The organism is Rhizobium sp. 01L419, assembly GCF_056400025.1.
The window spans coordinates 1-56585 of sequence record NZ_JBFTSM010000025.1; the positions used below are offsets into that span (position 1 = coordinate 1).

At 61.0% G+C, this 56585-nt stretch carries 54 protein-coding genes (1 of these 54 running past the window's edge); 17 read left to right on the top strand and 37 right to left on the bottom strand.

Features of this window, described 5'->3' with window-relative positions; translation table 11 throughout:
* The 9 genes from AC1DUP_RS32960 to AC1DUP_RS33000 all read right to left on the bottom strand — a co-directional run.
* Positions 1–783, bottom strand: a 783-nt coding sequence (locus tag AC1DUP_RS32960; protein ID WP_477836817.1) for a cache domain-containing protein, incomplete at its 3' end; no start/stop codon positions are given.
* Positions 784–1151: 368 nt separating this feature from the next.
* Positions 1152–1604 (bottom strand): plant virulence effector HPE1-like domain-containing protein, encoded by a 453-nt coding sequence (locus tag AC1DUP_RS32965; RefSeq protein WP_113510350.1) that lies wholly within the window; start codon positions 1602–1604, stop codon positions 1152–1154.
* Positions 1605–1808: 204 nt separating this feature from the next.
* Entirely contained in the window at positions 1809–3080 is a 1272-nt protein-coding gene (gene purD, locus AC1DUP_RS32970; RefSeq protein ID WP_477836818.1) for a phosphoribosylamine--glycine ligase, read from the bottom strand.
* 91 nt (positions 3081–3171) lie between these two features.
* Positions 3172–5109, bottom strand: a complete 1938-nt coding sequence (locus AC1DUP_RS32975) for a DUF2207 domain-containing protein (protein ID WP_477836819.1) — start codon at positions 5107–5109, stop codon at positions 3172–3174.
* A gap of 36 nt (positions 5110–5145) precedes the next feature.
* Positions 5146–6417, bottom strand: a complete 1272-nt coding sequence (gene aroA, locus AC1DUP_RS32980) for a 3-phosphoshikimate 1-carboxyvinyltransferase (RefSeq protein ID WP_477836820.1) — start codon at positions 6415–6417, stop codon at positions 5146–5148.
* 83 nt (positions 6418–6500) lie between these two features.
* Complete coding sequence (locus AC1DUP_RS32985) at positions 6501–7052, bottom strand: LemA family protein (protein ID WP_477836821.1); 552 nt, start codon at positions 7050–7052, stop codon at positions 6501–6503.
* 105 nt (positions 7053–7157) lie between these two features.
* Positions 7158–8117, bottom strand: coding sequence for a glycine--tRNA ligase subunit alpha (locus AC1DUP_RS32990; protein ID WP_113510354.1), 960 nt, complete (start codon positions 8115–8117; stop codon positions 7158–7160).
* Between the two features lie 155 nt (positions 8118–8272).
* The gene (locus AC1DUP_RS32995) at positions 8273–8464 is read right to left on the bottom strand and encodes a hypothetical protein (RefSeq protein ID WP_477836822.1); all 192 of its coding nucleotides are present in this window, start codon (positions 8462–8464) and stop codon (positions 8273–8275) included.
* 18 nt (positions 8465–8482) lie between these two features.
* Positions 8483–9343: a S49 family peptidase gene (locus AC1DUP_RS33000; RefSeq protein ID WP_113510355.1), complete on the bottom strand. Its 861-nt coding sequence runs from the start codon at positions 9341–9343 to the stop codon at positions 8483–8485.
* Positions 9344–9535: 192 nt separating this feature from the next.
* On the opposite strand from AC1DUP_RS33000, the gene AC1DUP_RS33005 reads away from it, so the two are divergent.
* The gene (locus tag AC1DUP_RS33005; protein WP_113295168.1) at positions 9536–10879 is read left to right on the top strand and encodes an Nramp family divalent metal transporter; all 1344 of its coding nucleotides are present in this window, start codon (positions 9536–9538) and stop codon (positions 10877–10879) included.
* Positions 10880–10950: 71 nt separating this feature from the next.
* Here the strand turns inward: AC1DUP_RS33005 and AC1DUP_RS33010 are convergent, their stop codons facing one another.
* Both AC1DUP_RS33010 and AC1DUP_RS33015 read right to left on the bottom strand, forming a co-directional pair.
* A complete protein-coding gene (locus tag AC1DUP_RS33010) occupies positions 10951–11727 on the bottom strand; it encodes a tRNA1(Val) (adenine(37)-N6)-methyltransferase (RefSeq protein WP_477836823.1) in 777 nt (258 codons plus the stop codon).
* Positions 11728–11731: 4 nt separating this feature from the next.
* Complete coding sequence (locus tag AC1DUP_RS33015) at positions 11732–11959, bottom strand: putative signal transducing protein (RefSeq protein WP_113510357.1); 228 nt, start codon at positions 11957–11959, stop codon at positions 11732–11734.
* Between the two features lie 109 nt (positions 11960–12068).
* Here AC1DUP_RS33015 and AC1DUP_RS33020 point away from each other — a divergent pair, with 109 nt between their 5' ends.
* The 4 genes from AC1DUP_RS33020 to moaB all read left to right on the top strand — a co-directional run bounded on the left by AC1DUP_RS33020 (position 12069) and on the right by moaB (position 16582).
* Positions 12069–13085 carry a polyprenyl synthetase family protein gene (locus tag AC1DUP_RS33020; protein WP_113295165.1) on the top strand — a complete coding sequence of 339 codons (1017 nt, stop codon included), beginning with the start codon at positions 12069–12071 and terminating at the stop codon, positions 13083–13085.
* Between the two features lie 213 nt (positions 13086–13298).
* Positions 13299–15131, top strand: coding sequence for a tetratricopeptide repeat protein (locus AC1DUP_RS33025; protein WP_113308199.1), 1833 nt, complete (start codon positions 13299–13301; stop codon positions 15129–15131).
* 6 nt (positions 15132–15137) lie between these two features.
* Entirely contained in the window at positions 15138–16031 is an 894-nt protein-coding gene (locus AC1DUP_RS33030) for a 4-(cytidine 5'-diphospho)-2-C-methyl-D-erythritol kinase (RefSeq protein ID WP_477836824.1), read from the top strand.
* Positions 16031–16582 (top strand): molybdenum cofactor biosynthesis protein B, encoded by a 552-nt coding sequence (gene moaB, locus AC1DUP_RS33035; RefSeq protein ID WP_113295162.1) that lies wholly within the window; start codon positions 16031–16033, stop codon positions 16580–16582. Before AC1DUP_RS33030 ends, moaB begins: the two co-directional genes overlap by 1 nt.
* 23 nt (positions 16583–16605) lie before the next feature.
* On the opposite strand, the gene AC1DUP_RS33040 is transcribed toward moaB, so the two are convergent.
* Both AC1DUP_RS33040 and AC1DUP_RS33045 read right to left on the bottom strand, forming a co-directional pair.
* Positions 16606–16920 carry a hypothetical protein gene (locus tag AC1DUP_RS33040; RefSeq protein ID WP_113295161.1) on the bottom strand — a complete coding sequence of 105 codons (315 nt, stop codon included), beginning with the start codon at positions 16918–16920 and terminating at the stop codon, positions 16606–16608.
* Between the two features lie 180 nt (positions 16921–17100).
* Entirely contained in the window at positions 17101–17619 is a 519-nt protein-coding gene (locus AC1DUP_RS33045) for a glycosyltransferase family protein (protein ID WP_113510383.1), read from the bottom strand.
* A gap of 139 nt (positions 17620–17758) precedes the next feature.
* Between AC1DUP_RS33045 and AC1DUP_RS33050 the strand changes: the two genes are divergently transcribed.
* Positions 17759–18916: a PA0069 family radical SAM protein gene (locus AC1DUP_RS33050; protein ID WP_113510360.1), complete on the top strand. Its 1158-nt coding sequence runs from the start codon at positions 17759–17761 to the stop codon at positions 18914–18916.
* A 165-nt stretch (positions 18917–19081) separates the two neighbouring features.
* On the top strand, positions 19082–19774 hold the full coding sequence (locus AC1DUP_RS33055; RefSeq protein ID WP_113295159.1) for a ribonuclease HII: 693 nt from the start codon (positions 19082–19084) through the stop codon (positions 19772–19774).
* Positions 19775–19990: 216 nt separating this feature from the next.
* On the opposite strand, the gene AC1DUP_RS33060 is transcribed toward AC1DUP_RS33055, so the two are convergent.
* The 11 genes from AC1DUP_RS33060 to AC1DUP_RS33110 form a co-directional block, all read right to left on the bottom strand.
* Positions 19991–20482: a F0F1 ATP synthase subunit B gene (locus tag AC1DUP_RS33060; protein ID WP_113308192.1), complete on the bottom strand. Its 492-nt coding sequence runs from the start codon at positions 20480–20482 to the stop codon at positions 19991–19993.
* Between the two features lie 3 nt (positions 20483–20485).
* Positions 20486–21106: a F0F1 ATP synthase subunit B gene (locus AC1DUP_RS33065; RefSeq protein ID WP_113308191.1), complete on the bottom strand. Its 621-nt coding sequence runs from the start codon at positions 21104–21106 to the stop codon at positions 20486–20488.
* Between the two features lie 78 nt (positions 21107–21184).
* Positions 21185–21412, bottom strand: coding sequence for a F0F1 ATP synthase subunit C (locus AC1DUP_RS33070; RefSeq protein WP_015338972.1), 228 nt, complete (start codon positions 21410–21412; stop codon positions 21185–21187).
* Between the two features lie 66 nt (positions 21413–21478).
* Positions 21479–22231, bottom strand: a complete 753-nt coding sequence (locus AC1DUP_RS33075; protein WP_113295156.1) for a F0F1 ATP synthase subunit A — start codon at positions 22229–22231, stop codon at positions 21479–21481.
* A 59-nt stretch (positions 22232–22290) separates the two neighbouring features.
* Positions 22291–22629 (bottom strand): AtpZ/AtpI family protein, encoded by a 339-nt coding sequence (locus AC1DUP_RS33080; protein ID WP_115035633.1) that lies wholly within the window; start codon positions 22627–22629, stop codon positions 22291–22293.
* A 283-nt stretch (positions 22630–22912) separates the two neighbouring features.
* Complete coding sequence (locus tag AC1DUP_RS33085; RefSeq protein WP_477836825.1) at positions 22913–24091, bottom strand: cell wall hydrolase; 1179 nt, start codon at positions 24089–24091, stop codon at positions 22913–22915.
* Between the two features lie 217 nt (positions 24092–24308).
* A complete protein-coding gene (locus AC1DUP_RS33090) occupies positions 24309–26207 on the bottom strand; it encodes a potassium transporter Kup (RefSeq protein ID WP_113295153.1) in 1899 nt (632 codons plus the stop codon).
* A gap of 18 nt (positions 26208–26225) precedes the next feature.
* A complete protein-coding gene (locus AC1DUP_RS33095) occupies positions 26226–27203 on the bottom strand; it encodes a magnesium transporter CorA family protein (RefSeq protein WP_113295179.1) in 978 nt (325 codons plus the stop codon).
* A 358-nt stretch (positions 27204–27561) separates the two neighbouring features.
* On the bottom strand, positions 27562–28716 hold the full coding sequence (locus tag AC1DUP_RS33100; RefSeq protein ID WP_477836826.1) for an Mrp/NBP35 family ATP-binding protein: 1155 nt from the start codon (positions 28714–28716) through the stop codon (positions 27562–27564).
* A 559-nt stretch (positions 28717–29275) separates the two neighbouring features.
* Positions 29276–30007: a LuxR family transcriptional regulator gene (locus AC1DUP_RS33105; protein WP_477836827.1), complete on the bottom strand. Its 732-nt coding sequence runs from the start codon at positions 30005–30007 to the stop codon at positions 29276–29278.
* A gap of 257 nt (positions 30008–30264) precedes the next feature.
* Complete coding sequence (locus tag AC1DUP_RS33110) at positions 30265–31077, bottom strand: IclR family transcriptional regulator (protein WP_477836828.1); 813 nt, start codon at positions 31075–31077, stop codon at positions 30265–30267.
* A 134-nt stretch (positions 31078–31211) separates the two neighbouring features.
* On the opposite strand from AC1DUP_RS33110, the gene AC1DUP_RS33115 reads away from it, so the two are divergent.
* From AC1DUP_RS33115 to AC1DUP_RS33135, 5 genes are all read left to right on the top strand, one after another.
* The gene (locus AC1DUP_RS33115) at positions 31212–31973 is read left to right on the top strand and encodes an SDR family NAD(P)-dependent oxidoreductase (RefSeq protein WP_477836829.1); all 762 of its coding nucleotides are present in this window, start codon (positions 31212–31214) and stop codon (positions 31971–31973) included.
* Positions 31973–32890 carry a 2-dehydro-3-deoxygalactonokinase gene (locus tag AC1DUP_RS33120; protein ID WP_477836830.1) on the top strand — a complete coding sequence of 306 codons (918 nt, stop codon included), beginning with the start codon at positions 31973–31975 and terminating at the stop codon, positions 32888–32890. The genes AC1DUP_RS33115 and AC1DUP_RS33120 overlap by 1 nt, the downstream gene beginning before the upstream one ends.
* 14 nt (positions 32891–32904) lie before the next feature.
* Positions 32905–33537 carry a 2-dehydro-3-deoxy-6-phosphogalactonate aldolase gene (locus AC1DUP_RS33125; protein ID WP_113510367.1) on the top strand — a complete coding sequence of 211 codons (633 nt, stop codon included), beginning with the start codon at positions 32905–32907 and terminating at the stop codon, positions 33535–33537.
* A 4-nt stretch (positions 33538–33541) separates the two neighbouring features.
* Entirely contained in the window at positions 33542–34429 is an 888-nt protein-coding gene (locus AC1DUP_RS33130; protein ID WP_477836831.1) for an SMP-30/gluconolactonase/LRE family protein, read from the top strand.
* A 222-nt stretch (positions 34430–34651) separates the two neighbouring features.
* Positions 34652–35281 carry a PRC-barrel domain-containing protein gene (locus AC1DUP_RS33135; protein ID WP_477836832.1) on the top strand — a complete coding sequence of 210 codons (630 nt, stop codon included), beginning with the start codon at positions 34652–34654 and terminating at the stop codon, positions 35279–35281.
* Positions 35282–35346: 65 nt separating this feature from the next.
* Here AC1DUP_RS33135 and AC1DUP_RS33140 read toward each other — a convergent pair whose 3' ends face one another.
* Positions 35347–36714, bottom strand: a complete 1368-nt coding sequence (locus AC1DUP_RS33140; RefSeq protein WP_477836853.1) for a putative bifunctional diguanylate cyclase/phosphodiesterase — start codon at positions 36712–36714, stop codon at positions 35347–35349.
* Between the two features lie 128 nt (positions 36715–36842).
* On the bottom strand, positions 36843–38558 hold the full coding sequence (locus AC1DUP_RS33145; RefSeq protein WP_113308183.1) for a response regulator: 1716 nt from the start codon (positions 38556–38558) through the stop codon (positions 36843–36845).
* 183 nt (positions 38559–38741) lie between these two features.
* On the opposite strand from AC1DUP_RS33145, the gene mutL reads away from it, so the two are divergent.
* Both mutL and AC1DUP_RS33155 read left to right on the top strand, forming a co-directional pair.
* Positions 38742–40556: a DNA mismatch repair endonuclease MutL gene (mutL, locus tag AC1DUP_RS33150; RefSeq protein ID WP_477836833.1), complete on the top strand. Its 1815-nt coding sequence runs from the start codon at positions 38742–38744 to the stop codon at positions 40554–40556.
* Between the two features lie 67 nt (positions 40557–40623).
* Positions 40624–40851: a DUF2093 domain-containing protein gene (locus AC1DUP_RS33155; protein WP_113308182.1), complete on the top strand. Its 228-nt coding sequence runs from the start codon at positions 40624–40626 to the stop codon at positions 40849–40851.
* 98 nt (positions 40852–40949) lie between these two features.
* Here the strand turns inward: AC1DUP_RS33155 and lpxK are convergent, their stop codons facing one another.
* From lpxK to AC1DUP_RS33185, 6 genes are all read right to left on the bottom strand, one after another.
* A complete protein-coding gene (gene lpxK / locus AC1DUP_RS33160) occupies positions 40950–41993 on the bottom strand; it encodes a tetraacyldisaccharide 4'-kinase (protein ID WP_477836834.1) in 1044 nt (347 codons plus the stop codon).
* Between the two features lie 105 nt (positions 41994–42098).
* On the bottom strand, positions 42099–42821 hold the full coding sequence (locus AC1DUP_RS33165; protein WP_477836835.1) for an HAD family hydrolase: 723 nt from the start codon (positions 42819–42821) through the stop codon (positions 42099–42101).
* 9 nt (positions 42822–42830) lie between these two features.
* Positions 42831–44150, bottom strand: a complete 1320-nt coding sequence (gene waaA, locus AC1DUP_RS33170) for a lipid IV(A) 3-deoxy-D-manno-octulosonic acid transferase (RefSeq protein WP_477836836.1) — start codon at positions 44148–44150, stop codon at positions 42831–42833.
* 170 nt (positions 44151–44320) lie between these two features.
* Positions 44321–44569: a DUF4170 domain-containing protein gene (locus AC1DUP_RS33175; protein WP_113295138.1), complete on the bottom strand. Its 249-nt coding sequence runs from the start codon at positions 44567–44569 to the stop codon at positions 44321–44323.
* A gap of 61 nt (positions 44570–44630) precedes the next feature.
* The gene (locus tag AC1DUP_RS33180; RefSeq protein ID WP_115036585.1) at positions 44631–45440 is read right to left on the bottom strand and encodes a 3'(2'),5'-bisphosphate nucleotidase CysQ; all 810 of its coding nucleotides are present in this window, start codon (positions 45438–45440) and stop codon (positions 44631–44633) included.
* Positions 45441–45456: 16 nt separating this feature from the next.
* The gene (locus AC1DUP_RS33185; RefSeq protein WP_113308181.1) at positions 45457–46806 is read right to left on the bottom strand and encodes a TldD/PmbA family protein; all 1350 of its coding nucleotides are present in this window, start codon (positions 46804–46806) and stop codon (positions 45457–45459) included.
* 114 nt (positions 46807–46920) lie between these two features.
* Between AC1DUP_RS33185 and AC1DUP_RS33190 the strand changes: the two genes are divergently transcribed.
* Positions 46921–48732: a monovalent cation:proton antiporter-2 (CPA2) family protein gene (locus AC1DUP_RS33190; protein WP_477836837.1), complete on the top strand. Its 1812-nt coding sequence runs from the start codon at positions 46921–46923 to the stop codon at positions 48730–48732.
* Between the two features lie 15 nt (positions 48733–48747).
* On the opposite strand, the gene AC1DUP_RS33195 is transcribed toward AC1DUP_RS33190, so the two are convergent.
* The 3 genes from AC1DUP_RS33195 to AC1DUP_RS33205 are packed head-to-tail and all read right to left on the bottom strand — an operon-like array spanning position 48748 to position 52359.
* Positions 48748–49629 (bottom strand): patatin-like phospholipase family protein, encoded by an 882-nt coding sequence (locus AC1DUP_RS33195; RefSeq protein WP_113295135.1) that lies wholly within the window; start codon positions 49627–49629, stop codon positions 48748–48750.
* Positions 49630–49649: 20 nt separating this feature from the next.
* Positions 49650–50210: a 16S rRNA (guanine(966)-N(2))-methyltransferase RsmD gene (gene rsmD / locus AC1DUP_RS33200; RefSeq protein ID WP_113308179.1), complete on the bottom strand. Its 561-nt coding sequence runs from the start codon at positions 50208–50210 to the stop codon at positions 49650–49652.
* Positions 50191–52359 (bottom strand): pseudouridine synthase, encoded by a 2169-nt coding sequence (locus AC1DUP_RS33205; protein WP_477836838.1) that lies wholly within the window; start codon positions 52357–52359, stop codon positions 50191–50193. The genes rsmD and AC1DUP_RS33205 overlap by 20 nt, the downstream gene beginning before the upstream one ends.
* Positions 52360–52449: 90 nt before the next feature.
* Between AC1DUP_RS33205 and AC1DUP_RS33210 the strand changes: the two genes are divergently transcribed.
* Positions 52450–52887: a nucleoside deaminase gene (locus AC1DUP_RS33210; protein ID WP_113295132.1), complete on the top strand. Its 438-nt coding sequence runs from the start codon at positions 52450–52452 to the stop codon at positions 52885–52887.
* A complete protein-coding gene (locus tag AC1DUP_RS33215; RefSeq protein ID WP_477836839.1) occupies positions 52884–53189 on the top strand; it encodes a hypothetical protein in 306 nt (101 codons plus the stop codon). Before AC1DUP_RS33210 ends, AC1DUP_RS33215 begins: the two co-directional genes overlap by 4 nt.
* 51 nt (positions 53190–53240) lie before the next feature.
* Here AC1DUP_RS33215 and AC1DUP_RS33220 read toward each other — a convergent pair whose 3' ends face one another.
* A complete protein-coding gene (locus AC1DUP_RS33220) occupies positions 53241–53870 on the bottom strand; it encodes a hypothetical protein (protein WP_113295130.1) in 630 nt (209 codons plus the stop codon).
* 131 nt (positions 53871–54001) lie between these two features.
* Positions 54002–56585, bottom strand: partial view of an isoleucine--tRNA ligase gene (gene ileS / locus AC1DUP_RS33225; RefSeq protein ID WP_477836840.1) — the 3' portion only. It continues 323 nt past the right edge of the window; the window shows 2584 of its 2907 coding nt (coding positions 324–2907); its start codon lies beyond the right edge, outside the window — the gene reads right to left on this strand; it ends in the stop codon at positions 54002–54004.

Genomic DNA, 56585 nt, shown 5'->3' on the forward strand with positions numbered 1-56585 from the left:
TCCCTCCCGGATCTTTTCCTGCAGCGACTGCGTCGCCTTCGCCATCATCCCGACTTCGTTGTTCATGCCGGTATGCGGGATATCAAGAGAAACATTCTCGTCGGCAACCGCCTGAAGCGCGTTGTGCACGTCCTTCAACGGGTTCGATATGCCRCGGATGAAGTAGAAGGCGGCACCAATGCCGGCGACGAAGACGATGGCGCAGGCCGTGAGAGCCTTCCACATCGTCTCATTGACCTTGGCCTGCAGGTCGTCGAGATAAACGCCTGTGCCGACGACAATCTTCCAGGGCTCGAAAGCCTTTGAATAGCCGCCCTTGAGAAAGACCTGGTTTTCCGGCTGACCGGGCTTGGTCCAGTAATAGTAGGTACGGCCGCCGCCGGCCTTGCCATGGTCGACGAGGGCCTGGCTGAATTTCGCGCCTGTCTTGTCGACCTGACCACTCATATCCTTGCCGAGATTGACCGGGCTAGGATGGAAGATCTGGATGACGTTGTAGTCGAAGCCGAAGAGATAGCCTGATGGCTGGAAGGTCACGCGCTTCAGGATGTCGAAGGCTTCGGCTTGGGCAGCCTCATGTGTCATCTGCCCAGCCTTCTCGCGTTCGTAGAAGGTGTTAAGGACGGAGATGCCCGATTCGACCTGCGTGCGAAGCATATCGAAGCGCTCATCATAGATCGCCTGCTCGGATGTACGGATTTCAAAATAGGTTGCGACTGCAAATGCGGCCATCAAAACACCAACCAGCGCGAAAAGCTGATGGGCAATCTTGAGCTTCTTCATGATTGACCTCACGGAAAAGGTGAAAAGCAATATCCCGGATCGGTCAACTCCCGACCTGCGCGCGAGAGTCGCGCGCCCAGCTAGCGCAATCATGCACTCTCCGGTCCTCCGTAAGTAAAATTAAAATGAATGATTAAATTATCTTTTAACAAACACAGGACTTCTACTCGGCGCGCCTAGTAGAATTGACAGGTATCTTCTTGCAGACTTGTACAGGTTGCAATCATCAATAGTTGCAATCAAATAAATTAGCACATACTTATTGAATAGAGAACAACACACCTGCGTCTCTTCAGAGGCGCTTTCAGTCCACCATGGTGGGTCCGTGCAACGATCAAACCCTGATCGGGCGGATGCGATAAACCGGGTCAGAAACGGAGCTGGAAGGCGGAAGCGTCGAGAGGAACGGGTTGTTCCATGCCGGCAGCTATGGGTTTCGCACCGCCGCTGACCACGGCCGCCGTTGCCTCGTTGTCGATACCTTCTGCGGGCACGACCGGAGCGAGAGCCAGCATCTGTTCTGCGGTGGCTTTGCTCACAAAGAGAACGGGAGAGCCGCCCATCCAGTTTTCGGTGCGATAAATCTTCTTCTCGCCGTCGATTTCACGGACTTCGGCCTGCTGGAAAGCGCCGGGGCGCAGCTCCGGCACCGAATACTCCCTCTTGGAGGCTTCCATCTGAGGCGGCGGGCAATGGCCGCAAGTTTCAATGATGATGCTACCGGCTTCCTTCGGCTTGCTCGGCCCGATCACTTCGATCGAGGCGGCCATGGCGGAACCAGCCGCCAGCAGAAACACTGCACTGAGGAAAATCTGACGCATCAACGCTACCCCGGTCTCACTTGACAGCAGCGGCCGGAAAACGGTCCACCACTCTCCGTTTTTGTTCAAGCATCGGATTGTCCGAAAACCGTTTCACACTTTTCGGTCCGATGCATCAGGAGCCAAGATTAACGCAGCTTTGTTTCCATCCCGTCAGAAGAAAGGGTAAAAATTTAGCGAAACAGGCCGTTGTCTGCCCGTTCCCTATGCCTTTTCGCGTTCAACCGCGCGCCAGCCGATATCGCGGCGGCAGAAACCGTTTTCCCATTTCACCCCGCCCAGCAGGGCATAGGCGCGGTCCTTCGCCTCGCCGACCGTGCGGCCCGTCGCCGTCACGTTCAGGACGCGGCCGCCGGTGGCGACGAGCGCGCCATCCTTCAGCGATGTGCCGGCATGAAACACCTTCCCGCCCTCGCCGGCTTCCGGCAGTGCGAGGATCGGGGTGTTCTTCTCATAGGAGCCCGGATAACCTTTCGAGGCCATGACGACGGTCAGGGCGGGATCATCGCTCCATTCCGCCTTGACCTGGTCCAGCGTGCCGTTGGCACAGGCAAGCAGCAGCGGCAGGAGATCGCTCTTCAGCCGCATCATCAGCACCTGGCATTCCGGATCGCCGAAGCGGACATTGTATTCGATGAGTTCCGGCCCCTTGGCGGTGATCATCAGGCCCGCGAAGAAAACCCCGCTGAAGGCATGGCCGCTTTCGGCCATGCCGCGGATGGTCGGCTCGATGATTTCCTTCATCGTGCGCTCGGTCATCTCGGCTGTCATGACGGGTGCTGGCGAATAAGCGCCCATGCCGCCGGTGTTCGGGCCGGTATCGCCTTCGCCGACGCGCTTGTGATCCTGCGCGGTCGCGAGCGGCAGAGCGCTCTGCCCGTCGCAAAGGCAAAAGAAGCTCGCCTCCTCGCCATCCAGATAGGCTTCGACGACGACTTCGGCCCCGGCCTCGCCGAAGGCACCCTCGAAGCAATCGTCCACCGCAGCCAGTGCCTCGTCCAGCGTCATGGCGACGGTCACGCCCTTGCCGGCAGCGAGGCCATCAGCCTTGACGACGATAGGGGCACCCTGCTGACGGATATAGGCCTTTGCCTTCGGGGCATTGTTGAAGCGCTGATAGGCACCGGTAGGGATATTGTACCGCGCGCAGATGTCCTTGGTGAAACCTTTGGAGCCTTCGAGTTGGGCAGCGCCCGCCGACGGGCCGAAGACCGCAAAACCTGCGGCCCGCAAGTCGTCGGCAATACCGGCGACCAGCGGGGCTTCCGGGCCGACGACGACGAAATCGATCGTCTTTTCGCGGCAGAAGGCGATGACGGCATCGTGGTCGTCGATATCAAGCTCAACCAGTGCCGCATGTTCGGCGATGCCGGGATTGCCGGGGGCGGCGTAGAATTCCGTCATCAGCGGCGATTGCGCCAGCTTCCAGGCGAGTGCGTGCTCGCGTCCACCCGATCCGATCAACAGAACCTTCATGCCTGATCCCCTTGCTGCTGGTCTGGCCTGTTGGCCTAGCCTGTTGGTCTGGCGGTTAAGCATGAAGGCCCGAAAGGTCAAGCAGGAAAGCTTACCAACCCCCGCCTCCGCCGCCTCCGCCACCCCCACCGGACGAACCGCCACCTGAAAAACCCGAGGACGAGCTGGAGGGCGGCGGCGACGGAATGGTGGAGGCGATCGTCGAGGCCATCGATGACGAGAAGCCGCCAATGCGATCCGAAAAGCTGCCGCTGTTGAAATTGCCGGAATACCAGCCGGGGCTATAGGCTGCTGCAGCGGCCCCTGCGGCAGCGGCAGCCAGCCAGGTCTCGAAGGTGCGCGACCACGGCTTTTCGACACCGAGCGCTACGGCATAAGGCAGCAGCGTTTCGAAATGCTGCGGCGACATTTGCGGCGCCCCGGCCATGTTCATGCGGTCTTTTTCGGCGAGTGTCAGATATTGCCGCAGGCCGTCGACACCGGCGGTCATCTTGGCGCCGAGCGGCGTCGGCGCTCCCATGATGAAGAAATAGAGGATGTTGAACAGCACGATGCCGCCCACCGCAAAAAGCATGGGCGTTTCGTGGAATTCCATCAGCGAAGAGCCGAGCGCCAGCACGACGGTCGAGAGAATGCTCAATCCTACGAAGACCGCAATCGCGATCGCAATGACCGCGAAAATCTTGCCTACAAGCGAGCGGCCACGGTGCAGCGCCTTCGCAAAACCTGCGACGAAGACGGACAGGAAAACGGAAATGCCGATGGGGATGATCATCAGCGCGATCGTATCCGGCTCCAGCGAGCCAAAGACGAAGAGCGCCACCAGGGCCGCGGCACTCAGGATCACGCCGCCGGTGATGTAGCCGGCGTTGGAATTGTAATATTTGCCGCGATGCTCCCGTTCGATCGAGGAGCGGAAGCTCTGGCCTACGGATTTGACCTTCTCGCCGTTGGCCTTGTCGATAGTGAGAGTATCGCCGCTGCCGCCGACGGCCTTCAGGAGTTCCGCCTCGCCAGCCTGGAGCTTCTCCTTGCCGAGCGGCTTGTCGGTGCGGCGAATGATGATGGAGTCCTTGAGGTCGTCGAGCCTGACATAACCGCGCACGGCAAGATCGAGCGCCGTGGCCGAAAGAGCCGTCCAGCCCTGGCCGGAAAAGCCTCTGTTGTCGATGTAATTGACGAGGGCCGGAGAGATGCCGGATGGCGGATCCCAGCGCGGCACGACGATCTCACGCGCCGGATCGCGGCCAACCTTCAGCCAGGAGCGCGTGTAATAGAGGAAGACGAGGATGAGACCGCCAAAACCGATGAAATAGTCTCGGTTGTCGCTGAACCACCAGCTGCTTTCCTGATCGGCGCTCGGCGGATCGATCGCACCCTTCGGGAGTTTGGCGGCAAAGGTCAGCCCCTCCTCTTCGCCGAGGGGCGCGGTGGTCGCGACGATCAGCCGGCCGTCGTCTACGCTCGCTCGAGCATTCTTGCCGGTTGCACCGACGGGGCCAGTGAAGAAGGTGACATCTTCGGGCACAACGCCCTGCGGAAAGGTGACCGTCGCTACTGCAGAGCGGATCGGAAAAATCCAGCCGTTGCCGGTCACGTTCCAATAGAGCTCGTCATGACCATCGAAGTAGCGGATCTGACGGTTCGTTTTGTAGGTGAAGACATAGTGGTGGCGGCCGGGAGAGATCGTGATGTCTTCGGAGCCGGCATAGATGCGTATTCCGCCGGAAATGGATTCCGTATGCCAGGGTTCATCCTGGCCGTCGCGCTTGACCGAGACGACGCTGAAATCGACGCTGCGGCGTCGGCCGCCCGCATCCCTGAAGGTCAGCGGAAAATCGCGGAAGATGCCTCGCCGGATGCGGTCGCCCTCGGCATTGACGGTGATCGTTTCCGACACCGTCATCGCCCCGCTCTTTTCCAGCTGGATGGCGGAATCGAAGGAGGCGATGAATTCGGCGCCTATGGCTGCCCGGGCCGAAAGCGCGATCAGCAGTACGAAACAAATGCCGAAAAACCGCCGGACCATATCCCCTCCCCCGGTTGCGGCTCAGCCCTGATTTGTTCAGGGCTCGTCCTTGTAGGTAACCCCCAGCTCCGCGAGCGTGCGCCAGTAAGCCGGGAAGGTCTTGCCGACACAATCGGGATCGAGAATGGTGATGCCATCGATCTTCAGGCCGGCAAGCGCGAAACTCATGGCGATGCGGTGATCGGCGAAGGTGTCGATTTCGGCCGGCAGCGTTTGACCCGCAAGGTCAGGATCGGAATGGACGATCAGATCGTCGCCTTCCTCAACCGCCAGACCTTCGCGGATGTTGTTGAGCCCCGTGGACAGGGCACGGATACGGTCGCATTCCTTGACGCGCAGGTTGGCAATGCCGACGAAACGGACCGGCGTCTCGTTGAAAGCGGCGAGCACGGCGATCGTCGGGACAGCGTCCTGCATTTGCGAACCGTCGATTTCGGCCGGCAGGTTCGGGAACTTGGCGATCGTCTCGTAGGCCTTGGCATCCGGCTGGGTGAAAGCATCACTCGGCACGCCGAGATCGATCTTGCCGCCGCTCAGCACTTCGGCCGCCCAGAGATAGGTTGCAGCAGATGCATCGGGCTCGATGACGAAATCGGCTGCAGTATAGCCGGTCGGCTCGACACGCCAGGTCGCGGCATCGAGTTGATCAACCTTGGCGCCGAAGGCTTCCATGGCGGCAAGAGTGAGATCGACATACCCGCGGGCGCCGATGTCAGTGCCGGCAAGCGCAATCGTGACAGGCGCGTTGGCGCCCTGCTTGGCGAGCGGTGCAGCCATCAAAAGCGCCGAAACATACTGGCTCGACAGTCCGGCATCGATCTCGACGCGGCCGGAGGCGAAATGGCCGTTGCCGCGCACGGTCACCGGCGGGCAGCCGGTCGGGGCTTCGGCATCCAGGCCCAGCGATTTAAGCGCTGCGACCAGCGGGCCGATCGGCCGCTTGCGCATATGCTCGTCGCCATCGACGACAACAGTACCCTCGACGGCGGCAACGGCAGCCGTCAAAAAGCGTGTCGCCGTGCCGGCATTGCCGAGAAAGAGCGGCACTTTCGGCTGATGAAGCTTGCCGCTGCCGGTCACCACGAAGGTCGTGTCGTCGGGCTCGTCGATCTGCACACCCATGGCCCTGAGCGCCTCGGCCATATATTTCGTGTCGTCGCTCTTCAGCGCGCCGGTCAGCCGGCTCGTACCCTTGGCGAGGCCCGCCAGCAGAAGGGCGCGGTTGGTAATCGACTTGGAGCCCGGCGGCACGGCACGACCGGCCAGCGGCTTGCCCGGCGGGATGATAGTGAGCTTGGCTTTACTCATTGCGCTTGTCTCTTTTGTCCATTGCAGCGGCCGTGCACGGCCATGTTGGACTGCTCATAGCAGTTTTTGTGCAAAGACAAAGGTCAGAACTTGACTGATGGTACGGCGCGATCGGCCTCGTTGGCGATTTCGAAATATTCGCGCTTGGCGAAGCCGAACTGGCCGGCGACGAGGTTCGAGGGGAAGCTCTCGACCTTGACGTTCAGATCGCGGGCCGCGCCATTGTAATAGCGGCGCGCCATCTGGATTTCGCTTTCCATCGTTTCGAGCGAGGCCTGAAGCTCGGAGAAATTCTGGTTGGCCTTGAGGTCGGGATAGGCTTCGGCGAGCGCCATCACCCGGCCAAGCGCCTGGCCGAGCAGACCTTCCGCCTGCCCCCTGCCGGCAACATCGCCAGCGGGAATCGCCTGCGCCTTGTTGCGGAGCTCGACGACCTCTTCGAGCGTGGTCTTTTCATGAGCGGCGTAGCCCTTGACGGTCTCGATCAGGTTCGGGATCAGATCGGCACGACGCTTCAGCTGTACATCGATGCCGGACCAGGCCTCTTCGGCCATCTGCCGGGAACGGACGAGGCCGTTATAGATGAAGACAATGTAGAGCGCGATTAGAACGATGACGCCAAGAGCGATATACATCGCGAATCCCCCCAAGGAAGCCAGTGTGGCGCGGAGACTATGCGGGTTTTGTGGAGATCGTCAAACAGGGAAGGCGGCACAGGTGTTCCCTGCGCCGCGGCAGGATCAGGCGGCTGCGTTTACCAGGTTAAAACCACCCGCTTCCGTCAGCAGAAAGGCTTCGCCGCAGGCCTTGGCGAGCGTGCGCACCCGCAGGATGTAGCTCTGGCGCTCTGTCACGGAGATCACACCGCGGGCATCAAGCAGGTTGAAGACGTGGCTGGCCTTGATGCACTGGTCGTAAGCCGGGAAGACGCATTTGTGCAGGCGCTGGTTGGCGTTGCCACCGGGCGCGCCGGCGGCGAGAAGCGCCTGGCATTCCTTCTCGGCATCGATGAAATGGCGATGCAGCATCTCGGTATTGGCGAATTCGAAGTTGTGGCGGGAATATTCCTGCTCTGCCTGCAGGAAGACATCTCCATAGCTGATCTTCTCGTCGCCTTCACGGCCGTTGAAGTTCAGGTCGTAGACATTGTCGACGCCCTGCACATACATGGCAAGGCGCTCGAGACCGTAGGTCAGTTCACCCGCAACCGGCGAGCATTCGATACCGCAAATCTGCTGGAAATAGGTGAACTGCGAGACTTCCATGCCGTCGCACCAGCATTCCCAGCCGAGACCCCAGGCGCCGAGCGTCGGGCTTTCCCAATCGTCCTCGACGAAGCGGATATCGTGCAGCAGCGGGTCGAGGCCGATTGCGGACAGTGAACCGAGATAGAGTTCCTGCAGGTTCGGCGGGTTCGGCTTCAGGATGACCTGATACTGATAGTAGTGCTGAAGGCGGTTCGGGTTCTCGCCGTAGCGGCCGTCGGAGGGGCGGCGGGACGGCTGAACATAGGCTGCCTTCCAAGGCTTGGGCCCAAGCGCGCGCAGCGTGGTGGCCGGGTGGAAGGTGCCGGCACCCACTTCCATGTCATAGGGCTGCAGAACCGCACAACCCTTGTCCGCCCAATAGTTATGCAGGGTCAGGATCAGCGCCTGGAAGGAGCGCTTCGGGTTCATATGGTCAGGAATAGTCGCGGACATGGAACGGCACCGATTGCTTGAAATATGTGCGCGACAGGTGCCACGGAGCACCGCAGGGGTCAAGACTTTTGCATTTTGTCCTGACAAGGCCAGCAAGCATCACGCCTGTCGACGCTATCGATCATCGCCGAGAGCGCACAGAACATGCTTTCGGCCTACTCCTCTTCTCGTTTCAGGCGGTATTCACCGGTTGCCGGATCCTTCACCAGCGTGCCGATCGCACCGGTCTGGCGCTCCTTTTCGGCGCGACGGGACTTTTCGGCAAGCTTGCGCGCATCGGAGACGAAGCGACGGTAGAGCCACCACGCCGCGCAGACGAGGATCAATAACGTGATAAGCTGTGCCATGTCCCCTCGTTTCTCCCCTCAAAGCCCGAAACGGCTCCACAATGCCCTCTCTTCCGCCGCTTCGACAAGCCCCGATGCAAGACCGGACGCCGCGCCTTCAAGCGAGACCGGCGAGACACCGGGAATGCGGCGGCCGAGCAGCCCGCGGGCGGCTGTGACGAGCTGCAGCTTCGTTTTCTGGCCGTAGCGTTTCTTCAGTTCCTGGCGCATGTCGCCGAGCCCGTCAATGAGGCCGAGCTCCAGGCCGCGCGTGCCGCTCCAGAAGAGACCGGAGAAAACCGTCGCATCATCCGTCAGCTTGCCGGCGCGGCGCTCGCGCACCATGGAGATGAAGACCTGGTGGATTTCGAGCTGCAGGCTCTTCAGATATTCGATGTCCTTTTCCTTCTCCGGCTGGAAGGGATCGAGGATCACCTTGTTTTCGCCTGCCGTATAGACACGACGCTCGACACCGATCTTCTTCAGAAGTTCCGGAAAACCGAAGCCGCCCGAGACGACGCCGATCGAGCCAACGATGGAAGTCGGGTCGGCAATGATCTCATCGCCCGCCAGCGCAATCATATAGCCGCCAGAGGCCGCAACGTCCTCCACGAAGACCAGCACCTTCTTCTGCTTTTCGCGCGCTAGCTCGCGGATGCGCCCGAAGATGAGCCGCGACTGGACGGGCGAGCCACCCGGTGAATTGATGGAGATAGCAACGGCGGGCGTGTCCTTCATGGAAAAGGCCTTTTCCAGGACCGGCGCGACATTGGCGAGATTAAGGGTCGGACGGAACTGACCACCGCCGCTGATGATCGCGCCTTGCAGCCTGACGACGGGGATGACGATCCCATCCCTGCGAAACCGCTTCGGCATCAGCTTTCTCAAAAATCCAGCCATTTCTCTTCCTTAACATAATCGGCGGCGCCAGCATGCACATGCACATTACAAGGGCATTGCATGTATGCGCTGCAACGACAAACGCAATGGCTACGTTCCCAAAACATCGCCCCTCCACTTTCCTGTTGCGAATGACTTGCATTATCATTCTAATCAGGCATAGTGCCGGCATGGCAAACAGGTGAAAATGGCATGGACATCATAAATCCGAATGCAAAGGGCGGCTGGCGGAGCGAGCGCGGGGAAGCTTCACTCTCCGACGTCTACCGTACGGTTGGCACGGGGCCGCACAGCTCCAAATGGCGGCGCGCTGCCGCCTTCCTCGGCCCCGGTTACATGGTAGCGGTCGGCTACATGGACCCCGGCAACTGGGCGACCTCGCTCGCCGGCGGATCAAAGTTCGGTTATGCGCTTCTCACCGTCGCACTGCTTTCGAACATCATGGCCATCGTGCTGCAATCGCTCTGCGCGCGTCTTGCAATAGGCTCYGGCCGCGATCTGGCGCAGGCCTGCCGCGATGCGTATCCGAGCTATGTCGCCGTGCCGCTTTGGGCTTTTGCTGAAATCGCCATCATCGCAACCGATATTGCCGAGGTGATCGGCACGGCGATCGGCCTCAATTTGCTCTTCGGCATTCCGCTGGAATTCGGCGTTTTGATAACAGCGCTCGACGTGTTCGTCATCCTTCTCCTGCAGAGGCTCGGCTTCCGCTGGATCGAGGCCTTCATCATCACGCTGCTCGGCGTCATAGCAGTCTGCTTTGCGATCCAGATCTTCCTTGCCGACCCGCAATGGGGCGCCGTCATCAGGGGCTTCCTGCCCACGCCCGAAGTTGTCACAAATCCGGAAATGCTCTATCTGGCGCTCGGTATTCTCGGGGCGACCGTGATGCCACACAATCTCTACCTTCACTCCGGCATCGTGCAAACGCGCTCCTACGGCCATACCGTGCCTGAGAAGAAGGAAGCGCTGACCTTTGCGACCATCGACTCCACCGTGGCGCTCTGCTTCGCACTCCTGATCAACGCCTCCATCCTGATCCTTGCCGCAGCCGCCTTCAATGCCAACGGCAAGACGGATGTGGTGGAACTGGGCGAAGCGCATTCGCTGCTTTCGCCGCTGCTCGGCCTTGCGATTGCGCCCACGCTCTTCGGTATTGCGCTACTCTGCTGCGGCCTGAATTCCACGGTCACCGCCACGCTTGCCGGTCAGATCGTCATGGAAGGCTTCCTGAAGATTCGCCTGAAGCCGTGGGTACGGCGGTTGATCACTCGCGCCATCGCCATCGTCCCCGCCGCCTTCGTGACGATCTGGTATGGCGACCAGGGTACGGCTGAGCTGCTGATCCTCACCCAGGTGGTGCTCAGCCTGCAGCTTTCCTTCGCCGTCTTCCCGCTGGTGATGTTCACAGCCAGCAAGGCGAAGATGGGCGAACTGGTTGCCCCGAAGTGGCTCAGCGGCATTGCCTATGTGGTCGCTATCGTGATCGCCGGCCTGAACGTCAAGCTGCTCTTGGACTTCGTAACTGGCGGCTAGTTTCCCGGAATTGTTTTTGTTCTCGCGCAATTCCGAACGGAAAACCGCAGCACGCTTTTCGTGGAACTGCTTTAAAGCCTGGCATAGGCCACGCGGCCATTGTTGAAATCATCGACGAGAGGGGAGAACTTGTGGCTCCCCTCTTCGTGCATGATGAGGGGTGCGCGCAGCGAAAGCCTTGCCCGCGAGCCCTTGATCGCCGTGACGAGAATGCGGACGGCATTCTCGCCTTCACGTGGATGAATGGCGGTAATCTCGATGCCGCCGAACCGCCTGCCGCAGGCGGCGATGATCTCGGCGATCGATTCCGGCCGGGCGATCAGCGACAGTTGTCCGCCCGGTACCATGATGGCACCGGAGGTGCGGATCCAGCTTTCGAACAAACCATCGGTCATGGCATGGGCCTCGGCCTTCAGCGCATCCGGGGTCCTGCGGTCGCCGGCATCGTTGAAAGGTGGGTTCATCATAACGTGATCGAAGCTCTCGTCGATCAGACCGGCATCGTTACGTGCCTTGGCGGTCAGCGTCACGTCGGCTTCGACGACTGAGACGCGGCCGGTCATATGGGCATTGTCAGGCAGCTCGATGCTGCGGCGGGCGTAGCTTGCCATCTCCGCCGAGCGCTCAAACAGCACAACCTCGGCCTTCGGAAGACGGGAGGCGACGGCAAGACCGGCCGCGCCTGCACCGGCGCCGAGATCAGCCACCTTTACGGGGCGATCATCGGCAACGAGGGCGGCCAGCAGCATGGCATCCATGCCGGCGCGATGCCCCCTGCCCCTGGGCTGGACGACATGGAAGAGGCCGCGATGGAAGGCATCTATGGTTTCGGTCGCCGCCTGCGTCATCTTTTCACTTCCGCTCGCGAAGTTCGTCGCCGAGACCGGCGTCGATCAGGATGCGGCGGGCTTGATCGGCCATCTCCTCGTCGACCAAAAGGCGGCGCGGCAGCATGCCGAGCGAGCCTTCCAGCACGCTCATGCCCTGATCGGCGATGAAGCACGCAATTCCCGCATCCTTCATGAGGCTCTCGGCAAAAGAGAGCAGAACGGGATCGTTTGCGCGGATAAGCTCATGCATTTGCCGTCATTTTCCCTTCCGAATTTGCTTGCAGCGACAATTCACCCCTTGCCGCCTCCATCGCCCCTTTCTATTGTCAAAGGCAACGAATGAACAGGAGTCCGGGTCGTTGGGCGTGGTCATACCGCTTGAAGAAAACAAAAACAAACTGGCTTCCATAAAGCCGCTGGTGGACCTCACCAAGACGGATATGGAGCGGGTGAACCAGCTTATCCTTTCCAAGGCCGGCTCCGATGTCCAGATGATCCCGGAGGTGGCGAACCATCTGATCTCCTCCGGCGGCAAGCGCCTGCGGCCAATGCTGACGCTCGCTACGGCCTCGCTCTTCGGCTACAAGGGCGAGAACCACATCAAGCTCGCCACATCAGTCGAGTTCATGCATACGGCAACGCTGCTGCACGACGATGTCGTGGACGAAAGCGACCTGCGCCGCGGAAAATCGACCGCCCGCACGATCTGGGGCAACCAGGCAAGCGTTCTCGTCGGCGACTTCCTGCTTGGCCAGGCCTTCCGCATGATGGTGGAAGTCGGCTCGCTGGAAGCGCTCGACGTGCTTTCTTCCGCGGCCTGCGTCATCGCCGAGGGCGAGGTGCTGCAGCTGTCCGTTGCCAAGAACATGGAAACGACCGAGGACGACTACCTCTCCGTCATCCGCGCCAAGACGGCAGCCCTCTTTGCGGCCGCTGCCGAAGTCGGACCGATCGTTGCCGAGACCAACAAGTCCGGCCGCAATGCGCTGAAATCCTACGGCATGAACCTCGGGCTCGCCTTCCAGCTCGTCGACGATGCGCTGGACTACGGCGGCAAGGCGGCCGATCTCGGCAAGAATGTCGGCGACGACTTCCGCGAGGGCAAGATCACCCTGCCCGTCATCCTCGCCTATCGCCGCGGCACGCAGGAAGAGCGCGCTTTCTGGCGCGATGCGATCGAAGGCGGCAACAGCAGCGATGCCAATCTGGAAAAGGCCCTCGGCCTGATCACCAAATACGGTACGCTCAACGACACGATCCAGCGTGCCGTCCATTACGGCACGATCGCCCGGGATGCGCTCGCACCACTGCCGGACAGTGCCTGGAAATCGGCGCTGATGGAAGTCATCGACTTCTGCATCGAGCGCGTGAACTAAAGCGTGTCACGATATCCGGGATTTGCTTGACGTATGTCGTTATCGCAAAACCGCCGCGCCCTCTTGCGCGCGCGCTTTAATCAAACGTCCTTGAACGAGGGCTGAATTTCTTGCAGGGCCGCTTCAAAAAAGCCATCCTGTTATGAATCAGTGTTTGCAACTGATTTTGCGGTCGACGTGTTCAGCTGGCCGTCCCTGAAGAAAGGTTTTCTAATGCGGCAGAGATTTGTCACCCGTCTCCTTTCGAGCGCAGCCCTGGCGGCGGTCCTTTCGCTCGGCGGAATCGGCGGCGTGAACGCCGAAGACGCGGCCAAGGCGGATGATGCCGGCAAGACCGTGACCTTCGATCCGGACAGCGTTTCCACCTTCTCGGGTGCGTTCCTCGCTGCCCGCACGGCCGATGTGGACCATGACTATCCGACCGCGATCGAGCTCTACAAGAAAGCCTTGCAGATCGAGCCGGGCAATCCGGAAATCCGTCAGCGCCTGATGATCTCGCTGCTGCTCAACGGCGACATCAAGGACGGCGTGAAATATGCCAACGACCTGAAGGGCGACCCGACAGTCGAGCGCATCACCACGATCGTGCGCGGCATGGATGCGATGCGCCGCGGCGAATTCAAGACTGCGGAATCAATCCTGAAATATGACGGGCCGAACGATCTCGACCGCATGATGAACGACCTTTTGCTGGCCTGGGCACGCGTCGGCGCAGGCCGCGGCAAGGAAGGGCTCGCCATGGTCGAGAAGATGAAGGGGCCGGATTGGGTCCGCATCTTCCAGAATTACAATGCCGGCGCGATCGCGGTCGTCAATGGCGACGTCAAATCCGCCCGCCAGCACCTGAACGATGCCGTGCTTGACAAGGAAGGCGGCGCCACCGCGCCTGATACCTTCATGCGCGCCATCATGGCGCTCGCCCGCCTCGAAGCCTCGCAGGGCAACAAGCAGAAGGCGCTCGACGCCGTCTCGGTCGGCGATAACCTGCTGCCAAACTACGCACCGTTGAATGCCTTGCGCGACAGCATCGAGAAGGGCGAAAAGCAGGAACAGCAGGTCAAAAGCGCCGAAGAAGGTGCGGCCGGCGTGCTCTTTTCGGTCGGCGGTGCGCTGAACCGCGACGGCGCCGAAGACATCGTCTCGCTCTACCTGCAGACCGCCAACGCGCTTGATCCCAACAGCGCCGACACGCTGGTATTGCTCGGCGGCATTGCCGAAAAGCAGAGCCAGATGGACCGCGCCATCGCGCTTTACCAGAAGGTGCCGGCGAATTCTCCGATGCGCCGCATCTCCGAACTGCAGCTCGGCCTGGCGCTGGCCCAGGGCGGCAAGGTGGATGACGCCCGCAAGCATCTGCAAGCGCTGATCGTCTCCGACCCGAAGGATATCAGAAGCTATCTCGCCTATGGCAGCGTACTGTCCGACGCCAAGGACTATCAGGCGATGGCCGACAATTATGACAAGGCCGTCGAGGTGATTGGACCGCTGCCGGGCCGCGCCGACTGGAGCGTCTTCTTCCAGCGCGGCATCGCCTATGAGCGGCTGAAGAAGTGGGATCAGGCGGAGCCGAGCTTCCGCAAGGCGCTGGACCTTAATCCCAACCAGCCGCAGGTTCTGAACTATCTCGGCTATTCCTGGATCGACATGAACCGCAACCTCGACGAAGGTCTTGAGATGATCAAGAAGGCCGTCGAGCTGCGCCCTGACGACGGTTACATCATCGACTCGCTCGGCTGGGCCTATTTCCGCCTCAACCGCTTCGACGATGCTGTCGATGAGCTGGAGCGTGCCGCCCAGATCAAGGCAGGCGACGCGACGATCAACAACCATCTCGGCGACGCCTACTGGCGTGTCGGCCGCAAGCTCGAAGCCGTCTACCAGTGGAACCGCGCTCTCGCCTCCGAACCCGAGGAGGCCGAGATCCCGAAGATCAAGGAAAAGATCGCCAACGGCCTGCCGGCCCAGGATGACGACTCCAAGGCTGCTGACAAGAAGCAGCCGGACCCACAGCCGGTGCCGCCGCCGCCGGTCGACAAGAAATCCTGAGGCCGCATGCCTGAAACGGGCATACCGCTTTCCGTAACAGGCGATTTCGCCGTTACCGAAGATGCCTGCGCAAAAATCAATCTGGCCCTGCATGTGACGGGCCAGAGGCCTGATGGCTACCATCTTCTCGAAATGCTGGTGACATTTGCGCGGTATGGCGACCGGCTGAGCTTTGCGCTCGCAGACGCCGACGATTTTACGCTTTCCGGCCAGTTCGCCGATGCGCTGGCCGATGATCCCGGCACCAATCTCGTGCTGAAGGCGCGCGACCTGCTGCGGGAGGCGGCAGGCGGTGCTCCGCCCGTGCGCATCCATCTGGAGAAGAACCTGCCAGTCGCCTCCGGCATCGGTGGCGGTTCAGCCGATGCGGCAGCGACGCTGCGCGGGCTGATGCGCTTGTGGGATGTGGCGCTTCCGGCCGAAATCATCGCCACCCTGGCGCTGAAACTTGGGGCCGACGTGCCGATGTGCCTGAAAAGCACGCCGCTGATCGCACGCGGTATCGGCGAAAAGATAGAGACGGCCGATGCCCTGCCCTCCTTCGCCATGGTGCTCGCCAATCCGCTGAAAGGCGTTTCCACACCCGAGATCTTCCGGCGGCTTGTCAGCAAGAATAATCCTCCGCTGGTCCTGATGAAGACGCCGCACTGGATGGAAGCCATACGGGCGACACGCAATGATCTTGAGCTGCCAGCGCGGGAAATGGTTCCCGAAATCGCGGAGATTTCAGACATGCTCGCGGCAGAAGGCGCGCTTTTCACCCGCATGTCCGGCTCTGGCGCGACCTGCTTCGGCATCTTCGAGACACCCGTTGCTGCGCTGCGCGCCGCTGAGCATCTTCACGCGACCCGCCCGGACTGGTATTTCCAGTCGACGGAGACTTTCGCAGGAGGTGCATGATGGCAGGCCTGGACGAAAAACGAGCTTTTATACCCCTCGGCATTGCGGTTCTGACCGTTTCGGATACGCGCACGCTGGCTGACGACAAATCCGGCGATACGCTGGTGGCACGGATTGCGGAAGCCGGGCATCAACTGGTCGACCGCGATATCGTGCCTGACGACCGCGAGAGGATCACCGCACGCGTACGCGCCTGGACTGAAGCCAAGGAGATCGACGTCGTCATCACCACGGGCGGGACCGGCTTCACCGGTCGCGACGTGACGCCCGACGCGCTGGAACCGCTCTTCGAAAAGCGGATGGACGGGTTTTCGGCCGTGTTCCATCGTATTTCCTACGACAAGATCGGCACTTCGACGATCCAGTCGCGCGCCACGGCAGGTGTCGCCAATGCCACCTTCATCTTCGTGCTGCCGGGCTCGCCGGGTGCCTGCAAGGACGCGTGGGACGGCATCTTGAAGGCGCAGCTCGACTACCGGCAGATGCCCTGCAATTTCGTGGAGATCATGCCGCGTCTGGACGAGCACCTGAAGCGCGGCGCGACGAAATAGACCGGCTACAAGTGCGGCATTCCCTATGTCGCAAGGCCCGGCAGGGTGGGCATCGTTTCCCAGCTGTCACCGGACAGCAGCACGCAGCTTATGCCGTGAACATCCGTGACGACGAGCGTCCAGGTGCCGCTTTCGGCGGCATAAACCTCAAGAACGGCGTTCTGGTCGATCAATCCGACGGCCGTGAGCTTTTCAGCAAAATTGCTGTTCAGGAAATTGACGATCTCGGATCGGCCTGCGCAACTGCGCATCATCTGCGATGCTGCCGGATGCGGGTGCGCGATCACCAACATCGTCAATATGACCGCCAGCAGGCCGTGGACCATATCGCGTAGCATGACGCACCTCCTTTCGCCGGGAACCCGGCAGAAGAGGAGATTTTCGCTGACCTGTTCCGCCGTTCACCGGCATCCATGGCCATCCGTTACGAAGCGAGGCGCTTCGGCGGCGCCATAGCCAAATTATAGCGCGAAACCCTATTGGGCGCCATCTTTTCGCAATGTCGAGGAATACGGCAGCTACCGCGCAGCGCGGGCGACCCAGGAGGGAATCAATTCGCTGGAGAGCCGGTGCGGCTTCTGTGCCTTGACGAATTCGGTAAGGCGCATGCCGCTCGTTGCGGCTGAAATGGCAAGTTTCTTCGGAATGAGCAGGCCGAGTTCCAGTGGCGGCCTAGCACGACCGACTCGCTGGAAGAAGGGGCGGCGATAGCCGCGCGAGGCAGTAAAGCGTGCGGGGACCTTGTTCAACGCCACATATTCCGAGACCTCATCGATCCACCCCGCTTGCGGCCTCGCACCCGGCTCGACAAAGAGCAGCCATTCGCCGCGGGCTGAACGGATGATGTCCTTGATATCCCACTGCGAATGGAAACGGCAGCCGGCCGCATCCGCCACCCGCGAGGTGCCGTCGCGCGAGCCGTGATCGAGCACGACCACATCGCTGACGAGGCCTTCCACGGCGCCTGCCACCAATGCCGATAGAGTCTGGGCCAGCTCAGGTTCCTGATCCTGGCATTCAAGAACGACGGTCAACATTGCCTGTTTATAGAGCGCCGCACAAAATTTTGCCAGCGCGACTTTCCTCATTTTGTTCTTGCATTGTTCACGTTTTGCGGATAGGAATTTAATCATCAAAACGAGCGGGATCGAGCGTTTTCCGCCGCTGGAGAATCCGATGAGACCACAGTCCCTTGCAGGGCAGGACGCATTTGCGCCTGCCAATACGGCAGATATTGCCGACGCGATGATCGCGACCTCCGGGCTGCGCATCGAGGTCGACCGACGGCGCGGTCGTGGCGCGGGATTGAACCCCAGCGGCCGCTTCGAGCCCATGCAGCGCGAGACCTTCGACGACGGCTGGCAGAGCCTGGAAGAACTGCCGCCCTTCAGGACCGAAGTGCAGATCGAAAAGCCACGCACCGCTATCACCCGCAATGAGTCTCCCGATCTTTCCTTCGACCGATCGATCAACCCCTATCGTGGCTGCGAGCATGGCTGTATCTACTGCTTTGCCCGACCGACGCATGCTTATATGGGCCTTTCGGCAGGGCTGGATTTCGAAAGCAAGCTCTTCGCCAAGCCGGATGCGCCGAAGCTTCTGGAGCGCGAACTCGCCAAGTCGAGCTATAAGGTCCGCGTCATCGCGATCGGCACCAATACCGACCCATATCAGCCGATAGAGAAGGAATGGCGCGTCATGCGGCAGCTCCTCGAAGTGCTGAACAAGGCCAATCATCCCGTGGCGATCGTCACCAAGTCGGCGATGATCCTGCGCGACCTCGATATCCTCACGGAGATGGCGGCAAAGAACCTCGTTCGGGTCGGCATTTCTGTGACGACGCTCGACCGCAAGCTTGCGCGCCTCATGGAGCCGCGGGCATCGACACCGACGCGCAGGCTGGAGGCGATCCGTATGCTTTCCGAGGCTGGTGTGCGCACGTCAGTGATGGCCGCGCCGGTCATCCCCGCGCTCAACGACCACGAGCTGGAACGCATCCTCGATGCTGCCAAGGCGGCGGGTGCTGAAGAAGCGAGCTATGTGCTGCTGCGGCTGCCGCTCGAGGTGAGCCCGCTGTTCCGTGACTGGCTGCTGCAGAATTATCCTGATCGTTATCGCCATGTCATGTCACTGGTGCGCTCGATGCGCGGCGGCAAGGATTATGACGCAGAGTTCGGCAAGCGCATGAAGGGTGCGGGACCCTATGCCTGGCAGATCGCCCGCCGTTTCGAGATGGCGGCAAAGCGGCTTGGGCTGACCCGTCGAAGCCTTGCTCTGCGCGACGACCTGTTTGTGCCGCCCAATGGCAGCGGCGTGCAGCTTTCGCTGCTCTGACTGATTGTTTTGCGTAAGGCGTGAAGAAGACCTGCCCTGCGTCTTCTGCCTTGCGCAATTCCCGCGGATGGCCGTGACCGCACCATCCGCCGGACCGCCCCCGGCCGTCGCCGCCCTGATCCGGGGGCTTGCAGGAAATCGGGTTGGCGTGCGAGGTTCAACCGCATGAAACGTCGCACGTCACCCGATTCTCCTCTGCTCTTTGAAGAGGTCCCCCTCGTGCCGGATTTCCGGCTTGAGCTGAAAGCCCGCAAGGCTGGCCACTGGCCTGTCGCGGGCGCAGATGAGGCCGGACGCGGACCGCTTGCCGGACCTGTCGTTGCTGCAGCCGTGATCCTCGATCCCAAGCGTATCCCCGAGGGGCTTAACGATTCCAAGCAGCTTTCGGCGCAGCGGCGCGAGGAGTTGTTCGTCCAAATTCTTGCGACCGCAACAGTCTCCATCGCCTCCTCCAGTTCCACACGCATCGACGAAACCGATATCCGCAAGGCAAGCCTTGACGCCATGCGCCGCGCGATCTGCGGCCTTGCCATACAGGCAAGTTATGTGCTGACGGATGGGCTGGATGTGCCGACAGGGCTCGACTGCCCTGGGCAGGCCGTGGTGAAGGGTGACGCGCGATCCGTTTCGATCGCGGCCGCCTCCATCGTGGCAAAGGTTACGCGCGACCGAATGATGGCGCGGGCGCATCTGGTGTTTCCCGAATATGGTTTTGCCGCTCATGTCGGATATGGCACGGCGCAGCATCGTTCCGGCATCGAGAAGCACGGGCCGTGCACCCTACACCGACTGAGCTTCCGGCCACTCCGCAAGGACGGCGTCGTGGGAGACGTGAATGGGGGAATGCTGGAGGAGTAAACTCCAGTGCGATATCCGCCTCGTCTTTGCGAACCACAGGGGGCGGGACACCATTTGCATCATATAGAGCGTTTCTGAGGTAGGTTCCTACGGAGCGGCTCTCTTTGCGGCGCGGCGCAGCCATTATAAGATCACACATCACGCCAATCACGCAGCATCTGCCAAAAACAAAAAGCCCCACCGAAGCGGGGCTTTCCAATCCTATAGAGCTGCAGCTCAGTTCAGACGAGTTTTCACTTCGCCGACGGCCTGACCGAAAAGCTCGGACTGAACCTTGCCATCAGCCTGTTTGCCGATAACGGATTCAGCGGCTGCGATGGCGAGATCGACTGCAGCAGAGCGAACAGCCTTCATTGCGTCGGCTTCGGCCTGCTTGATCTTCTGCTCGGAAAGAGCCGTGCGATTGGCGACGAATTCTTCCGTTTTCTTCTTCGCTTCAGCGGTCAGCATTTCGGCTTCGCGCTCGGCAGCTGCCACGATGTGCGCGGCTTCAGCTTCGGCTTCCTTGCGCTTGCGCTGGTATTCGGCGAGCAGGTGCTGGGCTTCCTCGCGCAGACGCTTGGCTTCAGCCAGCTCGTTGCGGATCTGGTCGGCGCGATCGTCAAGCGACTTCGCCATCAAGCCCGGAACCTTCAGGTAAACAATCAGCGCCAGGAAGAGAACGAGGCCAACGAAGGCGAAGAAAGTTGCATCAAAAGCAAATTCCATCGATCAAGCCTCCTTCTTGACTGCTGCAACGGCAGCAGTGACATCAGACTGGGCAACCGAGCCGCCGATGAGCTGCTCGACAACAGCTGCTGCGGTTTCCTCGGCGATGGCACCGACATCAGCAAAGGCCTTTGTCTTCACGTCGGCGATACGGGCCTCGGCGGCCTTCAGCTTTTCGGTCAGGCTTGCCTCGACCGCGCGACGATCGCCCTCAGCCTTTACCTTGGCAGCATCGCGAGCGGCAGTGCCGATCGAGTTTGCCTTGGAACGGGCAGCGGCGAGTTCGCCTTCATAGGTTGCGACTGCGGCATCAGCTTCCGCCTTCAGGCGGCCGGCTTCTTCGACATCCTGCGAGATGCGGTTGTGACGCTGCTCGAGGATGGCACCGATGCGCGGTGCGATGACCTTTTGCATGAGCAGGTAGAAAATGACGAACGTGATCACCAGCCAGAGAAGCTGGGATGCATAGGTCGACGTATCGAAAGGCGGGAAAGGTCCGCGTGCGTGGCCGCCCTCGGCGACGCCAGTCTCGGTATGGACCTCGCCGGCAGCCGGAGCGGCATGCGCATCCGTCGCGGTTCCCGCCGGTGCCTCTTCAGCGTAGGCCGGGGTCACAAAGTACATGCTCACCTCCAGGTGTACTGCAAATGCAAAGGATCACGGCTCGCTGTTCGCAGGCCGTGATCCATCAATCCACCGATATTAGACGGCGAAGAGGAGGAGAAGAGCGACGAGCAGCGAGAAGATGCCCAGAGCTTCCGTAACGGCGAAGCCGAATACCAGACGGCCGAACTGGCTGTCAGCGGCAGACGGATTGCGCAGAGCGCCGGAGAGGTAGCTGCCGAAGATATTGCCGAGGCCGAGAGCCGTACCGGCCATACCAAAGCAAGCCAGACCTGCACCGATGAACTTTGCTGCTTCCGCGTCCATGTTGAACTCCTTTAAATGGTTGTTGCGGCGAATGACTGACGCCCTTTGACGTCGATGTCGTTATCCTTAGTGCCCGCCCGGATGGATCGCGTCATTGAGGTACATGCAAGTCAGCACCGCAAAGACGTAAGCCTGAAGGAAGGCGACGAGGAACTCGAGACCGGTCAGGGCGACGGTCATGATGAGAGGAAGTACGGCTCCGCCGACACCGACTGCACCGAGGGCTCCAAGCGAGGCGACAAAGCCTGCGAACACCTTCAATGTGATGTGACCAGCGAGCATGTTTGCGAAAAGACGAACAGAGAGCGAAATCGGGCGGGACAGGAAGGAAATGATTTCGATCGAGACGACCAGCGGCAACAAAATGCCCGGCACGCCCGATGGCACGAAAACATTGAAGAAGTGGAAGCCGTGCTTATAGAAGCCGTAGACGAGAACCGTGCCGATGACGAGGATCGCCAGCGCAAAGGTGACGATGATCTGGCTGGTAATCGTGAAGAAATACGGGAACATGCCGAGCAGGTTTGCCGTCAACACGAACATGAAGAGCGAGAAGACCAGCGGGAAGAACTTCATTCCCTTGGTGCCTGCGCCTTCCTTCAGCATGCCGGCGATGAACTCATAGGACATTTCGGCGAGCGACTGCGAACGGCCCGGAACAATGGCGCGATTCGTGGTCGAGAAATAAAGGAAGCCAGCAGCGACGGCAGCCGAAGCCACCATGAAGAGAGATGCGTTGGTGAACGAGAAATCAATCCCGCCGATCTCGATCGGCACAATCTTGAAGATCTGGAACTGATGAGTCGGATCGTTTGACACCGGTTGCTCTCTCTCTTTGGCCCGCCCGAGAGGCGGAAATTGCACTGGGCCAGACGGCCCTATTTATCAACGTTTTGGCGATCAAGGGGTTGGGAAACCTTCCCCGCAGCGCGCAAAACATTCAAAACGCCGGCACAGAATCCAAGAAGCAGAAGAACAATCAACCCCCAAGGCGTCGTGCCAACAAAATGGTCGAAGAGATAGCCGAGCACAGCACCGACAACGATGGCGGAAATGAATTCGCTGGAGAGTTTCATCGCCTGGGCATAACCTTTACGGCTCTGCTCGGCGCTCGCCTCTCTTGCCTCTTCTTTCCTGTCATCGACACGCTTGGAGGCGAGTTCCGCTCCCAGCTGCCGACGGCGCTGCTCAAGACTTTCTTCGCGGTCATCCGCCATCGTGCTCTCCTCCGCTCCCGTCGCCCGCAATCCCGCTACCCCGGTTTTCCGGACCACGGACGCAAAGGTTAAAGAACCTTCCGGCCCGTTCTGAAGTCGCGCGCAACATAGTTTTAGGGATTAGCATAGTCAAGGCGTAGAGAGCTTGTGTCCAGCCATAAAATAACCAAAAGAAATCAAAGTCTTAAACGGAATTTTGTCACTCTGAGCCGATTTCACCTAAAGAATCCGTCTTCGAACGGCGCCGGACGGCAAAAAATCGGCAATCAGCGGCCGTTTTGCCTCAACTCCAGCCACCGCCATAGGTGCGATAGAAGACATGCATGCCGATGCGGCCGACCTTTTCCATGGTTCTGGCCCAATTCGGACGGACGTAGACAGCATGATAGTGCGTGGCCGAACCGACCTGCGGCAGCCAGATCCTGCCGGCGGTTACGGCCATCGCCACATCGCGAGCGACGCGCCAGTGATACTGCGAATTCACGCGGTCCTTGATGCTGTCGCAGGCGAAGGAAAACTGGCAGCGGTTGCGCCAGTCTTCGTTCTGATAGACGACGCCGCAGATGGTCTTGGGATAGGCCGGGTTACGGACGCGGTTGAGGATGACCTGCGCGACAGCCGCCTGCCCTTTCACGGATTCACCGCGCGCCTCGAAATAGATGCCTGAAGCCAGGCATTGTTGCTCGCCGGCAGAAAAGACACCGGGCGGCAGGACGCTCGCGGCCCAGGCATGGTCCTTCGGGCCGATCTGCGGCACGAAACGGCCTTCATCCGTGTCGGTCAGGATCGAATCGAAGGGCGACTGGCGGGAATAATCCGGCGCTGCAGGCGCATAGGCCGTCGCCAGCACGTCCGCCTTGTTGCTGGTCACGAGGCTTGCCAGCATGGCCGGCATGGCATTGTCCTGCTGCGGAACCGGCTCCTTCTTATAGAAGGCCGTGGCGATTTCGATTTCCTTGCCCATGATCTTGGGCTTCACGAAAGCGGATTTGTCCTTGAGATCGAAGTCCGGGCGGAAGAGAAGCTTGGTGCGCTGAAGGATAGAGCCAGCCGAGAAATCCTTCGGCGGCTGCATCTTTTCCACTGCGACGACACGTCCCTTCTTGGCATTGCGATTGACACGATCCTCGTCCGGGGTCTCCTCATCGCCCTTCTTACCAGCAACGAAGGCAACCTTGCGGCCGTCGGGCAGCACCATGCCGGCACCGGCTGCGATCGAGCCGGTAGCAGCGGGATCAGCAAAGGCAAGTTCAGCCTGGTGGATTGAGCCAGCCGGCGAATTGGTCAGAACCATGCGCCAGCTTTCGCCGTCATTGTCGAGACCGGCGAGCATGGTGGCAAGATCGGCGTGAGAAGCAACGCTCGGGAAGATCAGCCATCCGGCCACGCCGAAAATCGCTGGAGAGACCCAGTTCTGGGGCAAGAGACGCAGCTTGCTGCGGGAGCGGCCATTTCGACGCAACGCGGACTCCAGGCATGGGACGCAGGAACAGTCCCAAGAAAATCTCGCATTAACCTTGATAGCTGGTTAACGAGCCATGCCGGAATATGCCCATGAGGATTTTCGCATGTTCTAATGCGGCTGATATTTTCGTGAGATGGACCACCTCACCCGGGTGCTTCCCATGCCGGTCACAGAAATCGGAGAGGGCAAGATGGCGCCCTCCCCTTCCGTCCCATCAAATAATGACGTGCGAACCCAATTCCACCACGCGGTTGGCCGGCAGGCGGAAGTAGTCGGAGGGGTTGGCGGCAGCGTTGGCGAGCGCGATGTAAAGGCGGTCCTGCCAGTATGGCATGCCGGACTTGGCATCGGGCACCAGCTTGCGGCGGCCGAGATAGAAGGACGTCGTCATAATGTCGAACTTCAGGCCCGTCTTGCGCAATGCCGCCAGCGCCTGCGAGACATTCTGCGATTCCATGAAGCCGAAGAGCAGTTCTACACGCGAGAAACGCTCGGAGATCTGCTCGACCTTGTAGCGCTCCTGCGGCGAGACACGCGGTTTGTTGACCGTGCGGATCGTCAGGATGACGTTGCGGTCATGGAGCACGTGATTGTGCTTGAGATTGTGCAGCAGTGCGGCGGGTGCGGAATCCGGATCGCTGGTCAGGAAGATCGCGGTGCCCGGAACATGGGCCGGCGAATGCTCGCTCTTGCGCTCGATGGAGCTGACGAAGGAGGCAAGCGGAATATCCGTATGACGGGTCTTTTCCGTCAGGATCGCCGTGCCGCGACGCCAGGTCCACATGATGACGGTGAAAGCGGTCGCAATCATGATCGGGATGTAGCCGCCATCATGGATCTTCAGGAGGTTGGCGCCCAAGAAGATCAGCTCGAGAATGACCAGCGGCAGCAGCGCGATGATGGCAACAGGAAGCGACCAGTTCCAACGGACGCGGACGAATTCGAAGGCCATGATTGAAGTGACGACCATCGCGCCGGTGACCGAGATGCCGTAGGCGGTCGCCAGAGAATCCGAGGTCTTGAAGCCGAGCACGAGGAAGATGACGCCGAAGAACAGCACCGCGTTGACCGAAGGCACGAAGATCTGCCCGGTATTGGTCTCAGACGTGAAGAGAATTTCCATGCGCGGCAGGAAGCCGAGGTTGATTCCCTGACGTACGAGCGAGAAGGCGCCGGTGATGACGGCCTGGCTGGCGATGATCGTCGCGCAGGTCGCGAGGATGACCACCGGCAGTAGCGCCCACTTCGGATACATGAGGTAGAAGGGATCGGACATCGTCATCGGATTGCCCAGAACAAGCGCGCCCTGCCCCAAATAGTTCAGCGTCAGCGACGGGAAGACCAGCGCGAACCATGCCCACTGGATCGGGCGGCGGCCGAAGTGGCCGAGATCTGCATAGAGGGCTTCCGCGCCGGTGACGGTCAGGAAGACGGCACCGAGAACGACGACGCCATAGAAACCCTCGTGCAGCAGGAAGCTGATTGCATAATAGGGGTTGAAGGCGGCGAGGATGCCGTAGTCATCGGAAATATGAGCGATACCGGCGGCGGCCATGACGAGGAACCAAAGCGCCGTGATGGGGCCGAAGAATCGCGCGACCGCCCCCGTGCCATGCGACTGCACGACGAAGAGCAGTGCCAGAATTGCTACCGATATGGGCACGATATATTCCGACAGCTGCGGCGTGACGAGCTTGATACCTTCGACTGCTGACAGAACCGAGAGCGCCGGGGTGATCATGGCGTCGCCAAGAAAGAGCGCCGCGCCCATGAGGCCGAGCAGCATCAAGAGCGCGGTGTGGCCATTGGCGGTTTTCATCAGCAGGGCGAGGAGCGACAGCGTGCCGCCTTCGCCGTCGTTGTCGGCGCGCAACAGGAAGAGCACGTACTTGATGGTGACGATGATGGTCAGCGCCCAGATCATCAGGGAAATGAGGCTGATCACCTCGAAACGGGTAAGACCATCATGAGCAACCGGCTTCAGCGCTTCGCGGAACGCGTAAAGCGGGCTCGTGCCGATATCCCCGTAAACGACACCTACGGAGCCTAGCGCGAGATAAAAGAGCTTGCGCGGCGTGAGGTTGCGTTCTTGAGAATGGCTTTCTTCAGACATGAAGCAATTACAGGCTCCTCAGAGCCAGCCTTTCCAGCGGAAAAAGAAGAAGGGAATGACGGCGGAGATCACCATAAGGCCCAGCGAGTAGGGATAACCCGCGGTCAGGTGCAACTCCGGCATGAACTCGAAATTCATGCCATAAATGGAGGCGACCAGCGTCGGCGGCAAGAACACGACAGAAGCGATCGAAAAAATCTTGATGATGGCGTTCTGCTCAATGTTGATGAGGCCGAGCGAGGCGTCGAGCAGGAAGGTGATGTTGCCGGCGACGAAGGAAGCATGTTCCGAAAGGGACTGGATATCGCGCGAAACGGTGCGGCAGAGTTCCTTGGTCTCCTGGTCGTGCTGCACGGCAGGGATGGTGTAGAAGAAGGTGAGAAGGCGCGAGAGCGAACCGAGACTGTCGCGCAGCTTGCTGATCATCCGGTGATGGCCGGCAATGTCCTTCAGTTTCTCTTCGAGGTAGTTCGAGGGCTTGCGCACCTTCTTGGCCCGGTCGCCGAAGACGTGGACCGACAGGATATCCAGCCGGGAAATCGAGACTTCCAGGACTTCTGCCGTACGGTCGACAATCGTTTCCAGCAGCTTGGCAAGAAGGGCAGCGCCGCTGCGCCATTGCTCGGGTATGCGATGCAGGGCGGCGATGAAGAGCGCGAAGGATTTCGGATGGGCGTAACGGATGGTCACCAGCTTGCCGCCCGCGAGAATGAAGGCCACATCCGTCAGGGTCGGGGCTTCCGTTTCCGCTTTCCATATCAGCGAAGCGGTCATGTAGACGGCATTATTTTCGACGTAGAGGCGTGCCGACGGCTCGATTGCCCTGAGATCGTCCCGGGTCGGCACTTCGATGCCAAGGATCTTTTCGACATGGAGTTCCTCCTCGCGAGTCGGCTCGATCATGTCGATCCATACCACATCCGCCGGAAACTCCGGAGGGTTCGCCAGATCACGAAGCTCGACCGACTTGCAGTTGGAACAGTATGCGGTAATCACAGTCCGCATCTCCGGCGCCATATAGGCGCGAGCAGGGATACGCCCGGGGCGCTGGTCATCGACCGTAACGGAAGCGGATAAAGAAAGTTCATACAACTCCGGCCATATCCGGCCTTTCCGGCCGGGTTGCTCCACCGCATCGCAGTCACCAATCCTTCGATCGACAAGTCAACTCTGAACATGCAGAGAGGCCGGAACCTTCATCGACAGGCGGCCACCATAGAGCATTCGCAGACGCGCCATCATGACGCCGGCGGCATATGAAGCAAAGCCTGAAAATAATCAAGACATCTTACGTGAACGGCGCCTATTCATCTCATTTCGCCCACAATTTGAGGTGACCGGCTTGTGATTCGCACTATTCGAAGATGATCGCAGGTGCGGCGCGCAGCGGTTTTTCGCCGACCTGTTCCCAGACCTTAGCGGCGATAGCACGGTAGATTCCGGCCACGATGCCGTTCGGATCGGAGGCAACGAGCGGCGTTCCGGCATCCGAAGTCTCACGGATGTTCATCGTCAGCGGCACTTCGCCGAGGAAAGGCACGCCGATGCGCTCGGCTTCCTTGCGTGCACCGCCGTGGCCGAAGATATCGTAGCGCGTGCCGGTATCTGGTGCGACGAAATAGCTCATGTTCTCGACGATGCCTAGAACCGGCACTTCGACCTTGCGGAACATATTGAGGCCCTTGCGGGCATCGATCAGCGCCAGATCCTGCGGCGTGGAGACAATCACGGCGCCGGCGAGCGGCACCTGCTGGGCCATGGTGAGCTGGGCATCGCCGGTGCCGGGCGGCATGTCGACGACGAGAACGTCAAGCTCACCCCAGGCGACTTCTCGCAGCATCTGCAGCAGCGCCGACTGAACCATCGGCCCGCGCCAGATCATCGCGGTTTCCTCATCGACGAGGAAGCCCATGGACATGACCTTGAGGCCGTAATTTTCCATCGGATTGATGATGCGGCCATCGATCTGCGTCGGGCGGCCGGATATCTTCAGGAGGCGCGGCATGGAAGGGCCGTAGATATCGGCATCGAGGATGCCGACGCGCAAACCATTCGCAAGGAGGCCGAGTGCCAGATTGACTGCAGTTGTCGACTTGCCGACGCCGCCCTTGCCCGATGCGACGGCGATAATGGAGCCGATGCCGGGAACGCCGATCTTGGCCGTGCGCGGCGGCTGTTGCTGGGGGGCATGGGAGTGGCCGTGATGGCTATGGTCAGCCTGCGGTGCGGGGCGCGCTGCAGGTGCATTTGCGGCGGCCTTCTTGTCTGCCGTCAGCGCCACAAGCGCACCTTTCACACCCGGCATTTCCTTGATGACACGCTCGGCGGCGAGCCGTAGCGACTCCAGCTCCTTGGCGCGTTCGGCCGGCACGGTGATGGAGAAATAGACCTTGCCGTCGGAAATGAAGACGTCGGAGATCATGCCGAGTTCGACAATATTGTGCTCCAGATCCGGCCCGCGCACGGTCTTCAGCGTTTCCAGAACCTGTTCCTTGGTGACCTCGGTCATACCGCCCTCACTGCTTTTCCTTGTCAGTAAATAGTGGAGGCCGGCAGCTTCGCCAAACAAAATCGAGTGGCAGGCACATCTCATATTTAAGGAAAGGCAACGGGTTCTCTCTCCGTTGCGGCCACCAAGTCCGCCGGGCTTTCGCCCTGATGGCCGCAACGGCTCCCCGAGAACCGGCGCAATTCGGGGCGAAGTAGAGCAAGCGGAAAAAAACGCCAGAAAAAATCGAAAGAAATCGTCCGGTTTCGGAACAGCGGCTAAAGGCGGTTGCCTAAACGCAACAACCGCCGCCAACATCGTAGAGCCGGGAGAAAAGCGGCAACGACATCAGACGGCGGCGTGTCGGTCGCACCATTGAACTGGCGCTGTTAAAGTCCCCTCTGGACCTCTGCAGGTAATGATGCACGAAGCATGCCAACTGCGGAATCCGGTGATAAAGATGATAATTGTCAGTCCAGGACCGCCTGCAAAGGGAATGGCGCTCACATATTGAGCACGATGGCAGTGAATGATGTTATTTTAGGCCGGCATGCCTACTAATCCGGAGCCACTAATGGGGCTACTTGATAAGGCCGATGCGCAGCGCCTTGGCGACCGCCTGGGTGCGGTTGACCGTATCAAGCTTCTTGGTGGCGCGGTTCAGATAGTGATTGACCGTGTGTTCCGAGAGTTCGAGGATTTCGGCTATCTCGGCGCTGGTCTTTCCCGCTGCGGTCCAGTTGAGGCAATCGATCTCGCGGTCGGTCAGTGTATCGGTCATGCGCGTATCGAGATTGCGGATCTCGGCGAGCCGATCGAAGACGTGGATGGCGATGTAGCTGAGTTCGCGCATCTCGGCAGGCGTATAAGGTTCGCGATCGCCGGCGAAGGAGACCGCGCCGCGCGCGCCAGACGGTTCGTGGGTCGGAAAATAGGCGCAGCGCATCATCTTGAAGCGTTCGAAAAGGGTTGCCACGAGGCCTGACTTACCGTCGTCGCGCGGCCAGTTGGCCCGTGCCGTGTCGTGGAAGAAAGGTAAGGTCGAGGTGCGCAGCCGTCGCAAGACCGGACTGTTCATCATCAGTCCCTCCTGATCATAGATGGACAGCAGTTCGGCCGGCCAGCTCGTGATGATCGTATTGCCCTGGAGGTCGAAGGAGGTGATCGGGGGCAGGTTCAGAACCATGAAGGCCCGGCCGCGATAGGCCTCCGTCACCCGCTTCATGAAGCGGAAGATGTCGAACTGCGTCTTTAGACTGGCGACCTCCTGGATATAGGCGTCTTCCACCGAAGTTTGCGGTAAGCTTGCCATCAGATTTTTTCGCCTTCGAACCGGGCTTTGGGTAAACCGCTGGCAGCCTGTTTGGGAGGTCAAGTACAGGGTGGGTTACACAACGCCCGTCAGATCAATGGGATCAGCCTCGGCGCGTAGCGCGTTCGGCCGGTGATTTGTCGATGATTTCGCGGACGACCCCAGTTGGCGTGATTCGCCGTCAAATCTCAATAACGCACTCATCATAAGCATGCTATGTATACGACGTCCAGCAATTGCCCGGGGTCAAATCGGTTTCAACGCCTCGGCCCGAGGCGGATGCGCATTTCGTCCATGATTTTCCGTGCTGTCACCTGAACCGGAACGGCCCATTCGTGAAGAAGTTCCATCGACAGGCGGTAAGCGGGACCGGTGACAGAAACCCCGCCGATGAAGGAGTCGTCGTCCGACCAGATGGGAGCGGCGACACAGCAGATACCCGCCTCATGCTCCTCCCGGTCGAAAGCATGACCGGCGGAGGCGATTTCGCCGATCTCTACCAACAGGGTTTCAGCGTTCACATGCGTCGCCGGAGTGAAGCGGGTGAAGCGCAGGCTCGGAAGCAATTCGCGGAGTTTGTCTGATGGCAGAATTGAAAGGGCAGCTTTGCCGACACCGGTGCAATAGCAGGGCGAAGCATTGCCGATCTGTGAATACATGCGCACCGGCTGGTGCCCTTCGACCTTGTCGAGGTAGATGATGGAGGAGCCGCGCAGCACGCCGAGATGGACGGTCTCACCGGTCCTTCGATGGAGGGCGGCGAGATGCGGCGCGGCAATCAGGCGGAATTCGTTGCGCGCCCAGCTTCGTGAGGCAAAGTCGAGCAACCGCAGGCCGGGCGCATAACGCCCCTCGGCATCGAGCTCGAGAAGTCCCTCCTCCACGAGATGACCGAGCTGGCGGTGCAGTGTGCCGCGCGGCTGGTTGGCAAGCGCGAGGATATCGGTGAAGCGCAAGGGAGCATCGGCATGGGTGACGAGATCGAGCAGCACCATCAGCTTGCCGAGCGTGCCGGTGTCACGCGGCGTGCCGGTGTTGCACAACACGCTTTCGTCATCTGCCTGCGCCATGCTGTCGCCGCTTGATATCATCGCCTTACCCGCCCTTGACAGGAACGGCAGCCTAATCGGATAATTCCATATAGTCAAATTAAGTTCCAAATAATGGAATTCACAGCATGCCGGGAGGAGAAACGGTGAGCGCTATGTCTGCACAATTCCCCGAATTCAAGGACCGCACGGTGCTGGTGAGCGGCGGCGGTTCCGGCATCGGTGCTGCCCTCGTCGAGGGTTTCGCAAGGCAGGGCGCGAAGGTTTCCTTCCTCGACATCGCCGAGGCTGAAAGCCGGGAACTGGCTGGGCGGCTTTCCCGCGAGAATGCGCATCCGGTCCGCTTCTACCACACGGACCTGCGCGATATCGACGCCATCAGGCGCACGGTGAACGCGGTTATCGAAAAGTCCGGGCCGATCCGCGTGCTTGTCAACAATGCAGCCTGGGACGACAGGCACGAATTCGACGATGTGACCGAGGACTATTGGGACAATAACCAGGCAATCAACCTGCGCCATGTCTTCTTCACCTCGCAGGCAGTTGCGCCTTCGATGCGGGCGGCCGGCGGCGGGGCGATCATCAACATGTCGTCCATCGCCTTCAAATTGAACATGGGCGTTTTCCCAGCCTATGCTGCGGCCAAAGCCGCAGTGGTCGGCCTGACAAAGAGCATGGCCGGAAAGCTCGGCGCTGACGGTATCCGCGTCAACTGCATCCTGCCCGGCATGGTGGTGACCGAGCGGCAGATGAAGCTGTGGCTGACGGAGGAGAGCATTGCCCGTTCCGTGCAGGGGCAGTGTCTGAAAATCGTATTGAAGGCGGACGCGATCGTCGGTCCCGCCTTGTTTCTTGCATCCGACTGCGCAGCCGCCATGACCGCGCAGTCCCTAATCGTCGATGGAGGCGTTCTCTGATGGCAAATCCCGCTTATATTGCGGTGGACTGGGGCACCAGCAGCTTCCGGCTCTGGCTTATCGGTGCGGACAGCAGCATTCTTGCCGAGCGCCGCAGCGGCGAAGGCATGACGACCGCCGCCAAGACCGGCTTTTCCCTAGTTCTCGCTGGACATCTCACAGCCGTCGGAGCGCCCGCGGACCTGCCGGTCATCGTCTGCGGCATGGCGGGCGCCCGGCAGGGCTGGGTCGAGGCTGGTTATATCGATGTGCCCGCCTCCCTCTCCTCGATTCTATCAGGCGCAGTGTCCGTGCCGGGCGAAAACCGCGATGTGCGCATCCTGCCCGGTCTTGCCCAGCGCGATGCGGCGGCGCCCGATGTCATGCGCGGCGAGGAAACGCAGCTTCTCGGTGCGCTAGGGCCTGACAGCAAGGGTGCACAAGCCGTCTGCATGCCCGGCACCCATTCCAAGTGGGTCCATGTTGACGACGGTACGGTCACCGGCTTCTCCAGCTTCATGACCGGCGAGCTTTTCGACGCCATCACCAAGCATACGATCCTCATGCATGCCGTGGCCGGCGCCGAGGACCAGCCGGCCGATGCCGCAGCCTTCGACGCAGCAGTCGCGGCCGCCTTCAAGCGGCCCGCGCTCGTATCGAACCTGATTTTCACCGCGCGCTCAGGCCAGCTTCTGCACGGTATTTCGGCCGCGGCCGCACAGGCTAAACTCTCGGGCACCCTGATTGGCCTCGAAATTGCCGGCGCGCTGCAGGATGCCGGCAAGGATACGGCCATCACGCTCGTTGCGTCCGGACGCCTGCAGGCGCTTTACGAGCAGGCCTTCCGCACGCTCTCCCTTTCCTTCACCGCCGTCGATGCCGATGCCGCCGTTCGCGGTGGGCTTTCGGCCGCTGCCCGGGCCATCTGGCCGAACTGAGAAAGACATCTCCCATGAACCGTATCCCCTTCCCCGATATGAAGCGCCCGTTGATTGCCATTCTGCGCGGCATAAAGCCCGAAGAAACCGAGACCGTGGTCGGTGCGCTGATCGAAAACGGCCTGACGGCGATCGAAATCCCGCTCAACTCTCCGCAACCCTTCAAGTCTATCGAGATTGCTGCCAAGATGGCACCTGATAACGTGCTGATCGGTGCCGGCACCGTGCTCACGACAGAGGCCGTCGACAGCCTGCATGCGGCAGGCGGCAAACTGCTGGTGACCCCGAATGTCGAACCCGACGTGATCATCCGCGCACGCGACTACGGCATGGTGACAATGCCTGGCGTCTTTACGCCGACGGAAGCGCTGCAGGCCGCCCGCGCGGGTGCAACCGGCCTCAAGTTCTTCCCTGCCAGCGTTCTCGGCCCTTCCGGCATCACCGCAATCCGCGCCATCCTGCCTCCGGAACTGGTAATTGCGGCGGTCGGCGGCGTATCGGACAAAAACTTCTCCGATTATACCAAAGCCGGCATTCTCGCCTTCGGCCTCGGCACCAGCATTTACAAGCCCGGAATGACTAATGCAGAGGTTGCCGAGCGCGCCAAGGCAACCATCTTAGCCTATGACGCGGCCATAGGAGCATAGGCATATGACTGATATTTATGAATTCGAGGGCAAAACACTTTGCAATACCAATTCGGTTCTCGGTGAGGGGCCGACTTACGATCCCGTTTCCAACTCCGTCTGGTGGTTCAACATTCTCGGCAAGGAGCTTCACGAACTCAATCTTTCGACGGACGAGAAGAAGGTGCATTCGCTGCCCGTCATGGCAAGCGTGCTTGCGCGGATCGATCCTGAGCGCCAGCTACTGGCGACCGAAGAGGGGCTTTTCGTGCGAGATATCGCCAGCGGCAAGCTGACTTTCTATGCAGCGCTCGAAAATGACAGGCCGGAAAACCGCTCCAACGACGGCCGCACGCATCCCTCCGGAGCGTTGTGGATCAGCACGATGAGCAAGCGCGCCGAGCAACAGGCGGGCGCGATCTACCACGTCGCCGCCGGCAGGGTGACGAAGATCTTCGGTGGCATCAGCATTCCGAACTCTATCTGCTTTTCGCCTGACGGTACGACCGGCTATTTTACCGATACCCGCCTCAGCCGTCTGATGCGCGTCATGGTCGATCCGCAGACCGGCCTCCCCGCCGGCGAACCGATCGTGATGGTCGATAGCATGGACGAACCCGGCGGGCTCGACGGTTCGGTCTGCGATGCCGATGGCTACATCTGGAATGCCCGCTGGGGCGCTGGCGTCGTCGACCGCTACAGCCCGGATGGCCTGCGTATCGCCCGCTACAAAGTGCCAGCCGCCCAGCCTTCCTGCCCGGCCTTCATCGGCGCCAATGCCGACCGGCTGGTGGTGACGACAGCCTGGGAGGGGCTTGACGAGGATGCCCGATCCGCCCAGCCGAGCGCCGGCGCGCTGCTCGAACTCGGCATCACAGTGAAGGGCGTTTTCGATCCTGCCTACGTTATCTAAAGGGAAAGGCCTCGAATTCAGAAGGCGCTCTATTGCGGGGCGCCTTTGCTTTTTCGGGCTGTTTTCCGCTCAAGGTTCCGCGAAAATCGTAAAATTTTCCGTGTCTTCGCCCGGAACCAATAGGCACACCGGTCATTTCATTCGTGAACCGGCGTGGCAGAAATGCCTAAAAAACAGGCGCTGCCGGGCTTGGATCACTCATGAAACAAAGGTAGGTTCGATATGACACGCAAACTTCTGACGACCGTTGCCGCTGGCGCCCTGTTTGCCACGGCCTTCGCACCGGCGGCATTTTCACAGACGGCTCCGGAGCCAGCAAACCCCGCTGCTCCGACGCAGTCTGCGCCCGCCGACCCGGCATCGCCGGCGCCGGCCGAGCCGGTGAAGCCTATGGCTCCGGCAGGTGATGCCGCGCAGGCTCCGGCGCCCGCTCCGAGCACCGATACAGCTCAGGCAGGTGGTGACAGCTACCTGACCCAGCAGGCCCCAGACCAGATCAGCGCCAATACCTATATCGGCCAGTCGGTCTATAACGGCAACAATGAGAGCATCGGTGACGTCAACGACCTGATCCTCAAGAAGGATGGCGGTATCGTAGCAGCGATCATCGGTGTCGGCGGCTTCCTTGGCATCGGCGAAAAGAACGTCGCTGTGCCGATGGAAAAAGTAACTGCCGCCCAGAATACGCAGGACGGTTCCGTCAAGTTGACGACCACGGAAACCGCAGAATCGCTGAAGGCGGCACCGGAGTTCAAGACATTGCAGATGCAGTCGGCTGAAAAGGCTCCGGCAGCGACCGGCACGGCGATGCCGACGGACAGTACGTCCACCGGCTCGACCACCAACAAGTAATTCCGCGGAGAGTAGAGCGTAGGCGATGGCGTCCCATGGGGCGCCATCGTTTTTTTGCGCATGGCCTATGCGCTGGCGCGTTCCGTAGCACTCGTGTCGTAGTAATAATTCTCGTGCAGGAAGCGCAGCGTGGCGATGCCATCGGCCGGCCGGCCGAAATGATAGCCCTGTCCCATGCCGCAACCGAGCATGCGCAGTTTGACCGCTTCCGAATAATCCTCGATGCCCTCAGCCACGACCTCGAGGTCGAGACCTTCGCACATGGTAAGGATCGCCTTGATAATGTGTTCGGAGGCGCGGTCGGAATTGATGCGGGAGACAAAGGCACGGTCGATCTTGATCTTGTCGAAGATGAAATCGCGCAAGCGCCCGAGGCTCGACTGGCCGGTGCCGAAATCGTCCAGCGAGATGCGCACGCCGGCAGCTCTCAGATCGGCAATGATTCGGTGCGCCGTGTCGGCCGAACTCATGACAGCCGTTTCGGTGATTTCCAGCTCGAGACGATGCGGGTCGAAACCGACACGGCCGAGGATCGACAAAATGCTGCTGCTCGTGCCCGGATCCATAAGCTGGGCGGAAGACAGATTGAAGGACAGGAAGAGTTCACGCGGCCAGGAGAGTGCCGCTTCCGCAGCCTTGCGCAGCAGCGCTTCCGACAGGGCATCGATGAAGCCACGCTCTTCGGCGAGCGGCACGAAGACGCCGGGGGAGACGAAGCCGAGATCGGGATCGTTCCAGCGGGCCAATGCCTCGAAGCCCACCACCTGATTATTGGCAAGCGAGACGATCGGCTGGAAATGCACGTCGATGACATCGGAGATGATGGCGTTTCTGAGTGCCTGTTCGAGCTGGGTCGCCCGTTTCATCTCTTGGGCGATCTCGCGCGAATAGACGGTAATCTGCCCGCGGCCGCGACGCTTGGAACGGTAGAGCGCGGTTTCGGCGCTCTTCAGCAGCTCTTCGTAGTCCTCGCCGGCAAAGGGATAGATCGCAAAACCGAAGGAAGCAGAAAGGCGGACGTTGCGGTCGCCGAGATCGTAGGGAGCCGACAGGACCTCACGGATCATCTGGCCGAATTTCTCGGCACTGGCGCGCTCGAAGATCAGCGGCAGGACAAAGGCGAACTCGTCGCCGTCGTGACGCGTCACGATAGCGCCATCCGGGATGCAGGCCTTCAGGCGATGGGCGACCTGGCACAGGATTTCATCGCCGGCGGTGGAGCCGAAGAGATCGTTGATCGGCTTGAAACTGTCGAGATTGGCAATGCCGATGGTAAAGGGTGCAGGATCGCTGGCGCGCTCGGCAGAAATCTGCATCACCTTGTCCCGCATGCGATGCCGGTTTCCCAATCCGGTCAGCGGATCAGTATAGGCCATCGCCTGGAGCTCGTTCTGACTTACCGTCACGAATGGTATTTCTGCCGACACCATCACTCCAAACCCAAGGTTTTCCTCCGCACCCTGGTGAAGAATGACCGGCAAATCTTAACAATTCGATAGTAAATCGGCTGCGATACAACCCGAAGCATTCCCAAAATCTGGGGAGTTGACCGATATTTTGTTTAGTTTCGGGCCTTGATCGGCTCATCCATCAGGTACTTCTGAAATACCGTTTCAAGGATGTCCGGGCTGACTGGCTTCATGATGACGTCATCCATACCGGCATTGGCGCATTCCGCACGATCACGCTCGAAGGCTTGTGTCAGCACGCCGATAATCGGCGTCCGCGTGCCCTGCCCCGCTTCCATCTGGCGAATAAGGCGCGAGGCTTCAAAGCCGTTGAAGACCGGAAGCGAAATATCCATCAGCACGATCTGCGGCCTGTGTTCGGCCCAGAGGCGAACGACCTCTTCGCCCGTTGCCGCGATCCGATGGCGGTAGCCGAGACCTTCGAGGATTTGCGTGAAGACGATCTGGTTGATGTCGTTGTCCTCGGCGACGAGAACCTGGAGGCCGACGTTTTCTTCAGTCGTGGTGATTTCCCAGTCGCCTTCAGCGCCGCCGCCGCGTCCGTTGCGGTTGAAGTGGCGGGCGATCTGGAAGGTCAGCTCGTTGGCGATCTGGAAGCCATCCATGACAAGGGCGGGAATGCCGTATTGTTCTGCGAGTTCCAGACAGCGCATGCCCATCTGGTTATCGATGATCAGAAGATCGAGCGAGATGCCGGAGGAGCTCGCAATCTCGAGGAAACGTTCCTCCTCGTCCTCGCCGCGGACGGAGCAGGATTCGAAGCCGTATTTGGCGAGCGTGCGTAGCGCGGCCGTCTCGGCGGCGAAATCCGAGGTGACGACGAGGATCTTTCGGCCAGAGAAGTTTTCCGGAACGATTGCCTCCATCGCCGCCGGCTCGCGGCGCTGCGATGCGTTCGGCGCCGGAACATAGGCGCGCCGGTAGGTCTGGTTGCTGGAGGTGGTGATTTCCGAGGCCTGATTGAATTCGTCGAGATCGTCGCCGTCGCGCGGCAGATCCTGCATGGTCGAGACAAGAAAGTAACGTCCCGGCTTGCCGATCCTGTGCTTGCGGCTGACGATGTCGCGCTCGGTGCCGTCACGGGCGATCTGGCGCTGGCGGGCGACCGACATTTCGCCGGTTTCCAGCACATGGCGGTCACTCTCCTCGAAGCGCTTGGCGATGTCAGGCGAAAAGAGCTCGCCGCTCTTGCGGCCGAGAACTTCATCCGCCGTCGTCTGGTACTTCTCGCAGAAAGCCTTGTTGACGGCGACGTAAGTGAGATTGCGATCCTTGACGAAGAGCGGGAACGGCAGATGGTCGAGGATATCCTCGGTGAGTTGCACGCGCTCCAGATCGTAGCGCCACTGTTCCTCGCGCTTACGCGCTTCGGAAATATCGGAGATGATGGTCACGCCGTAGCCGTTCGGCAGCCGGCGCTTCAAAAAGCGCACCCAGCGATCGGTGCCGTGGCGCTCGACGGATTCGAAACGTTCGCGCCAATGGGAGGCGATGCGCTGCGACAGCCAGTCCTCGCGGCCGAGCGAACCCGCCTGGCGCACGAGGGTCTGCTCGCGGATGCCGGTATCATAGACCGCACCCAGGAAATCACGAAGCCGGGCGCCCGGCCGCAGCACATCTTCGGGGACCGGAAAGAATTCCATGACCTGGCGGCTGGCGAAGATCAGAAGATCGTTGCGGTCATAGATGACGAATGCAGCAGAAAGACTATCGCATGCCGCGTCGAAAAGCACCGTCTGAAGATCGGCCTCAGGCGGCAGCGCGTCACTCGCAGATGATGTGTCCGCCTTTTCGAAGCCGGCACTCATTCTTTCACATCCCACATCTGTCCGATTTTCGCAGTTTCGGAGGCATATGAATAAAATGCCGTTTTTGTCTTAAAGGCCGCTTAACAGTAGTGACCCCCAAATTTGGGGGAGAAGCTTGCAGTACTTGGCTCCCGCCTGATGAAAGCCCTTTCCTCCCGGCCGCGAATCCCCGAAAATAGGCGCATGGCCATTAGACAGCTCTCCGAAACGCTCATCAACCAGATCGCCGCCGGCGAGGTCATCGAACGGCCGGCGAGTGCTGCGAAAGAGCTGATCGAAAACGCACTGGACGCGGGCGCGACGCGCATCGAGATCGCAACCGCCGGCGGCGGCAAGGCGCTCTTGCGCGTAACAGACAACGGTGCCGGAATGGACGCTGCCGATCTGGAACTTGCCGTGAGACGGCACTGCACCTCGAAGATATCGGATACGCTCGACGATATCCGTACGCTCGGCTTCCGCGGCGAAGCATTGCCGTCGATCGGTTCGGTGGCGCGGCTCAGCATCGCAAGCCGCAGGCGTGATAGCGCTGCAGGTACCGAAATTTCGGTTGCCGGCGGCAGGATCGTGCATCTGCGCCCGGCAGCCGCCAATCCGGGAACGATAGTCGAAGTGCGCGACCTGTTCTTCGCCACACCCGCTCGACTGAAATTCCTGAAAACGGAGAAGGCGGAAGCGGCCGCAATCACCGAGATCGTCAAGCGCATGGCGATCGCCTTTCCGGGCGTGCGCTTCGTGCTGTCAGGCCCCGACCGTTCGACGCTGGAATTTCCGGCAACCGGCGAGGATCATCTGGCGCGCATGGCGCAGATACTCGGCAAGGACTTCCGCGACAATGCCATCGCCATCGACGCCGAACGTGAGGATGTACAGCTGACCGGCTTTGCCGGCGTGCCGACCTTCAATCGGGGCAATTCGGCCCATCAATATGCTTTCGTCAACGGCCGCCCCGTACAGGACAAGCTCATCCTCTCGGCGATCCGCGGCGCCTATGCCGAAACGATCCCGTCCGGCCGCTATGCGGTCGCGGTGCTGTCGATCACGCTCGATCCGGCGCTGGTGGACGTCAACGTGCATCCAGCGAAATCCGATGTCCGGTTCCGCGATCCGGGGCTGGTACGCGGGCTGATCGTCGGCGCTATCCGCGAGGCACTGGCGCGTGACGGCAGCCGCGCGGCAACGACTGGTGCAAGCGACATGCTGCGCGCCTTCCGCCCCGGATTCCAGGCGGCACCACAGCGGCCGCAGGCGCCATGGTCTGCGGCAACCTCCCCTTCCCGGCCATATCAGCCGACAGCCGGTTTCGGTGAAAGGCCGCAAGCCTCCTTCGACGGGCTCGTCCATCCGACAGCGCGTTCGGAGCCGGTTTTCGAACCCGCACCGCAAGCGCAGACAGCCGCCGCCGAACCGGTGGCGCGCTATCCGCTCGGTGCGGCAAGGGCACAGATCCATGAGAACTATATCATTGCCCAGACAGATAACGGCATCGTCATCGTCGATCAGCACGCGGCCCATGAACGGCTGGTGTTCGAGGCCATGCGCAAGGCGCTGCATTCCAAGCGACTGGCTTCACAGGTCCTGCTGATCCCTGAAATCGTCGACATTCCCGAGGAGGATTGCGACCGGCTAATGGTGCATGCGGCGGAGTTTGCCGAACTCGGCTTGGCGATCGAACGCTTCGGACCGGGCGCCATTGCCGTGCGCGAGACGCCGGCTATGCTCGGCGAAGTCGACACGCAGGGATTGATCCGGCAGCTTGCCGACGAGATCGCCGAATGGGACACGGCATCCGGCCTCTCCGCCAAGCTCGAATATGTTGCGGCAACCATGGCCTGCCATGGCTCGGTGCGATCGGGACGGCGGCTGCGGCCGGAAGAAATGAATGCGCTCTTGCGTCAGATGGAAGTGACGCCGGGCTCCGGCCAGTGCAATCATGGACGCCCGACCTATATCGAACTCAAGCTTGCCGATATCGAGCGGCTGTTCGGCCGGAGCTGAAAAAGCTGGCAAAATCGCCTCTCGCGGAGTATGGCAGACAGATGACAGGCCGCAGGGAATGGAGCGAATGAACTTGTTCGAAGGACACGGAAACCGCGAGGCGAAGATCCGGTATCTCGACGGCGATTTCCAGATTCTGTCACCTGGCTCCTATGTCGTCTGCGCACTCACCAGCAAACAGATCCCGCTCGACGAGCTTCGCTACTGGAGCGTGGCGCGGCAGGAGCCCTATGCCGACGTCGCCTCGGCCCTCGAAGCCGACCGTCGCGCCGGCGTTCTGCCGACCCAGCGGTAGAGCATTTCCGCTTTTCTACGAAGCACGTGAATGCGCTAACTTCTTGTTTTCACGGAATTCCGGACGCAAAACCGCTGCACAATTCTGCTGGAATTGCTCTAGGCTTTCGCCTTCGCTTCCTTGAGCCGCCGCTCGCGGCAGGCTTCGAACGCACGGTCGATGATGAGACCGGGGGCACGAGGATCCATAAAGGCCATCTCCACCTCCACGACGTGGCAGCGGGCCGCAAGCTGTTCCGCCTTTCCGTGATGGCCGGCCAACCGCACGAAGTCCTTCGAGGTCGTGACGATCGCCAGGTTCTGCTGGTCCGCAGTGTTCAGAAGACCGTCGATCTCTTCTTCGCTCAGGTGCTCATGATCGCCGAAGGAGGTCGCGACCTCGATGCTCGCGCCAAGTGAACGCACAGTGCGGAAGAACTTTTCGGGATCGGCGATGCCGGCAAAGGCGAGCACCTTGAGCCCGGCAAGATGGTTTTCGCCTGGCACCTTCAGCGCCGCGGTGAAATAGGGTTTTGCCGCGCGGGCCGCGATACGGACAATGCGGTCGGCCGCGTTGCCATCGCCGACCTTCAGGAGTGCGGTTGCCTGGCGCAGTTGTAGGCGCACCGGAGCACGCACCGGTCCGCTTGGCACGATATAGCCATTGCCAAGGCCACGCGTCGCATCGATCACCAGAAGTGCATAGTCGATCGTGAGGCGTGCGCTCTGGAAGCCGTCATCCATGATGATGAAATCGGCGCCTTCTTCGACGAGCCTGAGAGCACCGTCGACCCGACGGCGGGAGATTACCGTCAGTGCTTCCTGCGCCAGCAGCAGCGGTTCGTCGCCGACGGCGACAGCGCGGTGATGCGCGGGATCGACGACAACAGTCATATCGAGCGAACCGCCATGGCCGCGACTCAGGAAACCGGGCTTCAGGCCCTTGGCTTTGGCGGCACGGGCAATGGCGATCGCCGTCGGCGTCTTGCCGGCACCGCCGACGGTGAAATTACCGACGCAGACGACGGGGATTGGAACCGAGGCGCGGCGCGCATGAACCATACGGTAGCCTGCCACGCGGCCATAGAGGAAAGAAAGGGGCGTTAGGACCCAGGCCTGCCAACCTGCCCGCCTCCACCAGAAAGGCGGCGCTTCGGATATCATAATGCCGTCCCGTTCCCCTTGCCCTCACCCCTCATGGCGAGGTTTCCCAAAATCGACCGGGCGGATTGAGAAGCTAAAAATCATGAAAATGCAAGTCTTTGCGCGTCACGCCGGCTGAAGATCGGGCAGCAGAGCCTCGATGTGGGTGATGTCGTCGAAGACGTGATCGGCCGCGCTGGATAGAGATTCACGCGAGCCGGTGCCTGTCAGAACCGCAATCGTCAGGCCCACTTTCGCATTCCTGCCCATATGGAGATCGTGATTGTTGTCGCCGACCATCGCGACCTCTTCTGGCGACAGGCCGGTCGCGGCACAGAAGCCAAGCACCATGCCGGGCTCCGGCTTGCTGCCGAAGCCGCTGTCGTAACCGGCGATGTAATCGACATATCCGGAAATGGCGAAGCGTTGCGCCGTCTGGCGGATCGAGCGCTCGTTGTCGCTCGAGGCGATGCCGAGTTTGAAACCGCGCTTGTGAAGACGCCCGAAGAAGGCTGCGAGATCGGTGACCGGCACGGAGAATTCGGCAGCATTGGCAAAGAGGTTGTCGAGCTTGATCGTCAGCTCGATGAGCTCGACCTTCGAGCCGGCGGCGATGAGACCTTCGGCGATCTGGCGGGTATTGCCGGCGGCAAGCAGGCTGTCGGGAACGATATGCCCCGTCACGGGATCCATGCCGCATGCGGCAAGCAGGTGATCGGCGAGAGCGGCGTCACCCTCGGCGGCGATACGAGCCAGTTCCCGGTTCACCGGCAGCCAGCTTTCATCATAATCGAGGAGCGTACCATCCTTGTCGAAGAGGATGCCCTTGATCTTCACCTCTGCAGACATGACAGTTCCTCAGGCCTGCGCCGCGGCCTTGGGCAGCAGGCGCGCCTTCACCGTCAGCGGATTGATATAGGGCTCCAACCCCTTCAGGGTGGCCGTCAGTGCGCCGCGCATTTCATGCACCGTCGCGATGCCAGCCTGGATCATATTGCCCCGCGCCTCGTCATTGGTCAGCAGGTAATGCACGCCCTTTGCCAGCATTTCGGTATCGCGCACCATGCGGGCGCTGCCGCTGCGGGCAAGCTTCTGATAGGCCTCGCGGAAGTTCTGTACGTTGCCGCCGGACAAGATGGCGCAACCGAGCATGGCCGGCTCCAGCGGATTCTGACCGCCTTCGGCGAAAAGCGAGCGGCCGACGAAGGCGACCTCCGTCAGGCGAAGATAGAGGCCCATCTCCCCGATCGTATCGCCGAGGAAGATATCGATATCGGGGGAAAGTACATCGTCGCGCGTGCGGCGGGCGACCTTCAGCCCCTGCTTGACGAGCGCGGCCTCGATCTCGTCGCCGCGCTCGGGATGACGCGGCACGATGATCGTTAGCTGCTTGTCACGATCGCGCAAAGCGCGGTGCACGATGCCGGCGGCATTCTCCTCGCCGTCGAAGGTGGAGATCGCCGCCCATGTCTTGCGGTCGCCGATCTGCTTCCTGTAGCGGGCAAAGACTGCGCTGTCATAGGGCGGCGCGTCCGTATCGACCTTCAGATTGCCCGACGTGATGACCGGCACGGCGCCAAGATCGCGGAAAYGCTCGGCATCCATATCCGACTGGGCGATGACGAGCGCGAGATTTTCGAAGAGCGCTTCTGCAATCGACGGACGACGGCGCCAACGGGCGAAGGACCGGTCCGACATGCGGGCATTGACTAGGATCTGCGGAATGCGGCGACGGCCGAGTTCCAGCACGGTCGCGGGCCAGATTTCAGACTCGGCGATAATGGCGCAGTCCGGCTGCCAATAGTCGAGGAAACGGCCGACCGAGGGCTTCAGGTCGAGCGGGACGTATTGATGGATCGCGTCGTTGCCGAGACGTTCGGCGGCAAGCTTTGCCGAGGTGATGGTGCCTGTCGTCAGGATGACATTGATGTCGCGGCGTCGAATTTCGCGGATCAGGGGAATGACAGCATTGGTTTCGCCGACGCTTGCCGCGTGGAACCAGACGAGCGGGCCTTGCGGGCGGTTGGCGCTCGCATAGCCGAAGCGTTCCAGCCGGCGGGCGCGGTCTTCCTTGCCCTTGGCCGTACGGTAGGTGATGTAGAGGCCGACGACCGGCGACGCCACAGTTCCCGCCAGACGGTACGCGTTCAGACCGATCCGCGCCATCCGGGAGCTCATTCGGCAGACCTCCGATCCATGCAGATCGACATCAATCCAATTCCCCAATTATCGTTGCGGCCGCAATGACCGATCAATTTGTTCAGAATGCGTCGATCAAGGGCAAGGAACCGATGCGCAAAGGCCTCCGCTGTGGACAGCGGAGGGCCACCAGCGGTTTGCTGCGCGGGTCACTTGCTCCCGGTCGTATCCTGCGGATCGAGCAGACGATGCATGTGGACGATGAAATAGCGCATATGCGCATTGTCAACTGTCTGTTGCGCCTTGCCCTTCCAGGCCGTCAGTGCCGTAGCGTAGTCGGGAAAAATACCGACAATATCGAGATCCTTGAGATCCCGAAACTGGATACCTTCGAGGCTTTCGAGTTCGCCACCGAATACGAGGTGCAGGAGCTGCTTTTTACCGCCGGAGTCCGTCATTTTTATTCTCTTTTCTGCCTATTCTCCTCCGGCCCTCATCTGAGGGATTTTGACGGAAACGTCAACCGTCTCTTAGCTGAGTGAACAAGTCCAGATATTCCCGGAGACGCGGAACGGGCGAGGCACAGAGCGCCTCGTGGCTGACTTTCGCCCTATTATACGTTGCCGGGTGACCCGAAAGGTCGACGAGGCCGCCACCGGCACGTTCCAGAATAAGATCGGCGGCCGCAATATCCCAGTCATGGGCACTCCGCCCGACAAACGTCGCATCGAGACGCCCATCGGCCACCATGGCGATGCGGTAGGCGAGCGAGGGAATGTGTTTGACACGCTCGCTGCGTTCGCGAACTGCCGTCGGCAGAACCTTGAACAACTCCTCGCTGACGGCAAGCTGGCTGATATCGCCTTCGCTTCGGCTGGACACGGAGATCGGCTCACCGTTTTTCAGCGCCTGGCCACCTTCCGTCGCCTCGTAGAGTTCGTCCAGCGCCGGCGCAAAAAGCACGCCTGCCACGGGACGGCCGTGATGGACGATGCCGACGCTCACGCACCAGAGATCCTTGCCGGCCAGGAAAGCCCTGGTGCCATCGATCGGATCGACGATGAACAGCGTCTCATGCTGCAGACGGCCGGCATCGTCGTCGGTCTCCTCGGACAGCCAGCCATAGTCCGGCCGCGCCCTGCGCAGGATGGTTTCGAGCTTTTCGTTGGCGGCGAAATCGGCGGCACTGACGGGCGAGCGGTCCTCGTTTTTCCACCAGACTTCCGGCGACTGATTGAAGAAGCCGAGTGCGACGGCGCCCGCCTGTTTCGCGGCATCGGCGATCAGTGCGAGATCGCTTTGCCAGCGGAACTGTTCCACATCGCTCATCGCATCGATCCGTTCGTCAGCGACCGGCAAGCGTCATGCCTTCAATCGCGAAGGTCGGAGCCGCCACACCGAACTTACGGTCGATGTCGTTGGCGAGCGTCAGCCGCATGAACATGTCCTTGAGGTTCGAAGCGATCGTCACCTCCGATACTGCGAAGGTGAGTTCACCGTTTTCGATCCAGAAGCCGGTCGCACCGCGGCTATATTCGCCGGTTATCATGTTGACGCCCTGGCCGATCAGCTCGGTCACGTAGAAACCGTTGCCAACGCTGCGGATCAACTCTTCCGGCGAGATGTCTCCGGGCTCCAATGCCAGATTGGTGGAGGCGGGCGTAACGGAGGTGCCGCCGCGCACGCCGCGGCCGTTGGTTTCGAAACCGCCGATCTCATTTGCGGTGGAGGTGGACAGGAACCAGTGCTTGAGCACGCCGTCCTCGATCATCACGAGCCGCTCGCCGGAAACGCCTTCGCCGTCGAAGGGGCGGGAGGACGGCCCACGCACGATCAGCGGATCGTCTGAAATCGACAGGCCGGCTTTCAGCACCTGCTGGCCCATCTTGTCGCGCAGGAAGCTCGTCTTGCGGGCGACGGATGCGCCGTTGATGGCGCCGGCGATATGACCGACGAAACCACGGGCAATGCGAGGATCGAAGATGACGGTAATACCCTTGCCGGTCGGCACCTGCCGGGGATTGACGCGCTTGATGGCGCGTTCGCCGGCCCGGCGGCCGATTTCGGCGGGATCATCCAGTTCGGAATAATAGAGGCGGCTGTCGAAATCGTAGTCGCGCTCCATGCCGGTGCCTTCACCGGCGATCACGCTGACGGAGTTGCCGAAGCGCGACGCCATATAGCTGCCTTCGAAGCCATGCGAAGTGGCGAGCACAAGACCGCCCATACCGGCCGAAGCGCCCGCACCGGACGAGTTGGTGATCCCTTTTACGGCAAGAGCTGCGGCTTCGGCAGCAAGAGCTGCCTCCCGCAACTGATCGGCGCCGACCTCGGTCGTGTCGAGAAGCTGCAGATCGGGATAGGTTCTGGCAAGCCGGTTCTCATCGGCGAGGCAGGCGAACGGATCTTCCGGCGACACCTTGGCCATGGCGACGGCGCGTTCGGCCAGCGCCTGCAGGTCGAAGCCCGGATTGGCGGAAACGCTTGCCACCCGCTTGCCGATGAAGACACGCAGCGAGAAGTCGTCGCTTTCGGAGGACTCCGTCCCTTCGACCTTGCCTAAGCGAACGCTGACCGATTGGGCGCGCGAGCGGACGACGACTGCGTCGGCAGCATCGGCACCTGCCTTTTTCGCCAGATCGATCAGTTGACTTGCACGGGAAAGAAGTGTCGAGGAATCGATTTCAGAGGACATGATTTGGCCTTTCCTTCCAGTTCCATTTATTGTGCACTCCCGAAAGCATCAAGGCCGTGGATGCCGATTCTTTTCCTGGCTGCCCGCTTGCCCTGCCATCGAAAGAAATGAAGCATGTCCGCACCCAACGCGCTTTTCTCCGAAACCATCCTGCTGCTCGGCGGCGCCGTCGTCGCCGCACCGATCTTCAAGAAGCTCGGGCTCGGCACAGTTCTCGGCTATTTGGCGGCGGGTATCGTCATCGGGCCGGTCTTTCACGGCATCACCGATGGCGAGCAGATCCTCAATGTCGCCGAACTCGGTGTCGTCTTCCTCCTCTTCATCATCGGGCTCGAACTGAAGCCTTCCCGCCTCTGGCAGATGCGGCGCGACATTTTCGGCCTGGGCACGGCGCAGGTGATGGTGACGGGCCTGGCGCTGACCGCACTTGCCTGGGGTTCCGGCGTCCTCGACTGGCGCGGCAGCATCGTTGCCGGCTTCGGGCTGGCGCTCTCCTCCACCGCCTTTGCCATGCAGATCCTCGAAGGCGACGGCGACGTGAATACCCGCTACGGGCAGCGCTCGTTCTCCATGCTTCTCTTCCAGGATCTGGCGATCGTGCCGCTTCTGGCCGTCGTCACCGTCCTCGATGGCGGCAAGGGCAACGGCGATCCGCTTGTCGATTTCGGCATCTCGATTGCGGCGGTCGGCGGGATGATCGTCATGGGACGCTACCTGCTGACGCCGCTCTTCCAGATCATTGCCCGCACCGGCGCCCGCGAGGCGATGATCGCGGCGGCCCTTTTCGTCGTGATGGGCTCGGCAAGCCTGATGCAGCTTGCGGGACTTTCCATGGCGATGGGCGCCTTCCTTTCCGGCGTCATGCTGGCCGAATCCTCCTACCGGCATGAGCTGGAAGCCGATATCGAGCCATTCCGCGGCGTGCTTCTCGCTATCTTCTTCATCGCCGTCGGCCTGTCGCTGCAGCTTCAGGTGCTGCTCGACAACGTGCTCTTCATCATCAYGGCCGTGCCTATCATCATGGCCGTGAAGGCGATCATCATCTATGCGCTCTGCCGCATGACGGGCTCTTCCCATGACGATGCCGTGCGCATCGCCTTCCTGCTGCCGCAGGGCGGCGAGTTCGGGTTCGTCCTTTTCACCGCCGCCGCTGTTGCCGGCCTGATGCCGAACACGACCGCCTCGCTTCTCGTTGCGATCGTCACCCTCTCGATGGCGCTGACGCCGCTGGGTGCGGCCCTTTCCAAGCGGATGCTGACGGGAGACGCACACGAGGAACTGGACGAGGATTTCGAGGGTGCGGGCGCCGACGTGCTGATGGTCGGCTTCTCGCGTTTCGGCCAGATCGCCGCACAAATCCTGCTTGCCGGCGGCCGAAGCGTGACCGTCATCGACTTTTCTGCCGACCGTATCCGACAGGCGTCGTCCTTCGGCTTCCGCATCTATTTCGGCGACGGCACCCGCAAGGACGTGCTGCGTTCGGCCGGCATCGACAGGGCCAAGATCGTGCTCGTCTGCACCCAGAAGAAGGAGATCACCGACAAGGTGGTCGAACTGATCCAGGCAGACTATCCGCACACGACCCTCTTCGTGCGCTCCTATGACCGTATTCACTCCATCGAGCTGCGCAACAAGGGCGTCGACTACGAGCTGCGCGAAACGCTGGAATCCGGCCTGCTCTTCGGCCGGCGCACGCTGGAAACGCTGGGTGTCGCCGAAGTCGATGCCTATGAGATCGGCGAGGATATCCGCAAACGCGACGAGGCGCGGCTGGTGCTGCAGGTCTCCGAGGGATTGCAGGCGGGACAGGATCTTCTGTTTTCGACACCGATCAAGCCGGAACCGTTGGTCAAACCGAAGCGTGCGGCCGATCCCTTCAGCGGTGATCCGCTGGCAAACAGGGTCGACGTGACGGCGGATGCCTGAACGCGATTTCCGGAACTAGCGCTTCAACCGCGCCTCGATTTCCCGATCGAGCGCGTATTTCAGTTCGTCCTTGACGCCGACGGACATGGCAAGCACGTCGCGCGCCTTCAGGAAATCCATGACGCCGGTACGTCCAACGATGGGACGCAGGAAAATATGCGGTCGCAGGAGTTTGAGTTTTAGCGAAATCGCCGCCTGCATCATCAGCTGGCCGGAGCCGAAGATGCTTTCCATGCGGTTCGGGATATGGGTTCCGTCACCCTCTGGTGCACCAACGACATCGATGCCGATGACGATATCGGCGAGGTCCATCAGGCATTCGTAGGGAACGGGGTTGGCAATGCCGCCATCGATCATTACCCGGCCGTGCAACCTGACCGGCATGAAGACGGCAGGAATGGCCGATGATGCGGCGAGTGCCGGAAAAAGCTGGCCCTGTTCGATGATGACTTCGGCCTGACCGTAATAATCGGTGGTAATCACCTTCATCGGCACCAGCAGATCCTCGAAGCGCGCCGGAAGCTCCGAGGGCAGGAAGGCCTTCAGGATGCGCTCGAGATTGAACTGGCCTATCCGGATGCCCTTGGCTACGGCATCGCGCACTGTGGTCGGTCGCAGCCCCCAGATACGACTGACAACGGCAGCCCTGTTGCCGACCGTTGCCAGCGCATGTTCACGGATTTCCGAACCTGACATGCCGGCCGCCATGCCAGAGCCCATGATGGCACCGATTGAGGAGCCCGATATCGCCACCGGGCGGATGCCGAGTTCATCCAGCGTTTCGATGACGTGGATATGCGACAGGCCACGGGCACCGCCGCCGCCGAAGGCAACGGCTATCGTCGGGAGATCGCTGATCGCAGGCGATTTCGGACTGATGATTTCCGCCTGCGGCACGATCTGCCCCCACGTGCCGACTAGTGCGGCTGATACCGGAAGAAATGCACTCTGGTGTCGCCGAATATCCGGCTTTCGAGGAAAACATAGGAGGGATGCACCGAAACGGCAATATCGGAGCGCTCTTCAAGAACGGTGATCGCGCCCGGTTTCAGCCAGCCGCCTTCTGCGGCAGCCGCGAGCGCCTTCTCGCCAAGCCCCTTGCCATAGGGCGGATCGGCAAAAAGCATGTCGAAGGGCTCGAGATTACCGATGCTGCCGAGATCGGTCGCATCACGACGCAGGATGCGCGTGCGGCCGTGCAGGCCGAGCGCATCGATGTTTTCCCAGAGAAGAGCCCTGCCCTCCACGCTGTTTTCGACAAACAGCGCATGGCGACAGCCGCGCGAAACGGCTTCGAGGCCGACCGCGCCGGTGCCGGCGAAAAGATCGAGAATCCGGGTGCCGTCAACGCATTCCGGATAGGCATGGCTCAGAATGTTGAACAGGCTCTCACGCGTCCGGTCCGCAGTCGGCCGGATGTCGTTGGATTTTGGTACGGCAAGCGGCCGTCCGCGAAATTCACCGCCGACGATCCGCACCGCGCGTCATTCCCTTGCCTTTCGCACCACCTCTGGACGGCCCGCCACTTGGCTTGCCACCACCACCCGGCCTATCGCCCTTCGGCTTGCCGGAAAAATTCTTTGCCCCGCGGGGTTTGTCACCGGAGGGCTTTTCGCCGCGCGGACGCTCCGAACGGCCTTCGCCGCCAAAGCTTCTGGCCGGACGCGAAGCACGTTCGCCTCCGTCCTCACGCGGGCGGTCGCGTGGGGAACGCGGACGTTCTTCCCCCTCCGTGCGCGGACGACGTTCGCCACGCGGCTTATCGCCGAAAGGTTTGTCGCCACGGGGACGCTCGGAACGACCTTCACCGCCGAAGCTTCTTGCCGGACGCGAAGAACGTTCGCCACCTTCCTCACGCGAGCGGCTGCGGAAGGGACGCGAACCCTCTTCGCCTTCCGCGCGCGGACGACGCTCGCCACGTGGCTTGTCACCAAAGGGTCTGTCACCGCGAGGACGATCGGAACGGCCTTCGCCGCCAAAGCTTCTGGCTGGACGGGAAGCACGTTCGCCTCCATCCTCACGCGGGCGGTCACGGAAGGAACGCGGGCGCTCTTCCCCTTCCGTACGCGGACGACGCTCACCACGTGGCTTGTCACCAAAGGGCTTGTCGCCGCGAGGACGATCGGAGCGGCCTTCGCCGCCAAAGCTTCTGGCCGGACGAGAAGAACGCTCGCCACCCTCTTCGCGCGGACGGTCGCGGAAGGAACGCGGACGCTCCTCTCCATCCGTACGCGGGCGACGTTCGCCACGCGGCTTATCGCCAAAGGAGCGCTTGCGGCCGAAACCTTCATCGTCATCGCGCTTGGCAGGCGTCTCGCTCGAGCGGATCCACTCGCCATCCTCTTCATGGACGCGATTGATCTGCGGACGCAGGCGGTCGGCTGCAGGATCGAAGCGCTGCTCCTTCACCGGGGCCGTTTCACCGCGACGGCGCGCGGTCTGGGCATTCTTGGCAGCCTTGGCGGTTGCCTTCTCGCCGAGCGGACGAGCACCGGGTGCCATCCACACATTGGCATTGCGGCGGCTGCCGAGCGCCGGGCGCTTCGGCCGGTCGTCTTCGCTGCGGCGGTCGTCCCTTCGATCGTCTCGGCGATCATCCCGACGGTCGTCACGCTTGGTATCGAGGCGGCTCAACGCGCGTTCGCGCTTGTCCTCGTCGCGACGGGGACGTTCGCGGCGCTCGGGCGCCGGCTCTTCGGGCTCTTCGGCGGCAACGGCCGGGGCATTATAGAGCGGCGCATCGAAATTCGCCTTGGCATCTTCGATGAGACGCGGGCCGAGCTGGTCGCGCAACGTGCGGCCGCGTACCTCGATTACATGCCCCTCGGGCAGTTCACCAAGCTGGAAGGGGCCGTAGGAAATGCGGATCAGACGGTTGACCTCAAGACCAAGCGCGCCGAGCACGTTTTTGATTTCTCGATTCTTGCCTTCGCGCAGGCCCATGGTGATCCAGACATTGGACCCCTGCGTGCGGTCGAGCGTCGCTTCGATCGACCCGTAAAGAACGCCGTCGACGGCGATGCCATCCTTCAGCTTGTCCAGCGCGTCCTGATCGATATCGCCATGAGCGCGCACACGGTAGCGGCGCAGCCAGCCGGTGGTCGGCAGTTCCAGCGCACGGGCCAGCCCGCCGTCATTGGTGAGCAGCAGCAGGCCTTCGGTATTGATGTCGAGACGACCGATCGACATGACGCGCGGAAGCTCTTCCGGCAGATTGTCGAAGACGGTCGGCCGTCCTTCGGGATCGGAATTCGTCGTCACGAGGCCCTGCGGCTTATGGTAGAGCCAAAGGCGCGTGCGCTCGATGCCGCGGATCGGCACGCCGTCGACTTCGATCTTGTCTTCGAGCGTAACGTTGACGACGGGCGTGTCCAGGGGCTTGCCGTTCAGCGTGACACGGCCATCCATGATCATGCGTTCGATATCGCGACGGGAGGCGACGCCAGCGCGCGCCATCACCTTGGAGATGCGTTCCGCCTTGGCGTCGCCATCCGCTTCGTTAGCTGCAGCTTTCGCGGCAGCAGCCTTCAACGGCTTCTCGCTACCGGTCTTCGGGCCGCTTTTGGACCGGGCGTCACGCGCGGGGGCCTTGGTGCCAGGGCGTTTTGGCTTGTCTTTGGGTGTCATTTGTTGTTTGCCTGCCTTTTCGGCCTGTCTATCAGGTCATGCACCTGCGGTTAAGTGGAAATTCTTGCGAACGTGAAGACAAATCGATTTATGGAGATGGCACTCGAGGAAGCGCGCGCCGCCGGGGAGCGAGGCGAGGTGCCGATCGGCGCCGTCGTCGTCATCGATGGCGCGGCCGTTGCCGTCTCCGGAAACCGCACGCGGGAACTCAACGACGTCACCGCCCATGCCGAGATCGCCGCCATCCGCATGGCCTCGGACAAGCTAGGCCAGGAACGGCTCGCCGGCGCCGACCTCTACGTCACCCTGGAGCCCTGCACCATGTGTGCGGCCGCCATTTCCTTCGCCCGCATCCGCAGGCTCTATTACGGGGCGGAAGACCCGAAGGGCGGCGCGGTAGATAATGGCGTGCGCTTCTACGCACAGCCGACCTGCCATCACGCGCCGGACGTCTATTCCGGGCTCAACGAGACAGAATCAGCAGATATGCTGCGGGCATTCTTTTCCGAGAAGAGAGACCTGCCGTGATCATTGCCATCGGAACCGTCATACTCATGGGCGTTCTTGCCGCTTACGCCAACCGGACGATCGCACCTGACGTAGCAAAGCTGCCGATGCACTGGTCGCTAAAGGGAAAGGTGAATTGGACGGCGCCGCGGGCAATCGCTTTCGCCTTCATTCCGGTGCTGGCCGCCGTCGTTTTGGCCGCGATCCTGCTGAGCGGCCGGGCGGGCAATGCAGACATCACCTTGATATGCGGCGTCTTTCTGGCCTGCCAGCTTCTGCATATCACGCTGACGCAACGCTGGTTCATCACGTCGCGCCGCTAGTTTTTTTACGCAAAACCGGTGAACACTTTCGCTGGAATTGCTTAAATCGCCTTATTGAAGGATCTGCCACCACTTGGTGCCGCTGTTTGCGACTGCGGCATCCTTCTTGCGCTGCTTCGCCTTCTTCTGCTCCGGCGTGCCGAGGTCATCGAGCTTGGCCGCATCGTCGACGGCGCGATATTCGGTCGGCGGATCGGAAATGTAGCGGCGCTGGTCAATATAGGCACCCTTCTGCAGGGCACGCGCTTCGCGAAAGGCCTTGGCCTGAGCTTCGGTGGTCTGGCGGCCGCCTTCGATGGCAGAGCTGGCAAGCGGCGAACGATAGCTCGGATTGTCCGAGTTTTCGTCGGCTTCCTTGACGAGACGCGTACGGGCCTCTTCCGGCGATTCAACCCACTGCGGATTGTCCTTGTTGGCGACCGTCTGCTGCGGCTGCACGAGGGTTTCCTTCTGGGCCTGCGCCGGCATGACGAGCGTCGGGCGTGGGGTGTACTTCACGCCGGTATTCTTGGGGCCAGGCCCGGTCAGCGAAACGGACTGGCCGAGGTCGTCGGCAAGCTGTTCCATGGCGGTCTTGTCGGTGCCGTAGGTCGGGCTGCTGGCGCAGCCGGACATCGTGGAGCTTGCCGCCAGAACAAGAGACAGGCAGGCGCCCAAACGGAACCAATGCGTCGCTAACATGAAAACCCTTCCCGCATGCCGGAATCAGTACTGCCCACCGGACAATCGTCCCCCTGACGCAAAAATCCGGCCATTTTCAGGCAGCTTTTACCGGATGAACGCCATAAAGGCAATTCACCCGGTAAATATCTTCAGGCATGGATGCCGAGTTCGCGAAGTGCTGCAGCGTCACGCGCCGAAACGTCGGGATAATCAGGATCGGAACCGACATCGGTGGTGATGCGCCAGGAACGCGCGCACTTCGTGCCCTCTGCAAGCGCGGGAACGACAGCGACTTCGGCTACTTCAGCCAAACGGAAGGCCTCGGCCGGGCCTGCCGCGGCCTCGATCGTGATGCCCGAGGTGATGCAGACCTCACTGAAATCCTGCCCTTGGAGCACCTTGCGCAGTTCCGCATCGGCAACATAGACGACGGGGGCCGCTTCCAGCGACGAGCCGATGCGCTTGTCCTTGCGCTCGATTTCGAGAGCGCCCGTGACGACGCTGCGGATCGCGCGGATCTGCTTCCACTTTTCGGCCAGCGCGTCGTTGCGCCACTCCTTGGCGACCGGAGCAAACTGCTCCAGATGCACGGAGACGGCCGAAGGATTGCGCGAGAGCCAGGCTTCCTCCGTCGTAAACGGCAGCATCGGCGCAAGCCAGGTCACCATGCAATCGAAGATCATGCGGATGACATAGAGCGCCGAACGGCGGCGAAGGCTGGAGGGCGCATCGCAATAGAGCGCATCCTTGCGGATATCGAAATAGAAGGCCGACAGCTCGACATTGGCAAAGTCGATCAGTGCGCGGGCGATCTTCTTGAAGTCGAAGGCGTCGTAGTTCTCGCGCACGAGCAGGTCTAGCTCGGAGAGGCGATGCAGCATCAGCTGCTCCAGCTCCGGCAGATCTGCCAGCGCGATGACCTCGCCCTTGTCATGCGCCAGCGTGCCGAGCATCCAGCGGATGGTGTTGCGCAGCTTGCGATAGGCATCGACATTGGTCTGGATGATCGTCTTGCCGACGCGCAGATCGTCCGCGTAATCGGAGGTCATGACCCAGAGGCGCAGGATGTCGGCCCCAGCATCCTTCATGACTTCCTGAGGTGCTGTGACGTTGCCCTTCGACTTCGACATCTTCTCGCCCTTCTCGTCCATGGTGAAACCATGGGTGAGGACGGCATCATAGGGCGCACGGCCGCGCGTCGCAGCCGATTCCAGCAGCGAGGAGTGGAACCAGCCGCGATGCTGGTCGGAGCCTTCGAGATAGAGATCGGCCGGCCATTTCAGGTCCGGGCGGTCTTCCAGCGTGAAGGTATGCGTCGAGCCAGAGTCGAACCAGACGTCGAGGATGTCCATGACCTGCGCCCACTTGGCCGGGTCATGCTCGTTGCCGAGGAAACGCTCCTTGGCGCCTGCGGCAAACCAGGCGTCAGCGCCTTCGGCATCGAAAGCGTCAAGGATGCGCTGGTTGACGGCATCGTCCTGCAACACTTCGCCCTGCTCATCGACGAAGACGCAGATCGGCACGCCCCATGCTCTCTGACGAGAAAGCACCCAGTCCGGGCGCTGCTCGATCATGGCGCGCAGGCGGTTCTGGCCGGCAGCGGGTACAAAGCGGGTATCGTCGATCGCCTTCAGCGCGCGGGTGCGTAGCGTCGTGCCGTCCGCCAGCGTCTTGTCCATATAGACGAACCACTGCGGCGTATTGCGGAAGATCACCGGCTTCTTGGAGCGCCAGGAATGTGGATACTGGTGCTTCAGGCGCCCGCGGGCGAAAAGCGCGCTCCGCTCGATCAGCGCCTTGATGACACGGTCGTTGGCATCGCCCTTCTTGCCGTTATCGTCGATGACGCGCGCGCCTTCGAAGCCGGGAGCATCGGCGGTGTAGAAACCGCCGTCGTCCACCGGGAACGGGATCTTGGTGTCGATGCCACGTGCCTCGAGCGAGCGGGCAGCCGACATCCAGGCGTCAAAGTCCTCACGGCCATGGCTCGGCGCGGTGTGGACGAAACCGGTACCGGCGTCATCGGTGACATGGTCGCCATCGAGCAAAGGCACGACGAATTCATAGCCGCCTCCGAGACCCTTCAGCGGATGCGCGCAGGCGATGCCGGCGAGATCTTCGACCGAGACGTCGGCGTGCCGCTTGTATTGCAGCTTTGCCTTGGCGAAGGATTCTTCAGCGAGCTTGTCGGCAAAGATCAGCTTCTCGCCCGGACGCGGGCCAAAATCGTTCTCGGCAGCCGTCACTTCGTAAAGGCCGTAAGCAACACGCGAGGAATAGGCGATTGCCCGGTTGCCGGGGATCGTCCAGGGCGTGGTGGTCCAGATGACGACGAAGGCATCCTTGACACCAGCAGGGCCTTCCGCGACCGGGAACTTCACCCAGATCGTGTCGCTCTCGTAGTCGTGGTATTCGACTTCGGCTTCCGCGAGCGCAGTGCGCTCGACGACCGACCACATGATCGGCTTGGAGCCGCGATAAAGCTGGCCGCTTTTGGCAATCTTCAGCAGCTCGCCGGCGATGCGGCTTTCCGCATGGAAATTCATCGTCAGGTACGGGTTTTCGAAATCGCCTGTTATGCCGAGACGCTGGAATTCGGCACCCTGGATGGCGATCCATTTTTCGGCATAGGCGCGGCATTCGCGGCGGAATTCGATCATCGCCGAGGGCTCGGTCAGGTCAGGCTTGGCCTTGCCCTTGGCGCGATAGTTCTCTTCCTCGATCTTCCATTCG

What these genes read in the sequence shown, in the direction of transcription:
- AC1DUP_RS32965 (WP_113510350.1), bottom strand. Translation starts at nt 1,604, where the DNA reads ATGCGTCAGATTTTCCTCAGTGCAGTGTTTCTGCTGGCGGCTGGTTCC.
- purD (WP_477836818.1), bottom strand. Translation starts at nt 3,080, where the DNA reads ATGAAGGTTCTGTTGATCGGATCGGGTGGACGCGAGCACGCACTCGCC.
- AC1DUP_RS32975 (WP_477836819.1), bottom strand. Translation starts at nt 5,109, where the DNA reads ATGGTCCGGCGGTTTTTCGGCATTTGTTTCGTACTGCTGATCGCGCTT.
- aroA (WP_477836820.1), bottom strand. Translation starts at nt 6,417, where the DNA reads ATGAGTAAAGCCAAGCTCACTATCATCCCGCCGGGCAAGCCGCTGGCC.
- AC1DUP_RS32985 (WP_477836821.1), bottom strand. Translation starts at nt 7,052, where the DNA reads ATGTATATCGCTCTTGGCGTCATCGTTCTAATCGCGCTCTACATTGTC.
- AC1DUP_RS32990 (WP_113510354.1), bottom strand. Translation starts at nt 8,117, where the DNA reads ATGTCCGCGACTATTCCTGACCATATGAACCCGAAGCGCTCCTTCCAG.
- AC1DUP_RS32995 (WP_477836822.1), bottom strand. Translation starts at nt 8,464, where the DNA reads ATGGCACAGCTTATCACGTTATTGATCCTCGTCTGCGCGGCGTGGTGG.
- AC1DUP_RS33000 (WP_113510355.1), bottom strand. Translation starts at nt 9,343, where the DNA reads ATGGCTGGATTTTTGAGAAAGCTGATGCCGAAGCGGTTTCGCAGGGAT.
- AC1DUP_RS33010 (WP_477836823.1), bottom strand. Translation starts at nt 11,727, where the DNA reads ATGACGCAGGCGGCGACCGAAACCATAGATGCCTTCCATCGCGGCCTC.
- AC1DUP_RS33015 (WP_113510357.1), bottom strand. Translation starts at nt 11,959, where the DNA reads ATGCATGAGCTTATCCGCGCAAACGATCCCGTTCTGCTCTCTTTTGCC.
- AC1DUP_RS33025 (WP_113308199.1), top strand. Translation starts at nt 13,299, where the DNA reads ATGCGGCAGAGATTTGTCACCCGTCTCCTTTCGAGCGCAGCCCTGGCG.
- AC1DUP_RS33030 (WP_477836824.1), top strand. Translation starts at nt 15,138, where the DNA reads ATGCCTGAAACGGGCATACCGCTTTCCGTAACAGGCGATTTCGCCGTT.
- moaB (WP_113295162.1), top strand. Translation starts at nt 16,031, where the DNA reads ATGGCAGGCCTGGACGAAAAACGAGCTTTTATACCCCTCGGCATTGCG.
- AC1DUP_RS33040 (WP_113295161.1), bottom strand. Translation starts at nt 16,920, where the DNA reads ATGCTACGCGATATGGTCCACGGCCTGCTGGCGGTCATATTGACGATG.
- AC1DUP_RS33045 (WP_113510383.1), bottom strand. Translation starts at nt 17,619, where the DNA reads ATGTTGACCGTCGTTCTTGAATGCCAGGATCAGGAACCTGAGCTGGCC.
- AC1DUP_RS33050 (WP_113510360.1), top strand. Translation starts at nt 17,759, where the DNA reads ATGAGACCACAGTCCCTTGCAGGGCAGGACGCATTTGCGCCTGCCAAT.
- AC1DUP_RS33055 (WP_113295159.1), top strand. Translation starts at nt 19,082, where the DNA reads ATGAAACGTCGCACGTCACCCGATTCTCCTCTGCTCTTTGAAGAGGTC.
- AC1DUP_RS33060 (WP_113308192.1), bottom strand. Translation starts at nt 20,482, where the DNA reads ATGGAATTTGCTTTTGATGCAACTTTCTTCGCCTTCGTTGGCCTCGTT.
- AC1DUP_RS33065 (WP_113308191.1), bottom strand. Translation starts at nt 21,106, where the DNA reads ATGTACTTTGTGACCCCGGCCTACGCTGAAGAGGCACCGGCGGGAACC.
- AC1DUP_RS33070 (WP_015338972.1), bottom strand. Translation starts at nt 21,412, where the DNA reads ATGGACGCGGAAGCAGCAAAGTTCATCGGTGCAGGTCTGGCTTGCTTT.
- AC1DUP_RS33080 (WP_115035633.1), bottom strand. Translation starts at nt 22,629, where the DNA reads ATGGCGGATGACCGCGAAGAAAGTCTTGAGCAGCGCCGTCGGCAGCTG.
- AC1DUP_RS33090 (WP_113295153.1), bottom strand. Translation starts at nt 26,207, where the DNA reads ATGTCTGAAGAAAGCCATTCTCAAGAACGCAACCTCACGCCGCGCAAG.
- AC1DUP_RS33100 (WP_477836826.1), bottom strand. Translation starts at nt 28,716, where the DNA reads ATGACCGAGGTCACCAAGGAACAGGTTCTGGAAACGCTGAAGACCGTG.
- AC1DUP_RS33105 (WP_477836827.1), bottom strand. Translation starts at nt 30,007, where the DNA reads ATGGCAAGCTTACCGCAAACTTCGGTGGAAGACGCCTATATCCAGGAG.
- AC1DUP_RS33110 (WP_477836828.1), bottom strand. Translation starts at nt 31,077, where the DNA reads ATGGCGCAGGCAGATGACGAAAGCGTGTTGTGCAACACCGGCACGCCG.
- AC1DUP_RS33115 (WP_477836829.1), top strand. Translation starts at nt 31,212, where the DNA reads ATGTCTGCACAATTCCCCGAATTCAAGGACCGCACGGTGCTGGTGAGC.
- AC1DUP_RS33120 (WP_477836830.1), top strand. Translation starts at nt 31,973, where the DNA reads ATGGCAAATCCCGCTTATATTGCGGTGGACTGGGGCACCAGCAGCTTC.
- AC1DUP_RS33125 (WP_113510367.1), top strand. Translation starts at nt 32,905, where the DNA reads ATGAACCGTATCCCCTTCCCCGATATGAAGCGCCCGTTGATTGCCATT.
- AC1DUP_RS33130 (WP_477836831.1), top strand. Translation starts at nt 33,542, where the DNA reads ATGACTGATATTTATGAATTCGAGGGCAAAACACTTTGCAATACCAAT.
- AC1DUP_RS33135 (WP_477836832.1), top strand. Translation starts at nt 34,652, where the DNA reads ATGACACGCAAACTTCTGACGACCGTTGCCGCTGGCGCCCTGTTTGCC.
- AC1DUP_RS33145 (WP_113308183.1), bottom strand. Translation starts at nt 38,558, where the DNA reads ATGAGTGCCGGCTTCGAAAAGGCGGACACATCATCTGCGAGTGACGCG.
- mutL (WP_477836833.1), top strand. Translation starts at nt 38,742, where the DNA reads ATGGCCATTAGACAGCTCTCCGAAACGCTCATCAACCAGATCGCCGCC.
- AC1DUP_RS33155 (WP_113308182.1), top strand. Translation starts at nt 40,624, where the DNA reads ATGAACTTGTTCGAAGGACACGGAAACCGCGAGGCGAAGATCCGGTAT.
- lpxK (WP_477836834.1), bottom strand. Translation starts at nt 41,993, where the DNA reads ATGATATCCGAAGCGCCGCCTTTCTGGTGGAGGCGGGCAGGTTGGCAG.
- AC1DUP_RS33165 (WP_477836835.1), bottom strand. Translation starts at nt 42,821, where the DNA reads ATGTCTGCAGAGGTGAAGATCAAGGGCATCCTCTTCGACAAGGATGGT.
- AC1DUP_RS33175 (WP_113295138.1), bottom strand. Translation starts at nt 44,569, where the DNA reads ATGACGGACTCCGGCGGTAAAAAGCAGCTCCTGCACCTCGTATTCGGT.
- AC1DUP_RS33180 (WP_115036585.1), bottom strand. Translation starts at nt 45,440, where the DNA reads ATGAGCGATGTGGAACAGTTCCGCTGGCAAAGCGATCTCGCACTGATC.
- AC1DUP_RS33185 (WP_113308181.1), bottom strand. Translation starts at nt 46,806, where the DNA reads ATGTCCTCTGAAATCGATTCCTCGACACTTCTTTCCCGTGCAAGTCAA.
- AC1DUP_RS33205 (WP_477836838.1), bottom strand. Translation starts at nt 52,359, where the DNA reads ATGACACCCAAAGACAAGCCAAAACGCCCTGGCACCAAGGCCCCCGCG.
- AC1DUP_RS33210 (WP_113295132.1), top strand. Translation starts at nt 52,450, where the DNA reads ATGGAGATGGCACTCGAGGAAGCGCGCGCCGCCGGGGAGCGAGGCGAG.
- AC1DUP_RS33220 (WP_113295130.1), bottom strand. Translation starts at nt 53,870, where the DNA reads ATGTTAGCGACGCATTGGTTCCGTTTGGGCGCCTGCCTGTCTCTTGTT.